Source organism: Enterococcus sp. DIV2384 (genome assembly GCF_050534975.1).
Taxonomy (GTDB): domain Bacteria; phylum Bacillota; class Bacilli; order Lactobacillales; family Enterococcaceae; genus Enterococcus; species Enterococcus faecalis.
This window is the reverse complement of sequence record NZ_CP172905.1, coordinates 2,148,775-2,206,445: the sequence shown is the minus strand read 5'-3', so window position 1 is coordinate 2,206,445 and position 57,671 is coordinate 2,148,775. Positions and strand designations below refer to the sequence as shown.

The following is a 57,671-nucleotide window of genomic DNA, read 5'->3' as shown; positions in this document are numbered from 1 at the left end:
AATGAGGTTGCCAAGAACCATTAAAAATCGCTTCATAAGCAGGATCAATCTCCGAACATAAAACACCAACGCCTGCCAAGGTATCCTCAACCATTAAAATATAGCAAGTTTGCTGGTCGATATCTTTTGCTAAAATTTCTTGATTCGGGCCATCGCCGTTTTGCCATTGGGGAATGCCACTTTTTTGTAAGGTGCGGCGTCCATCTTCAATGATAGCAAGGATGTCAGGCAAATCAGAAGGTTCTGCTTTTCTTAAGTAAACAGTCAAAAAATATTCCCTCCTCTTAGAAACCTGTTGTTGTTTTCAATTGGTAAATTTTTGAAGGGCGGCCAATGCCAACGGGACGTTCACCTAACTCTTCAAAATATTGTGTCATGGCTTTTTTAAAATTTGAATGGTCAATGCTGCGATAATCAACGCCGAGGAACTTCGCAAAAACTTTACGGGCTTCCGTAATGGTGAAATCTTTTCCTAAGACTTGAAGCACTTGCGGTTCATGTTCCATTTTATCAACAACACGATTAAACGCCTTAATTATAATTTCACTATGGTCGAAGGCTAATGTATCTTTACCAAGAGAGGCCGCTGTTTTCAAGTCTAAAGTAATTTCCACATCTTCATGAGATAACGTGATGTGTTGACCATGCCGTTCAAGATTGAACCAATGGACTTCTTTGGCATCGTCGCCAGCAATTAAAGGTTCTTCACCAATAAAAGCTAAATAGCTGACTGTCACGACCCAGCCACGAGGATCTCGATCTGGGCGACTAAAGCTGTGTAATTGTTCAATATTTTCTTGAGAAATCACCACACCAGTTTCCTCTTTTGTTTCTCTTAAAACACTATCTTCAGTAGATTCGTTACGATTAACAAAACCGCCAGGAAGCGCCCATGAGTTTCTAAAGGGGTGACCTTTACGTTGAATCAGTAAGACTTTTAATTGATCAGCTTCCTTGTTGTAACAAAGAAGAACCATATCAACGGTTAAAGAGGGTTTTTCATATTCAGGTAATTCTTGTTGATGATACCAAGTTAAAAACTCTGCTAAGCTAGCTTGGCGTTCATAATAATTTTTTTCTTCGGCTTTAGAAGCAAATTGTGGCACAATTGCTCCTCCTTTCAAAAAGAAACATGGTTTTCTTTTATTGTATCATTAAGTGGCTGAAATACAATATTCAAGCGTAAAAAGAAAAGCAAGCCTGGGACAAAAATCACTTTGGATTTTTGTCCCAGGCTTGTACTATAAGAAGTTTGTTCTAGACGTTATTTATTGTGTTAATTCTAATAATTTATTTTTCAAATCTTCTTCCATATGGCCAAGTTCGATTTCGGCAGCTTGGCGTTTTTCTTTTCCTTCTTGTTGAATACGTAATGTTTCTTGGATAGTTTCAATTAAATCATTTTGTGTTTTTTGTAATGTTTCAATATCGACTAGGCCACGTTCGTTTTCTTTTGCTGTTTCAATTGCAGAAATTTTTAGCATTTCTGAATTTTTCTTCAGTAAGTCATTGGTGGTTTCAGAGACTTGACGTTGAGCAGTCACAGCATCTTTTTGACGGAGTAAGGTCAAGGCGATGACTACTTGGTTTTTCCATAACGGAATCGCTGTATTCACCGATGATTGAATTTTCTCAGCCAAAGCTTGGTTAGTATTTTGAATTAAACGAATTTGTGGGGCTTGTTGAATCGTAATTTGACGAGCCAAGCGTAAATCATGGGTTCTTTTTTCTAAACGGTCTAGGAATTGGTTATAATCATTAACAATTTGGACATCCATTTGATCTCCAGATTCTTCCGCTTTTTTCATGGCTTCAGGAATAATTTGCGTCCGTAGTTCTTCTGCTTTTAATTCCCCAGCGGCAATATAGATGTTTAAGGCATCAAAATAATCTTTATTTTTTTGATACAATTGATCTAACATGGCATTATCTTTTAAAAGACCATCTTTTTCATGGGTTAATTTGACAGCAATTTTGTCAATTTGCGCACCAATTTTTTGATATTTGGCGGTAATTTCGTAAACGGATTGTTTGACTTTACCTAACATTTTTTGAATAAAGTTGCCTTCGCCAGCACGTAATTCATTGGGATTGGCTTCATTTAAACGAAACATTAAATCGGTCAGTGAATCACCAACAGGACCAATGTCTTGTGCTTGAACGTGGTTTAACATCGCTTGCGAAAATTCGCCAAGTTTGATTTGGGCATTTGAACCATAGGTAATTACTGCTTGTGAATCTTGGACGTCAATTTTTGAAGCTAACTCTTTTGCTTGGGCTTGACGTTCTTGTGGTAATTTATCAATTAAACGAGGAGCTGCTTGCTGTTCTTTTAACTCAGATAGTTCATTTTGTTGCGTTGGTGTTAGTTCATCCATTGATGAAAATGGATTACTTAATAAATCGTCCAATGTATTGGTTACAGATGTTGTTTCTTTGGGTTGTTGCTCAGTCATTTTTTTTTCCTCCCTAATGATTATTGCTGGTCTTCGTTTACTTGAGGTGATTCCTCAGTTGCAGCTTTTTGCGACAAGCTGCTTTTAGCGATCGACATTTCGACATCTAAATCGTCTAAGTCATCGGAAACGATTTCCTCATAATCATTTTTAACTAATTTTGACAATTGGTCAATGATTTGTGCGCTTTCTTCTAATTTTTCATACGTTTGTTTGTTTTTTACTTCATGTTGTTCGATTTCTAAATGTTTACTTGTTAAGTCAACGATATTTGGTAAATGTGTATAGAGAAAGTGATTGGCTAAGTGTAACTTTTTAGGTTCTTTCACTAACTCTTTAAACAGAGCTTTAGAAACCTTCGTTGTATCATTACGTAAGTCAATCGCCCGTAATTTAGTTGAACGATTCATGTTTTCTTGTAATTGTATGATTTGTTTTTTGGCTGTGCTCATTGTACTTCTGAAAAAATCAATTTCTTGTGGAGATAACCCCAACTCACGATAATGGGCTTCTTTATCTTTCGTTAAGTAAGGCATTTGATCGCTCTTGTCGGCGGCATTTTTCTTTTTTCGATAGAGAACGAATACTAAAAAGCCTACCAGAATCACAAAAGCGAAGAAGCCATATTCTCTAGCGACAGCAATGATTAAGGCTCCTAAAAGAATATAGCCAATCAGTAATTTTGTATTTAATTTGTTCATTTATATAGTTCCTCCTATCTATCTAATCCTCGAAAGAGTCAGCTCTCGTTACAATAGTTATTTTAGCATACTCTGTGAGAGAAAAGACATACAGCGGAAGATGTATTTTATGATTTAGTGAAATCCTAAGAAAAAAAGTATAAAACGCAAAAAAAAGACCCGTCCTAATTGGGGGTAGGACGGGAAAGGAGTTAAAAATGAAAAAGTGTTTTGTTAGGGTTGTTTGTTGGTATGCTTAAATAATACAAGGAAGTTGTGAATTTTTTATGTCTATTTTTTTTCGAAAATGTAATTTTTTTCTAAAGCAATAAATTTTTTTCTTTGAAAAGGGTTTAACTAGAGAAGAAGGGGTGCGATTTTTATCATTTTAGGGTATGATAAACAAGAAAGGTTGGTGAAAGATATGTTAAATTATGAGGACTTCGAAGAAAAAACACTTCAACGTCGAGAAATTTTTAAAGGAAAGATTATTGATGTTTTTTTGGATGACGTGGCTTTACCGACAGGCGGCACTGCTAAACGCGAATTGGTTTTTCATTCAGGCGCAGTAGCTATGATTCCGTTAACCGCAGAAGGAAAAATCGTCTTAGTTAAACAATTTAGAAAACCCTTGGAACAAGTGATTTTAGAGATTCCGGCGGGAAAAATTGATCCTGGAGAAGAAAATCAACTGGAAACGACGGCTATGCGGGAATTAGAAGAAGAAACTGGGTATCGTGCAGGTCAGCTCACCTACATAAATTCAATGTATCTGTCACCAGGATTTGCTAATGAAAAATTGGCTCTCTATTTGGCAACGGATTTGCAGAAAGTCGAAAATCCGCGTCCTCAAGATGAAGATGAAATCTTGGAACTTTACGAGCTAACAATAGCTGAAGCCAAAGCAGAGGTGGCAAAAGGCACGATTTGTGATGCCAAAACACTTTTTGCTATACAATACTGGGAATTGTATTTACTGCAGAGACAGTTTAAGGAGGACACGCAATGAGCAAAGGTCCGTTAGTCACTCGGACAGAACTTCGCAAACGCAGAGAAGCAGAAGAAAAAGAAGCAGAACGTCGTCAGCAGGAAGAGCAGAAGCTGGCGGAAAAAGCGTATAAGCGAAAAGAAAAAGAAATTTCGACGTTTTATCGTAAAGAAAAGAAAAAACAAAAACCGATCAACAAGTCACGAGTAGGAGAATACTCGAAACGTCGAGAACGGAGTACTTGGTTAAACAAGGCAATTATTATTGTAGCGATTTTATTAGCCGTTGTGGCATATATCGTTTTGAATTTATAGAAAAGAGGAATCACTATGAAAATTGGAATTATTGGAGCAATGGATCAAGAGGTCAAAATTCTAAAAGAAAAATTGACAGACACGATGTCATGGGAACGAGCAGGCGCTTTATTTGTTTCTGGTTCGTTAGGAAGACATGAGGTGATTGTGGTTCGTTCAGGAATTGGTAAAGTGGCCTCAGCTGTGACCACGACTTTATTGATTCATCAATATGGCGTAAATATGGTGATTAATACAGGTTCTGCTGGTGGTATCGGTGAAGGACTAAAAGTCGGCGATTTAGTCATTGCAGACAAATTAGCTTACTTTGATGTTGATGTCACTGGTTTTGGTTATGCCTATGGACAATTGCCTGGTGGTGTGCCTTTGTATTTTGAAACAAGTGAATACTTGCGGATGGAAATTGCGAAAGCTGCTGAAAAAACTGGTTTAGCTATTCGTAAAGGATTGATTGTTACTGGAGATACTTTTGTGGATAGCGCTGAGAAAATCGCCAAAATTAAGAAAGAGTTTCCTGAAGCCTTAGCTTGCGAAATGGAAGGCGCAGCAATTGGCCAAGCCGCTTCACAGTTCAATATTCCATTCTTAGTTGTACGGGCAATGAGTGATACAGCAGATGGCGAAGCAACTCAAAGCTTTGACGAATTCATCGATGAAGCTGGGAAAAAATCAGCCGAAATGGTTATTCATTTTGTCGAGAACTTAGTTTAAAAAGAGAAAGAAACAGCCATCATTTCATCAATGAAATGATGGCTGTTTCTTTTTGCTTGTTGTCATTTAATGAAAGGTTTTTAAATACTGTTCTTTTTGTTTACGCGTTAATTTTTTAAAGGCGGATTCGGCTTTGGTGGCCGCGCTACGTGTTTCAAATTTCTCTGTATGAATCATTTTGACTGGCCGTCGTTTGGCTAATCGAGTATATTTTGCACCAGTTCCGCTATTATGTTCGGTTAATCGACGTTCTGGCTCAGTTGTATAGCCACCGTAAAAGGAACCATCTTGGCAAAGTAAAACATAAAAATAATGGGATTTCTTATTCTCCATACAGCATAGCCTTCATTTCTGCTTCGTATTCGTTCTTTTCATTGTATGTAAAAAGAGGTGGTAACACACGAAAACCGTCTTTTTTGCCTTGCTTAATGCCTTCAATTAGTAAAACATTGGCTTCTTTGCCTGGCTTCGGATAAACAAACCGAGCTTTTTTCGGCGCAATATTGGCGTTTTCCATGGCATGTAAAATATCAAGGAAACGATCAGGACGATGAACCATTGCGAGGCGACCATTTGTTTTTAATAAATCCGCCGACACAGTGACCACTTCTTGAAGAGACGTGTGAATTTCATGACGGGCAATCGCTAAATGCGGGTTTGGATTTTTTTGGCTAGTTGGTCGTTCTTTAAAGTATGGGGGATTACATAGTACTAAATCCACAGAATCTTTTTTGATGACTTCTGTCGCTTGTTTTAAATCACGTTCATACATCGTTACTTGTTTTTCCAATTTATTTAATAGAATACTTCGTTGACCCATATCTGCCAAACGAGGTTGTAATTCGATTTGGGCAATCGTTGCAGCTGTTTTCCGACTAACGAAGAGGCCGACCGCGCCATTGCCAGCACACAAATCGACAATCTTGCCTTTTTTTGGTAGTTGCGGAAAATTAGCCAATAAGACTGCATCAATGGAAAAAGAAAAGACTTCTTTACTTTGAATAATTTGAATATCATCCGCATATAATTGATCAATCCGTTCGCCGGATAATAACATAGATTAAGAACCTCCAACTTTTCATCTGATTGTTCATGTATTATACTACTTTTAAACCCGTATGACAAAATCTGTTCCCTAGATTAGTAGGGACATGTTATTTCTCTAATTGATAGACGTAAAAAAAGCTTGTCAAAAGGTAGAGCTTTCGGCATACTAGAAAGCGGAGAGAAGAAAGGAAGAAAATTATGTTTTTTACATTTATGCGTGGCGTGGTTCGCGTCATTTTATTTGTGATTAATGGAAATGCACATTATGAAAATAAAGAAAAATTACCAAAAGACCAAAACTATGTCTTAGTTGCGCCGCATCGAACATGGTGGGAACCGCTGTATTTAGCTGTTGCTGGCAGTCCTAAGAAGTTTAGCTTTATGGCAAAAAAAGAGTTGTTTAAAAATCCTGTTTTACGTTTCATTTTAAAACATGCGAATGCGTTTCCGGTGGATCGTGAGAAGCCCGGTCCCAGCGCGATTAAAACACCTGTCAAAATTTTAAAAAATTCTGATTTAAGTTTGATTATGTTCCCTAGTGGCACGCGTCATTCCTCAGAATTAAAAGGTGGGGTAGCCTTGATTGCTAAAATGGGGCGAGTACCTATCGTGCCATCTGTTTATCAAGGTCCGTTAACTTTAAAAGAGTTGTTTAAACGTAAAAAAGTAACGGTTCGTTTTGGGGAGCCAATCGATATTAGCGATATTAAAAAAATGGATAAAGACGGTTTAGCTGAAGTAGAACGTCGGATGCAAGAAGCATTTGATCAGTTAGATAAAGAAATTGATCCAACTTTTAAATATGAATCAACAGAAAAAGAATAAAACAAACCGCTATAGAATAGGAATGTTACTGGCAGGTAGTCTCATCAAAAGATGATGCTCCCTGTCTTTTTTCTTGCGTTAAGAAAAAAGTTTGTTAAAAATCTAATTCTTCTGTCCGATTTTCTTAAAAAATACCAGAAATTTGTTATAATAATAAGAAGGACTTTTTTAGGCGGTGAAAAAATGAAATTTTTACATACAGCAGATTGGCATATTGGCAAAAAATTACATGGTTTTGATTTATTGGCAGAACAAAGGGAAGCCTTTAAACAAATCTTAGCAATTGCGAAAGAAGAGCAAGTGGATGCTGTTGTGATCGCTGGAGATTTGTATGATCGCTCTGTTCCAGCAGTTGAAGCAGTCGAGATTTTTAATGAAATGATGATTCAAATGAATCTCAAAGAGCATTTCCCCGTGTTAGCTATTTCGGGAAACCATGATAGCAGCACTCGTTTAGAAACAGGAGGCCCTTGGTTTAACCAAACGCAATTTCATTTGAATACGCGTTTAGAACAAGCCTTTCAACCAATTGAAATCGACAATACCCAATTTTATTTGTTGCCTTATTTTGAACCGATTGCGGCTCGCTTATATTTTGAAGATGAAACGATTCGAACGATTCAGGCGGCGATGGAAAAAGTTGTCGCGAAAATGCAAGAATCTTTTCTCCCCAATAAAAAACAGGTGTTAGTTAGTCATTTTTTTGTCGCTGGCAGTGAAAAAACTGATTCTGAAACAAAATTAACAGTGGGTGGTTTGGATGTTGTTCCGACGGTTTTGTTAGAGCCTTTTGATTATGTCGCGTTGGGCCACTTACATGGAAAAAATGCGTTGCAGGCACCTAATGCTCGATACAGTGGCTCGCCTGTAAAATTTTCTTTATCAGAAATGACACAAGAAAAGGGTGTTTGGCTTGTTGAAACAGAAACTGAAGTTCATTTTCAATTCCGTACTTTGAAACCATTGCGAGACATTCAACAATTGACGGGCTCGTTTCAGCAGTTAACGGATCCCGCTTTTTATCAAGAAGTGAATCGGGAAAATTATTTACATGTCCAATTAACCGACCGAGCGATCATTCCCAACATGATGAATCAATTGCGAAAAATTTACCCCAAAATTATTGGGCTGGAACGTTTGAATGGTCGAGAAACAAGCAACGGAAATCAGAAAAAAGTGGTACAAATAGAACAACGTTCACCAGAAGAACATCTGCATGACTTTTTTAACGATGTGACAGGAGAGGCCTTGACAGAACAACAAGCACAATGGGTCCAAGAAGAACTGAGTACACTTAATCAATTAGAAAGAGGGAAGTAACAGGATGAAACCATTATCTTTAACATTGAAAAACTTCGGACCGTATATTAATGAAACCATTGATTTTACGAAGTTTGAAGATTCTTCACTTTTTCTAATTAGTGGAAAAACAGGGTCTGGGAAAACAACGATTTTTGATGGAATGAGCTATGCTTTGTTTGGTGAAAGTTCTGGAAAATTACGTTTAGGCAAAGAAATGCGTTCCACATTTGCTGACCCCTCAGAAGCCACTGAAGTTACTTTGCTTTTTAAACATAACGAGTATCTCTATGAACTGAACCGCCTTCCCGAACAAGAACTTTTTAAAAAACGTGGCACAGGAGTCCGTAAACAAAGTGCCAAAATTTCTTTAATTGTCAAAGATGCTCAAGGGAAAGAACTACGAGCCTATTCTAAAAGACGCGAAGTGGACGAACTCATTCAAGAATTATTGCATTTGAATGCCAATCAATTTGCTCAAATTGTATTGTTACCACAAGGAGAGTTTCGGACTTTTTTAATTGCTAAAAGTGATGAAAAAGAAAAGGTTTTGCGCAATTTATTCGGAACAGAATTGTATCAGTTGTTCAGCGAAAATTTAAAAGAACGCTTAAAAATTGCCAATCAAGAGATTCAAGAAACCCAGCAAAAAATTGAACTGAAAACAGAACAGTTGCATTGGTCAGAAGAACCTGAACCGACAATGACACTTTTTGAAAAACTTCAATTATTAGAAAGCCAACAACAAGAGGCTCAGCAACAACTATTAGTTGAAAGAGAACAAATTGCAACCTTAAAACAAGCCAAACAAGCAAAAGAGCAAGTTCGTTATGCTATTGAAGAACGACAAAACTTGCAACAGCAAAAAGAAGAATTACTGGAAAAGAAAGCAAAACAAGCTGAACAGGAAACCGTCATTGAGCGGTTAAAGGAACAGATTCAGCAATTAAAATGGAGCCAAAAACAGCAACCTTTAGCTGAAAAAGTCTTTGAAAAACGAAGCGAAAAACAACAAAAAGAGCAAGAAACAAAGTCCAAACAACAAGCTCTTATGGAAACGCAACAAGCATTGACAGATTGGCAAGCAATCATGAGTGAGTTGGAAGAACAACAACCATTGATTGCTGAAAAACAAGAACGTCTTCAAACGATTCAACGTCAATTACCACAATACCAAGAATATGAACAGTTAGCTCAACGAAAAATAGCAGAACAAGCCAATTATCAAGCCATTCAAAAAGAGTATGAATCTTGCCAACAGGAAAAAACAACATTAGCGGATAAAGTGGCGACAGCCAAACAATTTATTGAACAAGAAGGAACACTTGAAAAAGCAAATTTTGAATGTTCTAGTGTAGCAGATCATTGGCAAAATTTTGTAGAACGTTGGCAAAAAAATCAAAAAGCTTGGCAAAAAATTAGTCAAAACCAAGTGGAATTGCACGAGTTGACACAACGGTTTGCTGTTGAACAGCAACAAAAAAGCGCCGAAGAAGCGAAGTTGCAGACAAAGAAAAGTCAATGGGCCTCTTTACAAATCCAACGATTAAGCTTGTTACTTGAAGAGGGGGAACCTTGCCCAGTTTGTGGCTCTTTAGAACATCCAAAGCAACAAACTCATCAAGAAGTTTCCTTAGAAGAGATTGATCAAGCGGAACGGGAATTAACGGAAGTTGAAAAAACGGTTCAACGATTTACTGAAACGCTCTCTGCATTAGGGGCGGAAAAACAACAGAAAGAAAGCCAATTACAAGAACAGGAAGCTGCGTATACTGAGGAACAAGAACAATTAGCAGCGCAGTTTGCTGACTTGCAGTTGCCGTTAACAGGACTGACTTTTTCACAAGTAACACCTGCAGAAATTGCGGAAGTTGAGTCGCAATTAGCTAAAGAAAAACAACAAATAGCACAAAAACTAACGGAAATTTCAGTCGAAAAGGACCGTCTGGCGGAACTAGAAGAACAAGTAGCTGAAAATTCTCAACGCTTTGAAGTGCTCCGACAACAAGTAGAAACAATGCAACAAAGTCTGGAAAGAATCACTATCCAGCAGCAAATGATTGCTAGCCAATTATTGGATGCAACCGTCACATACGAAGAAATGACTAAACGACAAGCTTTGCTTCAAGAAGAACTCTCTGCATTTGAACGTCAAAAAGAAAACGTGACGACACAAGGAGAAACCTTGAAGAAAGAAGAAATGATCCTTGAAAGTACGTTGACGCATTTGGAGAAAGAACAACAAACACTTCAACAAACAGTCGCACAACTTGAGAGTCAGTTAAAGGCAGTTTTAACGGAACAAGGCGTGACAGAGGACCAATTGACGGAGTGGTTGAAAGAGGTACCGACACTAGAAAGTCAGCAAGAACAAATTGCTTTATTTGAACAAGAGCAAACCCAACTGACTATCCAACTCGCTGAAATTGAAAAAAAATTATCTAGTGATACGTTCCCAGAATTATCTTTAATCACCACAGAAATTGAACAAATAACACAACAAATTGAAGAACAAGAAAAAAAATACTATCAACTGCATGAAAAAATGCTGAACAACCAACAGTTGGTTCAAGAAATTAATGTGCAAAGAACAACAATTGAAGACAAGTTTGAGGAAGTTACTGCACTACAACAGTTGGCAGATACGGTGAATGGCAATAATCCTAAAAAAATTAGTTTTGAACGGTATATGTTACAAACGTATTTAGAAAGAGTGCTGACAGTCGCTAATCAGCGTTTAGACCGCCTGACCAATAGTCGTTATCAATTTGAATTGAATCACGAAGCAGGCAGTTATCGGAATCAAACGGGGCTAGAAATCAATATTTATGATGACAATTCAGGGACGGTACGCAGCGCTCACACGTTATCAGGCGGGGAAAGTTTTATAGCAGCGTTAGCTTTGGCACTTTCTTTAGCAGAAGTGATTCAAGAACAAGCAGGCGGAGTCTTAATTGATGCGTTGTTTATTGATGAAGGCTTTGGTTCCTTAGATGAAGAAGCATTGGAAATGGCAATGGAGGCGTTAGAAACGATTGAAAATGAAGGCCGCATGATTGGGATTATTAGTCATATTGGCGAATTAAAAGCACGAATTCCACAACAATTACAAATAAAAAGCAATGGGAATGGTCAAAGTACCGTTCACTATCAGCTAGCTTAGTAGAAGAGGAGGTGAGTCGATGAAATGGAGTATTCCAGAGCGAATCGTTGAACAAGGACGCGAATATATGCAAGAAGGCCGGGTCTTATCTATCGTTCAAAATCCAGAAAAAAGGATCTGGTTGTCTGAGGTTTTAGGGGAAGAACTTTATCTTGTTGAATTGGATGGTACCGCCAAAGAACAAGATGTTTGTGAATGTCAATATTGGATGGAACATGGCTATTGCAAGCATACAGTGGCTGTTGAACTGGCACTGAAACAACGAGGCGTGTCAAGAATTATTCAAGCGAATCAAACAGTCAGTTTTGAGAAAACAAATCGATCAACAGCTGAAATGTTTACCAAAGGCTTTGCCAAATTAAGCAAAGCTTCTGCCGAAGTTCCCTTGCAGCCTTTACGTTTAGAATTTCATTTAGATGTGATCGAAACGAATAATTACTATCCAGAATTATCAACGATTGGTCTTTCTTTAAAAATTGGTTTGGAAGGCACCAAACCTAAAACATATATTGTGAAAAATATTGGTGATTTTTTACAAGCATATGAAAAAGAAATGACCTTTATGGTGAATAAACAACACCAATTTACTTTGCTACATGATTCTTTTTCAATGGAGATTCAAGAAATTTTAACAGAACTTGCGGCAATTTATCATACCAGCCAATTATTAGGTGCAAACGGTATTCAAGTTAAAGGGAAAATCGATAAACGTTATCTATTATTACCAATTGATCGCAGTCAATCGTTAGTTGAAAAAATGAATCGAACGGGTCAGTTTATATTGACCAATCAAACTCATAAGTATCGCTATCTAACGTTCAAAGAAACCAGTTTGCCACTTACGTTTACAGTACAAAAAACCGAGGAACAAAGCTTCAAATTAACTATTCAGAATCCTATTACAACGTTTCTAGCCCACTATCACTGGGCGATTGCGGATCAAACGGTTTATTTACTAACAGAAGAGCAGGAAGCCATCTACACCACGTTACTTCAATTAATGAAACGCTTGGAAGAGCCGTCAATTATTTATGAAAAAGAAACAGTTTCTGATTTATTTAGTGAAGTGTTACCATTATTGGAAAAAATTGGTCGAGTGTCTGTTGAAGAATCAGTTGAAGAATTAGTCGTCCATCATCCTTTAAAAGCAGTCTTTATTTTTAAGAAAATTAAAGGTCGGATTAACGCTCGGATTGATTATCACTATGGAGAAGTCATTTTCTCGACAAACCCGAAATATGCTCAATTACCTGAAGTTAATCAAGAAATTGTTCGAGATAAAGCAAAAGAAACAGCAATTAAGCAGCAATTTCAACAGTTTGCCTATCAGCAAACAACCACAGGCTTTGAAAAGGTCTTACCTGCTGGAGAGTCCTTGTATTATTTCTTTAAAGCCGAAGTTCCAGCTTTCCGTCAATTAGGAGAAGTTCGGATGGGACGGAAATTACGGGAATTGTATTTAGATGCCCAGCATCATCAGCCAACGATTGAAGTTGCGGAAGGGGATTCTTGGTTAGATATTCGGTTTGATGTCACTGGCATTGATGAAACCGAAATCGATGCAGTATTGACTAGTCTGCTACGTAATGATGCTTTTTATACGTTAAAAAGTGGTGAAATTCTTGCTTTTGACTCAGAGGAATTTTTCCATACAAGTGCAATTTTAACGAAGCTGCGAAAAAATATGCATCAAGAAGACAATGTCATTCATGTGCCCAAAAACCAAGGCCTCATGATCGAAAGTTTATTAGAAGACAACGAGCGGGCACATTTTTCAGATTCCTTTAAAAAAATGGTCACGGATTTAACGCATCCAGAAAACTTTGAAGCGCAAGTCCCCAAAACCTTACAAGCAACGTTACGCCATTACCAAGAAACAGGGTATAAATGGCTGAAAATGCTTAGCCATTATCAATTTGGCGGTATTTTAGCTGATGAAATGGGTTTAGGGAAGACACTGCAAACCATTACCTATTTACTTTCGGAAAAAGAAGAAGAGCGCTTGAAAGGGACAGCTTTGATTGTCGCTCCTGCAAGTTTAACCTATAACTGGTTAGCCGAAGTCAAACGTTTTGCGCCAACCTTAAATGTTCAAGTGGTTTCTGGCAACCGCCAAGAACGAGCAGCGCTTTTACAAAATAGCACCGAAGATATTCTGATTACATCTTATGCAAGTATGCGACAAGATGTTCAGCTTTATCAGGAAATGCGTGTCGGCTATTTGATTCTAGATGAGGCCCAAATGGTTAAAAATAGTGGGACTAAAACGGCGCAAGCCTTAAAAAGTTTAAAAGTACCCCAACGTTTTGCATTAAGTGGCACACCAATTGAAAATAATTTAGATGAACTGTGGTCAATTTTTCAAATGATCTTACCGGGATTGTTCCCAGGCAAAAAAGCCTTTCGAGAAATTAAGCCGGAAGAAATTGCCAAAATGATTCAACCATTCATTTTACGACGAGACAAGAAAACGGTGCTCGCAGACTTACCAGAAAAAATTGAAAATAATATGTACAGTGTCTTAACAGAAGAACAAAAAACGGTTTATTTGGCCTATCTAAAACAAATGCAAGCAGATGTTAGTCAAATGGATCAGGCGACCTTCAAGAAAAATCGCATGAGTATTTTAGCAGGCTTGACCCGTTTACGACAAATCTGTTGCGATCCGCGTTTGTTTATTGAGGATTACACGGGAGGTTCTGGCAAAGTGGAACAAGTCAAAGACTTTTTAGTGGCTGCCAAAGAAAACAATCGTCGTGTCCTATTATTTTCTCAGTTCACAAGCATGCTTTCTATCTTAGAAAAAGAATTGAATGAATTAGGCTTAGAGACGTTTTATTTACGAGGAAGTACGAAGCCTCAAGATCGGTTAACGATGGCGAATGCCTTCAATGAAGGAGAAAAAGATGTCTTCTTAATTTCATTGAAAGCAGGGGGCACCGGACTAAATTTAACTGGTGCAGATACAGTTATTTTATACGATTTATGGTGGAATCCCGCAGTCGAAGAACAAGCGGCTGGTCGGGCGCACCGCATGGGACAAAAAAAAGTTGTTGAAGTGTGGCGGATGATTGCAGAAGGAACGGTTGAAGAAAAAATGAATTCCTTACAGCAAGAAAAACGCGAGCTGTTCCAAAAAGTGATTCAAGGAAATGAAGAGCAATTAGCGAAAATGACGGAAGAAGATATTCGCACAATTTTAAGCATTGGAGAATAGCCGTTCAACTTAGTTGCTACCTTATTTAAAGAGAAATGGAGTAATTCGTTTGAAACAAAAAGAATATATGGAATATCGGCCGCTAGGTGAAGAAATTGAACGGATTCGTAAAGGGAAAAATATTCCTCTGCGTGTCTTTGATGAAAATGGTGTTTCTAGTCGAAGTTATCAACGCTTTGTCCAAGGAAATAGTGAATTGCGTATTTCGGATTTAGCCATTATTGTCGAAATCTTGTCTATTTCGCCGATGGAAATGACAGAAAAATTAACGCCAATGTCCAAAACAGTTTTAGCTAAGGAGCAGTTTAATCAAGCAATCTTTAGTAAAAATTTTCAAGAAAGTAGTCGAATCGTTGCAGATTATCGAGCGTATTATGATAAATCGTCTTTTGCTTTAGGAAAGCAAGAAGTAATGTATTCGATGTTGGCGTTGGAATATCTTTTTAACCCTCAAACGGTTGTGACAAAAGAGGAAATTATTGCATTAGAAAATCAGATTCTGGAACGATTAATTAATGCCGATGTGTATACTATTTTTAATTTGAAATTTTTAGCATTACAAAAAAACGTTGGCTTGCAGCCGTTTCCAACTTCGTTACTTTTTCGTGTGCTACAATCTGTCAATGAGCGGGAAATTATTGATATTCGCTCGCTAGAAATTATCGAGCAAGTAATTATTGATTTTTTATTTGCGGCGATTGTCAGCCAAAATGTTCCCCATATTCTTCATGTATTAGGCATGTTTAAAGAATATGAAGTGGGTGAAAATAACTGGCGAATGATCCTCTGGAAAAAAATAGCAGAAAAAATAGAAATGATTTTAACCAATGAAGAAATATTCGCAGATTGGTCAATCTTTAAAGAACAAATCCTCTTATCTATCACATTGTTTTTACCAAAAGCCAAACAAGAATTTTTTGCTGGGCAATTGGAAAAAATAGAGGATAGTTTAAAAGAAATAAAAGAAAACTAGGCATAATTGAGAATTTGTCATAATACATTCTGGTTGTGTTTAGCGACAAAGAGCGCCAAATAGGGGTAGAAAACCCTATTTGGCGCTCTTTGTCTTGTCTATACAAATTAATTTGGACAGTTTGTCGTAATTGAACCCATTTTCAGTTGATATTCACTATAATTAAGAAAATATCAGGAGGTGAAGTTTATGAAAAAAATGTGCATCTCCGCAGTTAGTGCCTTACTTTTGGCTAATAGTTTGCTACTTCCTGTAACAACTTTCGCCGAAACGACCGAAACAATCGCATCCTCCAGTGAAGAAAATGTTTCATCTGTTTCAGAAGAAAAGATTCCAGAAACTTCATCAGCAGAAGAGCAAAATTCAGCAACCAGTAGTTCGGAGATTCCCCAATCAGAAGAGTTAACGACTGTTGAAACAAGTGAAGAGCCGCCAAATGAAGCACTAGCGATAACGGAAGCACAACTGATGATGCCCCAATTATACGCAGGTGCTGTCTTAGATAAAGCGACGCCTATCAGTACACTATTTCCTGATCCAGCCTTTGCGGAAAATATCAGAAAACAGTTAAGCAAATCTCGGACCTCTAATACTGTCACCCAAGCAGAATTGGATAAACTGAATAAAGTTATTTTAGAAAATGTCGTTGTTTCTAATGTGGAAGGAGTTCAATACCTAAGAAACTTAGAAGAATTATCTTTTCAAGATTCGCTCAATGTAACAGATTTGAGTCCTTTTGCTAAAGGTGAATTTAAGCTATTACGTTTTTTATATATGAGAAATAATAAAATAGCTGATCTTAGTCCGTTAGGTCAAGCAGGATTAATTAGTTTAGAAGGCTTGTATGTTGAGAACAATCAATTAACGACATTAAATGGACTTGAAGGAATGGCTGCTTTAAAAAATTTAAGTATCCAAAATACGACAGATCATCCGTCAAAAATCACGCCGAATAATCGAGTGACTTCCTTCGACCCGCTTCGTTCTCTTCGTAATTTAGAAACCATTTGGGCTGCCAATAATCAGATTGCTACTTTAGATGGGCTTACGGAAGCAAATAACCTACTCCGTCTTTATGTGGAAAATAATCAATTAAAAACAATTGCGCCCTTGGCGAATAAGCCACGTCTAGAAGAGTTGAGTATTATGAATCAAACGATTGCTAGTCTGGAAGCTTTAAGCACTGTTCCTAATCTGCGTGTACTGTATGCAAGAAACAATCAAATTTCTTCCTTGGCACCGTTAGAGAAAACACTCAATCTAACAGTTTTAGATGTGGGAGAAAATCAAATTTCAGATATCAGTCCGTTAAAAGGCTTAACGGCCATTACAGGGCTAGATGTATCTAATCAAATGATTATCTTATCTTCTGTCGATTATATTGCTGGGAAACCACTGCAATTAAAAAATAAGGTGGTATCTCGTGATGGTCAACTATTTCCACCGCTGACGATTAGCCCTTATGGAAGTTACGATGCCACAAAAGGACTGTTTGAATGGAATTTACCCAAAGCTCATGAAGGCGTTTCTTATATCTGGGAATCAACAGATAAAGCATACTTAGGGAACTTTTCTGGAACAGTCGTCCAACCTGTCAAAGAAGTTTTCTTAAGTGAAACGAAACTATCTTGGTCAAAAGAGCGTATAGAAAAGTCGATGGAAAAAACAATCGATATTGATGACTTTCAAAAAACAGCCCTGCCTTTTTATTGGCAAGATGTCGATGCTGGGAATAGATTACAATTTATTGTCAAAAAAGAGGGTCAAGAAATCCAGAAATTAGCAGATGAAACAACCACTAATTCTAAAACATTTAAGGAAAAAGCCTTGTTATTACCAGAACTAACTTATGGAAAACAGCAGTTGGTCGTGGAAGTCTATGATAAAGGCTACAAGATTGATGAATTAGCGCTAACAGTCACTGTGGTTGGCTCTGTCAGGTTCAAAACGGTACCCACAGCGATTTCCTTTGGGAATGAGCTGCAAATCGCTAGTAGCACGACCCAATATCCAATTGTTTCCATGGATCAACCATTAGTGATACGGGATACTCGTCAAACAGGGAATAATTGGTCGCTTGCACTAACCGTTACTTCTGATTTCAAATCTGAATCAGGTGCTACGTTGCCGAATATTTTAAAATTTAGAACCAACCATCGCTTACAGGACATTCCAGAAGGCCAATCGATTCTTGTTCACAACCAAGTCAATGGACATCAAGAAACAAATATTTCTGATCAATGGAAAGAAAATGACCAAGAGTTGTTATTATCTGTTCCTGGAGGGACGGCCAAAGCAGAAGAATACGAAGCAAAACTAACTTGGCACTTGATGGACGTACCTGATGGCAGTGCAAAATAGGGGGTGAGTCTTATCAAAAAAATAGTTAGCGGTGTATTGCTATTAGGATTGATTTCATCAGTTGATGTATTTGCTGAAACAAATGCCTATCCGACAAATGCAGAAGTTTCTTTTTATGGCGAGTATGAACCACCAGCCAACAAAGAAAAACCAGATGGTAAGATACCACAGCGTTTCCCCAAGCAGTCGGAAGCAATACCAGCAGTGAGTGGAGAATCATTGAAGCATTCAACAAGTAAAACGGTTGATCAAAAAGGCTCAGGCTTCTTACCTCGAACTGGTACTAAACAGCAACAAATGTTTAATTATCTCGGAATAATAGTCATCTTTATGGCTAGTTTTATTTTAAAAAAAAGAAAGAAGGAACAATAAAATGAAAAAAATTATCTTATCAACAATCCCCGCTATCACTTTAGGCGTGGCTATTGCACCAGAAGTGAATGCAGAAGAAAAAAACTATGAATCAAATGCCATCGTAGAATTTACACCGGATGCCTCTATCAACAAACCTGTCGATCCAGTGAATCCAGATACCGAAAAACCTGTTGAACCCTTTGATCCAACGACACCAGACACAGGCAATAAGCCAAATGAAGGAACAACTGGTCCACTAAGTATCGATTATGCTTCTAGTTTAGACTTTGGCAAAAATAAAATTTCAAATAAAGATGAAAAATATTATGCAAATCCACAATACTTTTTCTTGGCAGACGGTTCTGGTCCTGATTTGACTAATCCTAAACCAAATTATGTACAAATTTCCGACAAACGCGGAACGAATGCCGGTTGGGCCTTAACAGTTAAACAAGAAACACAATTAACAGCGACAAAAGAAACATTAAATAAAGTTTTAGACGGTTCAGAAATTAAATTAAGTCAAAACAAAGCAGTGTCTAATTCCAAAGCAGTCACACCAACTGCGCATGAAGTAACTTTAGTAGCTGGCGATTCATCAAATGTGATGTCTGCCGCTGAAGGTCAAGGTTCTGGAACTTGGCTTAGTGCGTTCGGTGGGATTGAAAAAGTGGAAGTTGACGGTGAAAGCGTAGATAAAAATACAGCGATCACATTAACTGTACCAGGAGCAACACCAAAAGATGCTGTTCAATACAAAACTGTTTTAACATGGACAATCGCTGATTTACCAAGCGTATAATTATTGAAACTATAACAATAGAAGAGAAGGAGCACTAACATGAAAAAAATGACCATCGCAAGCAGCTTAATTTTAGCAACCATCGCGGTAGGCACACTACCAGTTCAAGCAGAGGAAGTGGCTAATCGCGACACAGATGCTATTGTAAAATTTAAAGCACCAGATGAAAAAGATCCTAACAGCAAAAATCCTGTAGTGGATCCAGAAGACAAAGACGGCAAAGATCCTGTGACACCTATCGACCCAGTAAATCCTGACAAACCAGTTGATGAAGGTTCTACAGGCCCCTTAACCTTGGACTATGCTTCAAGTTTAAACTTTGGTGAAAATATCATCAGCACAAAAGATGAAATCTATTTTGCATCAGCACAAGTTTTAAAAGATAAAAATAATGTTGAAAAAACGGGTCCATTATTTGCTCAAATTACAGATAATCGTGGAACTTTAGAAGGCTGGACTTTATCTGCAAAACAAAATTCTGCATTTACTTCTGCTACAAAAGATCAGACACTTGAAGGAACTGAAATTGTCTTTCAAAATGCTTCAGCTGTGACAGCAGGACAAAGCGCTGCACCAACAAGTTTAGCGAGCGTAACTTTTGGTACAGTGGGTGAAAGTCATAACGTGATGGTAGCCGCAACAGATCAAGGTGCTGGGAAATGGTCATACTTATACGGCAATGCTAGTTCAATTGCTGAAGTTGACGGCCGTCAAGTAATGAAAGATGTTCAATTAAAAGTGCCAGGTAAATCAGTTAAATTAAACGATGCCTACAAAACAACAATTACTTGGACATTAGCTAATACGCCAGCATAAAAAGAACCTTTTTGGAGAAAGGAAGAGGGGAACTCAGCCTTTCTCCTTTACATAGAAATGGAGTGTAGAGCGAAATGAAAAATAGATATTTTATTCTGATGATCCTAAGTTTTTATTTCTTTGCTTTTGGGATTGAAACCTCAGCAGCAGAATTACGATTTAGTGTTGAAACAGAAATTCCAGAAAACCAAATAGATAAAACAAAAACATATTTTGATTTAATGATGAAACCAGACCAAGAACAAATTTTGAAAGTTCGAGCGGCCAATAGTACAGATGAAAATTTAGTGATTGATGTTAGTGTGAAGTCGGCCACAACAAACAGCAACGGAGTGATTGAATATGGCGAGTCGTTGACAGCATTAGATAAATCTGCACCAGCAGATTTATCAGAAATCATTCAACTGAAAGACGGCGGTGAGAGTGTTGAATTGCCTGCTAAAAGTGAAAAAGTAGTTGAATTGCGAGTGAAGATGCCTAAAGAAGAGTTTTCAGGGCAACTAGCGGGCGGGATCACGTTTAGTGAAAAAGTCGATGAAACGAAAGACAAGCAAAAAGAAAATACAAACGGCTTAGCAATTGAAAATCGCTATGCCTATACAGTAGCTGTTTTACTTCGAGAAAATGAAACAGTTGTACAACCAGAATTGTCTTTAGAGAAAGTTGAACCGACGCAAAGAAATGCGCGCAGTGTTATTTCTTCAACACTGCTAAACCATGAAGCAGCCTATCTTCAATCAATGAAAGTAACGGCAAATGTTAAAAATAAGAAAACAAATAACGTTATTTTAGAGAAAGAACAAGAAGATATGCAAATGGCGCCCAATTCAATTTTTAATTTCCCTATTCCTTATGAAGAAAATGAAATGGAAGCTGGGACGTATGTATTGGCAATGACTGTGGAAGGCTCAGGAAAAAAATGGCAATTTACGAAAGAATTTACGATCTCAAAAGAGGAAGCAAAAACATTTAATGAGAAAGATGTAACCGTCAAAAAAACGGAATCTAAACTTATTTATCTCTTAATCGGTTTATTGATCCTTTTACTGATAATCTGCCTGTTCATCATTTTACGTCTGAAAAAACAAAAAAATAAATAAAAAAAAGCCGTTCTTCAATTTGAAGATGTAGTGACCCCAAAAAGTTAGACTTTTTATAGAGTGGATTTTTCCACTCTATTTTTATGCAGTTTTTTGATTGAATTGTCGAAATTCTACTGGGCTTTTCCAGTTAAGTTTTTCCTTGATTCGGTGATGATTGTAATAATAAATGTAGTTCTCAATTGCTTCTCTCAATTCATTTTGACTTTGATAGATTTTTCCATAGTACACTTCTTGTTTTAGGATACTGAAGAAATTCTCCATAGGAGAATTATCTAAACAGGTTCCTTTTCGAGACATACTTTGAAAGATATTGTTGTCCTTTAATGTTTGTATATAGACATTCATTTGATAAGCCCAGCCTTGATCAGAGTGAAAGGTGCGCCGATAGGGACAATCATTTGTTTGAGAAATTGCTTCTTTCAGACCTTCCATAACTGTTTTACCATTTGGTTGAGTAGAAAGGCTATAGCTTAGAATTTCACTATTATACATATCCATAAATGGATCTAAGTATAGTTTTTTCTGACGAAAGATGCCTGCGTTATCTGCTTCAAAGTACTTAAATTCAGTTGTATCAGTTGTAATTTTTTGATGAGGAACAGAGGTTTTAAATCGGCGACGAATCAAATTTTTAGCGATTTTACCAACGGTTCCTTTATAGGAATTATATTTTCTTGATTTCTTAGTAAAAGCTTTGACTTGTAACTTTAACTTTTGTATTAATCGCTGGACTTTCTTTTTATTCACTTGAAATCCACGTCGTTTCAATTCTTGGGTCATCCTTCTATAGCCATAATGTTGATGTTTTTTACGAATCGCTTGAATTTCTTCTTCGATGATTTGTGTTGAAGCTGTTCTGTCGAGGCGTTTTTGCCAGTACATGTAAGTAGATTTTGGAAACCTTAGGGTTTCCAAAATATCTTTTAATCGAAAGTGTCTTCGGAGACTGTGAATGATTCGTGCGATTCGTTCATTTTTTGTTCGTCCTCTAAACGCAGTCTCCTCAATTCTTTTAAATAGGCATTCTCAATTTTTAACATTCTATTTTCTTTTTCTAGTTTCTCTACTTGAGATCGTTCACTTGGTAGTGGTTGGGGTTCATTTCGTTTCTTTTTAGACATGGTAGGTGGACGTCCTTTCTGTTTAGAGAGTCCCTCTATACCAAACTTCTGATACGTTCTAAGCCAATTCGCAATCAATGATGGATTGTTCATTTTTAGAAGATTAGCTACTTCTTGATAGGACAACTCTGTTGTTAAATATAACTCTATCGCATCTAGCTTAAATTGAACAGAGTAATTCTTATTTTTTCGACTGCGAAGTAGGCCTTCTTCACCAAGTTCTTTATAGGCATTTATCCATTTGCTTATTTGAGAACTATCTTTAAACCCATACTTCTTTGCGAGAAACCTTAGACCTCCTTGACCAGATAAGTAGTCATGAACAAGTTTAAGTTTAAATTCAAAACTGTATTTTGCCATACAAAAAAACCTCCAAAAGTTAGATTTCTAGGTCTAACTTTTGGGGGTCGGCTCAAGAGCGGATTTTTTTTAAAGATTAAATAATTTCTCCACAGTCGGACAAAGTTCGGTGAAACAAGTGACTTCTGCAAGGTGTGATGCAGGTTGGCAACTTGGTAGTTCACGAGAGCGGTGGTTAAACCAAAGAGAATGCCAGCCACCATTACGTGCGCCTACAATATCATTGTCATAACTATCACCAACATATAAAGTATGTTCAGGTTCCATACAAAATTGATTACAGGCTAAATCAAAAATTTCCTTTTCAGGTTTTTGAAAACCCGTACTTTGAGAAATAATGATATTTTGGCTTGGAACCCATTTTTCAAGATTCAATTGTTTAACTTTTTTAAATTGATGGTCTGTTGGACCATTTGTAATAATCCCCATCGGAATTTCTTTCTCTTGTAAAGTATCAAGAAGCTTAGTAACTTCTGGATGCATCGTAATATTATCCAATTCTTCTTCATAAACTTGTTGGAAAATTTTTCCTTCTTCTTGTGAAATTCCTGGATAGTTTAGATCCTTTAATGTTTCATTCATCCGGAAAAACCGCATGAAATCTAGGGACCATTCATTGGCTAAAACTTTCGGAAACGTTTCATCGCTGTGGTGTCTAAAACGAAGATACAATTCATGCATATCCTCTGTCGCAACGTTTGGGAAAATTTTAGTCATCGCATTTCGAAAGGGTTGTTGCTGATCGTACAGCGTGTCATCAACATCAAAAACAATGGTTCTCATTTAACAAGTGCACCTCTTAACTTTTTTACAAAACTTTTCATATGTTATATTGTAGCCGATATTTTCACAAATAAATAGAGTATTTTTCACTGTATTTCAAGGTTTTGTACAGAAATCAAAGCCTTGTGGGAAAAGACAATTATAGTTATTTTTACCGAAAAAATGGAAACGATAAATGAAAAAATATTCTGATAATGAAAAGTTTGTGAAAATGATTTTGAGTCAAAGTTACTTAAATAACACGTGTTCTGATAGAAGTTAGAATTTTGCAAGAGACAGTCTTTTTCCGTATAATGAATGAGAATGAAGGGGGAGAGTTAGGGAGTTATGTTAAAGCGTTTTTTTGGGTATTATCGGCCTTATCGTCGATTATTTATTTTGGATTTTGGGTGTGCCGTTTTTGCGGGGCTGTTAGAGTTGGCTTTTCCAGTAGCAGTCAACCAAGTAATTGATAAGATTATGCCAAAAGGAGATTTTCGCCTCATTGCATTAGCTAGTGCGGGCTTATTTGCATTTTATATAATCAATACGTTTTTACAATTTATTGTGGTTTATTTTGGTCATATGTTAGGCGTGAATATTGAAACAGATATGCGTGAAGAATTATATCAACATCTTCAAACACAACCGTTTGAGTATTATGATAATCAAAAAACAGGGAAATTAATGAGCCGTTTGACCACTGATCTTTTTGAAATTTCGGAAGTGGCGCATCATGGTCCAGAAGACGTCTTTATTACGATTATGACGTTAGCAGGTTCTTTTTTATTAATGTTAACCATTCACGTGAAATTAGCCATCGCTACGTTTATTTTATTGCCATTTATCACGATTGCGCTAGGCTATTTTAATAAAAAAATGACAAAAGCGAATACGGATATTTACGATAATTTAGGTGAATTTAATGCTGGGATTGAAGCGTCAGTAAGTGGGATACGTGTCACGCAATCTTTTGCAAATGAACCATTTGAACGAAAACAGTTTAATTATTTAAATCAAATGTATCGAAAATCGAAATTATATTTTTATAAGGTGATGGGTGTCAGTTCCGCCTATAATTACTTATTAATTCGTCTGATAAATTTATTTTCATTAATTTTTGGTGCGTATTATACAATTAAAGGAGAAATTACAGAAGGACAGTTTGTAGGATTTATTTTATTAGCCAATATTTTTATTCGGCCGATTGAAAAAGTCAACAATATGATTGAAAGCTATCCCAAAGGATTTGCTGGCTTTAAACGTTTTACGGAAGAAATGGACAAACAACCGTCCATCAAAGATTTGCCAGGAGCTGTTGCTGTTCCGCATTTAGAAGGAACGATTGCCTATAAAGATGTTTCATTTGCTTATGAAGATGGCACAAAAGTTTTAGACCATATCAATTTAAAAATTCAACCTGGTGAAACCGTTGCTTTCGTTGGCCAAAGTGGTTCAGGAAAAACGACCTTGTGCAATCTGTTGCCTCGTTTTTATGAAGTCAGTAGTGGTGAAATTACGATTGACGGTAGAAATATCCAGAAAATGACCTTGGCTTCATTACGTAAGCAGATTGGAATTGTTCAACAAGATGTGTTTTTATTCCCTGGAACATTACGAGAAAATATTGCTTATGGGAATTTAAATGCTACAGAAATAGACATTCAACAAGCGGTGAAATTAGCACATTTAGAACATGTAATTCAGCTAATGCCAGATGGCTTGGACACAATTATTGGCGAACGTGGCGTGAAATTATCGGGCGGTCAAAAGCAGCGAGTGGCAATTGCGCGAATGTTCTTGAAGAACCCGCCGATTTTAATTCTAGATGAAGCGACTTCTGCATTAGATACAGAAACAGAGCAAGTGATTCAAGAGTCATTAAACTCGTTAGCTGACGGGCGAACAACATTAATTATTGCCCACAGACTGGCAACGATTAAACATGCTGATCGAATAATCGTAGTGAGTGACCAAGGAATTTTAGAAGATGGGACACATGAAACTTTGTACGCGCAAAGAGGCCACTATCGTCGACTGTACGATGCTCAATTTAGAACATAAAAAAACCCGCGAATAAAACTTCGCGGTTTTTTATTATGTTTAGTTAGCGTCGAACTTTTCTTCCCAAACCAACAGCATTTTTCATTCGTTGAAGTGTTTTGTTGGCTACCTGGCGAGCGTTTTCTGCACCCTCATCTAAAATCATATCTAATTCTTCTGAAGCTAGAAGCTCTTGGTAGCGCACTTGAATAGGTTCTAATAAGGCAACTACTGCTTCTGCTAAATCTGCTTTGAAGTCTCCATAGCCTTTGCCTTCGTAAGCTTGAACAAGTTCCTCAACAGTTTGACCTGTCGCAGCAGAATAAATATTTAGTAAGTTAGTAATGCCAGGCTTTTCTTCTTTATTATATTCAATTACACCAGTTGAATCAGTTACAGCAGAGCGGATTTTTTTGCGAATCACTGCTGGCTCATCAAGCATTGAAATAAAGCCCTTCACATTTGTATCGGACTTACTCATCTTTTTCGTTGGTTCCTGTAAGCTCATAATTCGACTACCTTGCTCAGCGATTTTTACTTCAGGCATCGTTAAAATTTCTTGATTTTTTTGGGCATAACGTTTATTGAAGCGTTCCACAAAATCACGTGTTAATTCTAAGTGTTGTTTTTGATCATCTCCGACTGGCACTAAGTCAGCGTTGTACAACACGATATCACCAACCATTAATGGAGGGTATGTTAAAAGACCAGCGCTTACGCCAGCACGACCATTTTTTTGAGATTTATCTTTAAATTGTGTCATTCGCTCTAACTCACCAATAGAAGTATTGCACTGAATGATCCAACCAGCTTCTGCATGGGCACTCACTTCAGACTGTATGAAAATTGTTGCTTTTTGTGGGTCTAAACCAACCGCTAGGTAAAGAGCTGCTAAGCTACGAATTTGCTGGCGTAGCTTTTGCGGTTCTTGGGGAACGGTAATGGCATGTTCATCCACAATACAAAAATAACAATTATATTCATTTTGTAATTCGATAAATTGTTTCATTGCACCAATGTAATTTCCGATTGTCGGAGTACCACTGGGCTGAATACCAGAAAAAATTGTTTTCATTAAATAACCACCTGACTTTAGACTTAAGATAGTGAATAGTTCTATTATACATTTTATTAGAAAAAAATACATGGGAACTTCTTGAAAAATCACCAAGAAAAGTAAATTATAACAGCAACCATAAAAATAGAAAACTGTATTACTTTTTTACATAATCATAACGAATATCCATAAAATTTCATAAAAATTAACCCTAATTTTACACGGATGTAATGAAGGAAAAATAAACAAAGTTAATAAAAAATGTTTAAAAACCCCTAGTATTTTTATTAGAAATTAGGTATACTGGTTTTAAATAGAGGAACAGTACAGTTCCCTGTTTCAGAAACGCGATGATTCGCGAAAAGGAGTGATGCACAATGTTGACACTTTATACTTCCCCAAGTTGCACGTCATGTCGTAAGGCTAGAGCCTGGTTGCAAGAGCACGAAATTCCTTTTAAAGAAAGAAATATTTTTTCTGAACCTTTAAATATTGAGGAATTAAAAGCAATTTTAATCATGACAGAAGATGGAACAGAAGAGATTATCTCTACTCGCTCTAAAGTTTTCCAAAAATTAAATATGGATTTGGACGAGCTTCCACTTCAAGATCTATTAGAGTTGGTTCAAGAAAACCCTGGATTGTTGCGTCGGCCAATTATGATTGATGAGAAAAGATTACAAGTCGGTTTTAACGAAGATGAAATTCGCCGATTCTTACCAAGAGATGTTCGACAACTGGAATTGCGCCAAGCACAATTAATGGCAGGTTTATAAAAAATATAAAATTTTGTTCTTTATTTGTTAATTGTAATAAAGAACGATTCATATGAATTTAGGGCCAGGGATTTTTATCTCTGGCTTTTTAATACATATTTAGAACTTGTATTCATTTGATTTGGCAGAACGTGGTCAAGGAAAAATAGTATCTTTTTTGGAGAGACTGCGTTAAGATGAAGAGGTAGAAGGAGCGAAAAACCAATCGTTAAAAAAGTTCAAAGTTTATAAAACGTTCGCTAGTTTTCGAGGATTTACAGACTTTCCACTTTACTTTTGTGTAGTTTTCGCTACAATGAACGTAAGAAGTTTCCTGATTGAAGCAAAGAGAGGTGTAGCGCTATGGAAATGGAACATATTAATGAAAATACGATTCGTGTGTTAATTGGCAACGAAGACCTGGCGGATAGAGGGATTACTTTTCTTGACTTACTAGGAAACCACAAAGATGTTGAAAATTTCTTTTATAGTATTTTAGAAGAAGTTGATGTCGAAGATGAATTCCAAGGTAGTGAAGCAGTCACTTTCCAAGTCTTGCCTAAAAATGATGGCTTAGAACTGTTTATTAGTAAAAATGTCGCTATGGACGACTTGTCTTCCTTAGAAGGTCTGAGCGAAGTCAATGCAGATGTTAGCGAATTAATTCGCAAACAAATTGAAGCAGACAAAGCAGCCGCCGATGAACTTGATGAGATGGAAGCCACAGATGAAACAAACAGAAATGTAATCTTTGAATTAGATAATTTTGAAGCGATGATCCAATTATCCAAAGAAGTCTTCATGCAATCTGTTTTGACTAACTTATACACGTACAACGATCGTTATTACTTACAAGTTTTGTTCTTAACCGATGAATTAGAAAAAACAAATGTTGACAATGAAATTGCACAGATTTTAGAATTTGCTCATAAAACAACTGTCACTCAGGATACTTTAGTCGAATATGGCACTTGTATTATGGAACGCAGTGCGCTGGAATTAACACGTTATTACTTTAATGATTAAGCAAAAAAGCAAAAACTTTCGAGTTTTTGCTTTTTTTTTGATGAAAATTAAGAAACTTTGCGTAGTTTATTTATGAGAGGTGAAAATCATGTTAACAGCTTTAACGGCAGACAACCAAGAGTTATTTTCTTTAATCGATTGCTCGATTGATGAATTAACACAGATACGAAGCGAACAAGCTTTTGTGTGTCCAATGTGTCATCAATCGGTCATTTTGAAGGCAGGCCCCATTAAAATACCCCATTTTGCTCATCGTAAAAAGAATAGTTGTTGGTACGAAGCAGAGGCTGAAACAGAAGAACACCTCCGCTTGAAGCAGCTTTTTGCGGAAAAGTGTTTACGCGAAAAGCTGTCCTTTCAAGTTGAGGCATACTTACCCACCTTGAAGCAACGCCCAGATTTACTCATTGGGAAGATAGCCATTGAAATTCAATGTAGTCCATTGCCAATTAAACGTTTGGTGGAACGGACGGAGACTTATCAAGCTCATGGCTATCAAGTTGTTTGGATTTTAGGTGAACGATTAGTGCCTAAAGACAAGCTCACGCAATTAACGAAACAATTTCTTTATTTTTCGGAGTCCTTGGGATTTTATTTATGGTCGGCCAATAAGAAACAAGAACGAATAGAATTACTTTGTCATATTGAAGAGAGTCAATGTCAACAATTTTATAGAAGAAAACAATCATGGGATTTTTACGAAAAAAAATTACTAGAAATTATCCAACTACCGACCGCTAATTTAAATTTACTGCCAGATAGACGGCACACTGGCCAATTGATGCATGATTATTATCAAAAATTGACGCAACAACTTGGTTACAGAAATGCTCAGTTGCTTAGAACACAAAGCTTTTTATATACGAAAGGTTGTCACATTCTCCAGTTACCTCCTTGGTTTTACTATCCTGGATTGAAGCTATTACCTTCTTCTGAAGAAGATATTCATTTAAAAATGCTTGTTTGGGAAGCACTAAAAACCGAAGAAGAGCGTTTAGTGACCAAACAGGAACTATGGCGTATCTTGGAAGCTATTTTTTTGGAAGAAGGGAACTTTGTTTGGCAGCCACTGCCGAATATTGGCTTAAAAAAGCTTTTTAAAATTGTGGGAAATAACTTACTGAGATGGTTACAAGAATGTTATGTGTTAATTAAAGTAAACAATAAGTACCTAATAACTAGTATTTTCCTAAGAGAAGATCCTGAAAAGCTCATTCATTGGCTAAAAAAAGTGAAAAAACAACATTTTTTTAGTCACACGTGTTAAATTATGATAGTATAATGAGTAAAACGTTTCTTAAAGGAGAGTAAACTATGAGCGAAATTAAACAATTACCAACACGTGATGAAGTTCCAACTCCATTGACTTGGGATTTAACCAAAATTTTTAAAGATGATGCTGCTTTTGATGTTGCGTATAATCAGTTGACAGAAGAGCTAAATCAAGCAGAATCATTTAAAGGTACCTTAGGGAATGGTGCAGAAGCTTTTCTAGCTGCGTTAGAATACGTTTTAGATGTCTATCGAAAAGTGGAAACATTATATGTCTATTCTCATTTAAAAAATGATCAAGACACTACAAATACAGCTTACCAAGCTTTATATGCCAGAGCTAGTTCTTTACATGCACAAGTTAGTGAAGCTGTTTCTTGGTTTGACCCAGAGGTTTTAACATTAAGTGATGAACAAATCTGGGGATATATTGAAGAGCAGCCCAAATTAGCTGTTTATCGTCACTATATTCAAAATATTTTAGATGAACGTCCCCATGTTTTATCGATGGAACAAGAAGCTTTACTGGCGGGGGCTAGTGAAATTTTTGGTGCCTCAAGTAATACATTTTCAATTTTAAATAATGCAGACTTAGAATTTCCAACTGTGCAAAATGCTGAAGGCGAAACGATTCAACTTTCTCATGGCGTTTATGGTCAATTAATGGAAAGTGTCGATCCATCTGTTCGTGAAGCAGCATTTAAAGGTTTGTACAAAGTATACAAACAATTTAGAAATACATTAGCCTCAACTTTAGGTGCACATGTTAAAACGCATAATTATAAAGCAAAAATTAGAAATTATGATTCTGCTCGAGCAGCCTCTTTAGCAAGTAATCATATCCCTGAAAGTGTTCACGAAACATTAGTAGCTGTAGTAAATAAACATTTACCTTTGCTACATCGTTATGTAAAATTAAGAAAAAAATTATTAAACGTAGAAGAATTACACATGTACGACTTGTATGCGCCTTTGCTAGGTGAAGCACCAATTCGTTACAGCTATGAAGAAGCAAAAGAAAAAGCAATTGAGGCTTTAAAACCACTAGGTGAAGACTATTTATCTATTGTTAAAGAAGCTTTTTCAAGTCGTTGGATTGATGTGATTGAAAATCAAGGAAAACGAAGTGGCGCATATTCTTCAGGAGCTTATGACACAGCCCCATACATTTTAATGAATTGGCATGATAGTTTGGATCAACTATTTACATTAGTTCATGAGATGGGCCATAGTGTTCATAGTTACTATACAAGAAATAATCAGCCGTATGTTTATGGCGACTATTCAATTTTCTTAGCTGAGATTGCTTCAACCACAAATGAAAATATTTTAACAGAATATTTATTACAAACAGAAACAGATCCTAAAGTACGTGCGTATGTCTTAAATCACTATTTAGACGGCTTTAAGGGAACCATTTTCCGTCAAACGCAATTTGCGGAATTTGAACATTTTATTCACACGGAAGATGCTAAAGGCACGCCATTAACGAGTGAATATTTGAGTGAGTATTATGGCGAGCTCAATGCTAAATATTATGGACCAGAAGTAGTTAGAGACGAAGAAATCAGTTACGAATGGGCGAGAATTCCACATTTTTATTACAATTACTATGTTTATCAATATGCAACTGGCTTCTCAGCCGCTTCGGCATTGTCTAAACATATTTTAGCTGGAGAAGAAGGAGCTTTAGAGAAGTACCTTAACTACTTGAAAGCAGGAAGTAGTGACTTCCCAATTGAAGTGATGAAAAAAGCGGGCGTGGATATGACACAAGCCGCGTATATCGAAGATGCAATGAAAGTTTTTGAAGAACGTTTAACGGAATTAGAAGCTTTGGTTGAAAAATTATAGACAAAAAAAAGTGGGCTATAAGTCGAAATGACTTATAGCCCACTTTTTAACTCTTAAGATAATCAGTTAACCGCTTTTCTCGCAGCATCTTTTTTATAATAAATGTAAATGTCCATTTGGAAAATGATAATTGGAGCGACGTTTAAATTCAAAGGTTGCGTCACCTTGGTCCAGCAACGGTTCGTTATGTGGATGGACACGACAAAGTTGTTTAATTTCATCCATGTTTTCAAAATTTTCGACTAAAATGCCGAAATCGTTCTCGCAAGTATAGTTGTAAACGACTGCGGTAGGATGTTGTTTAATCCCCATTTCTCGAGCAACTTTTTGGTCGGTTTGGAAAGATTCTTTGACAAAATCGGATTGTCGGTCTTTACGATACATATCAATATCCCCGCCGGCCGCTAGAAGTAGTTCTTCTGATAACTCAGGAGAGTAAGCTAGACCGTCTTCAGCTACTGCTTTTTGTAAGCCAATCAACAATTGTCGGCCTTTTTTTCGGCCTTGTAACTGTGCTGCTTTATAGTCAAGAGCGGCTGAGTATAAATCTTCAAAAATTCGATTCCGTCGTTTAATGTCATTAATCGGAATATGTTGACGACTCAAAAATTCATTGATCGTTTTCATGTTTAATAAAGGAATAAAGCGCAATTGTATTTTCTTCTTGTCGTTAACAGACAATTGTATAATTTCTTTTTCAATTTCTAAACAGACGCCGCCTAAAGGATTGACGAACAAATAAATTTCAACCATTCATACTTCCTCCAATGCCATGCTTTTTCAAATACAGGTGCCAGAACGTCAGTGCTTCGAATACTAAGGGGCAGTGGTCCGCATCATGCGCTGAATCTTGTTAGGTGCAAGCGTAATGGGAATGTTCAAATCAGCCATTAATGTTTGAAACGCTTGCTTGCCGCTTTCAGCTTCAGTAACTTCTAACTCTAATTCAAAATCGTGCTGTTGGTTATACCAACTTTCGTCTAACGCAAGTAGTCCTTGAGGAATTTGTTTTTCTGCACGTGCTGTTTTTAATGAACCAATCAAATGGATCGAGGCGATTTCAATACCTAATTCTTGTAATTTCTTCGCCACAGCCCCCTCAGTAGGGAGTTGATTCCTTTTGATAAAGTGGTTCGCCGTCTCAAGCGATAAAGGGTCATTGATTTCTAATAATCCTTCTGGCGCAGGAACTTTTAAGGTTAACTCACCACGATCTGCTAATACGCGAATTCTTAAGCCCATTCGTTGTGCTTTTAATTGAAAATCGTCCGTATCAAAATAATGATTTGTTTGCGTAAAAAAGTCCGTTTTTTGAATAGCAAAATGGTCGCTTAATCGTTTGAAATCTTGCGGACTAACTAATGTTTTAAATTCAATTTCTAAGTGCTCACTCATGGGGTTCTCTCTCTTTCTTAAATCACTCCAATTTTCACATATTATATAGGTTTCCGTCAAGAAAAGTGGTCTTCTCTGTGAAAAATTTTTCTAATGAAAGGCGTTTGGAAATCAAATAGCGAATAACACCCTATTTTAGGGAGGACTGTGGTAAAATAATCAGTGAATGAAATTCAAGGAAATTGAGGGATCTACCATGGAACGAGAGTGGGAGCTGTTTTTAGCGCCATATGAACAGGCGGTCAGCGAATTAAAAGTAAAACTACGAGGTATTCGTAAACAATTTCGGGAGCAAGATAAACACATACCAATTGAATTCGTTACAGGACGTGTGAAACCAGTAGATAGTATTTTGACAAAGACGGCAATTCGGCATATTCCTTTAAATCGGATTGAAGAAGAAATGCAAGACATTGCTGGTTTGCGGATCATGTGCCAATTTGTGGAAGACATATACCAGGTAGTCGCACTTTTAAGAAATCGTAAAGACTTAAAAATTGTGGAAGAACGGGACTACATTGAAAATAAAAAAGAAAGTGGCTATCGTTCGTACCATGTGGTGGTGGAATATCCTGTACAATTAGTCACCGGGGAAAAGATTATTTTGGCCGAAATCCAAATTCGGACACTCTCCATGAATTTTTGGGCAACGATTGAACATTCTTTGAATTATAAATATCAAGGGGTCTTTCCTGAAGAAATGAAAGAACGCCTTCAGCGAGCGGCAGAGGCAGCCTATTTATTAGATGAAGAGATGTCATCTATTCGTGAAGAAATTCAAGAAGCACAACATTATTTCTCTCATGGCCGTGGATTGCTAGAAAACGAATACTATAAGCAAATTAAAAACGAAACACCAGAAAATCAGTAAAGGAGTCTGCTTATGAAAGTGGCGATTGTTCATAACTCGGAAGAAAAATCGAAACAAGTCACAAAACAACTGACAACACTATTAGAGCAAAACCAAATTCAAATAGACAATCGTCAACCTGAACTTGTGATTTCAGTCGGCGGAGATGGTACGCTTCTTTCCGCTTTTCATCGATTTAATCATCTGTTAAACGAAGTAAGTTTCTTAGGTGTACATACCGGACACTTGGGTTTCTATACAGATTGGCGTGATTATGAATTAAAAGAACTAGTTGAGAGTTTGTGTATTCATCGTGAAAAAAGTACGAGTTATCCATTATTAGATGTGCGGATTCGGTTTAGAGATGGGAAACCAGATAAACATTTTTTAGCATTAAATGAATCGACAATTAAACGAGGAAACCGGACGATGGTGGGCGATGTGTTTATTAAAGACGAACTGTTTGAACGATTTCGTGGTGATGGGTTGTCGATTTCGACCCCAACCGGCTCTACTGCGTATAATAAAAGTATTGGTGGAGCTGTTTTGCATCCTAGCATTAATGCGTTTCAGTTAACCGAAATCGCCTCCTTAAACAATCGTGTCTTTCGAACATTGGGGTCACCGATTGTAATCGCACATACGGAGTGGCTGGAGATTAAATTACAGGAAAGTGATGATTATTTTGTCACGGTGGACCAATTAGATATTTATCAAGAAAATATCGCTTCTGTCTGCTATCGAATTGCAGACGAACGGATTCATTTTGCCTCTTATCGGCACATGCATTTTTGGCATCGAGTGAAAGATGCCTTTATTGGTGAGGATTAATTAAACGATGGAATTTCAATGGACATATGACAAAGAAACAACACAACAAGTGAAATATTTTTTAAAGGAACAAGGCGTTTCAAAAGGGTTATTAGCTAAGGTGAAATTTCAGGGTGGTAAAATTCAAGTGAATGGGACCGTTCAAAATGCCATCTATCCTTTACAAACTGGCGATGTCGTTAAAATGACGATTCCAGATGAAGCGGAACATGAGACATTATTAACAGATGATGAACCGATTGAAATTGTGTTTGAAGATGATCATTTTTTAGTAGTTAATAAGCCCGCTGGCATTGCCTCGATACCTGCTCAGTATCATCCTTCAGGAACGATGGCGAATCGTGTTAAGGGCTATTACAAGCGTCAAAATTACGTGAATCAAGTTATTCATGTCGTGACTCGTTTAGATCGAGATACTTCTGGGCTGATGTTATTTGCGAAACACGGCTTTGCTCATGCTTTAATTGACCAAGAATTACGAGAAAAAAAGGTGACAAAAATTTATTATGCCCTTGTTGGTGGTGCGATTGAGCAGTTAAACGAGCATCAATTGATTGAAAAGCCAATTGGGCGCGACTTGTCCTCTTTATTAAAACGCCAAGTTATCGAAACAGGTCAATTTGCTAGCACAGAATATTGGCTCGCAAAAAGAGGAGCCAAAGCAGCAGCTGTGCGCATTCAGCTCCATACAGGACGAACACACCAAATTCGGGTACATTTTGAAGCAATTGGCTGTTCATTGTTAGGGGATGAGATGTATCATGGAGAGATGGATCAAGGAATTGAGCGGCAAGCGTTGCATTGCATGGAACTAATTTTTACTCATCCTTTTACCAAAGAAACGGTTCATCTGATTTCCCCACTAGCGGAGGATATGAAAAGTGTAGATGATACGTTATAATAATAAAGAGGCAGGAGGGGAAAGTGTAAGATGAATGAAGGCCAAGAAATGGAAGAGCAATTTGCCCTTCTTTTAGAAACGCTAAAAAATCAACAAATGAACGAATTTCGTGAGCTATTTTTAGCGTTACACATTTATGAACAAGGACAATTTTACCAATCGTTAGATGAAAAAGACCGACAACATTTATACAATTACCTATCTCCGAAAGAACTAGCGGATATGTTTGATGTTATCGAAGAAGATAATGAGAATATGAAAGATTATTTAGCTGAAATGCGCCCAAGTTATGCAGCAGATATGTTAGCTGAGATGTATACCGATAATGCGGTGGATTTACTAAATATGTTAGATAAAAGTCAAAAGGCGAAATATCTTAGTTTGTTAAGTAGTGAAGAAGCAGGCGAAATTAAAGAGTTACTTCATTACGAAGATGAAACTGCTGGGGCGATTATGACCACCGAATTTGTTTCGATTGTGGCGAATCAAACAGTGCGTTCTGCGATGTACGTCTTAAAGAATCAAGCGGACATGGCGGAAACAATCTATTACGTTTACGTAGTCGACCAAGAAAATCATTTAGTCGGCGTTATTTCGTTGCGGGATTTAATTGTTAATGATGATGATACCTTGATTGCTGATATTTTGAATGAACGGGTTATTTCAGTTCATGTTGGCGATGACCAAGAAGATGTCGCGCAAACAATTCGTGACTATGACTTCTTAGCTGTGCCAGTTACAGATTATGATGATCATTTGTTGGGGATTGTAACAGTTGATGATATTATTGATGTTATCGATGATGAGGCCGCTAGCGACTACTCTGGTTTAGCCGGGGTCGACGTTGAAGAAGTTAGTGAGAACCCTTTAAAAGCCGCTTCTAAACGATTACCTTGGTTAATTACGCTGCTGTTTTTAGGGATGTCTACGGCCTCGTTAATCAGTAATTATGAGTCGTTAGTTAGCGAAGCGAGTATTTTAGCCGTTTTTATTTCTTTAATTACCGGAACAGCCGGCAATGCCGGGACACAATCATTGGCGGTCGCGGTACGCCGTTTGGCTATGAAAGATGAAAAGGATAGTAATTTTGGTCGCTTAATCTTAAGTGAAGTGCTCACGGGACTAGTGACGGGGGCTGTGACAGGTTTAACCATTATGATTGTGGTTGGCGTGTGGCAACATAATCTTCCGCTTGGATTTGTGATTGGGATGGCAATGCTCTGTGCAATTACTGTGGCGAATTTAGCAGGGAGTTTAATCCCAATGTTAATGGATAAATTAGGGTTTGATCCCGCAGTTGCCAGTGGCCCGTTTATTACTACCTTAAGTGATTTAACCAGTGTATTAATTTATTTCAATATTGCCAGCATGTTTATGCGTTATTTTGTTTAAAAAATTGCACTTATTTATCATGAGACTGAGGTAAAAGGTTTCGTTGGTTTGCTTAAAATCAAAAAAGTGAGATAGCCGTTAATACGACGGCTACCTCACTTTTTTAGATACAAGAAATTAAACAATTTTTGTGCCATGGACTTCTGTGACTTTTAAAGTGTCCATCACAGTTTGAACGTTTTCTGTGGAAATACCGCCACCTGGTAAAATAAGAATCCGTTGATCTGCGTAGGCAATTAATTCTTTTAAATGATCAAAGTTGTCTTCGATAGGGGTACCAGCTGGCCCGCCATGAGTTAAAATACGCGTCACACCACGCTCAGCTAACCAGTCGATCGCCTTAAATTGGTTTTCTTTCGACAAGGCATCAAAAGCCATATGGAAAGTGATTTGCAAGCCTTCAGCTGTTTCAATGAATAAGTCCAAAGCTTCTTCATCTAACCAACCGTCCTCAGTTAAACAGCCAATAACAATGCCGTCGGTTCCTAATTTCTTTGCTTCGATTAAATCGGTATGCATAATTTTTAATTCAATATCATTATAGACAAAATTGCCGCCACGAGGACGAATGATTGTCATCACTGGTACAGAATGTTCGCCAGCGTATGCTAAGACTTCTTCTATAACACCAGTACTTGGCGTCGTTCCACCTACGGCTAAGTTATCGCATAATTCGATGCGATTCGCACCTTTTTGAATGGCTTGGGGAATCTTAGTGAAATTTTCGGCACAGAATTCTTTAATCATTTCTTATCGCTCCTTGCTTTTTCTTCACAGGCATTGTACCATAATTCTGCTTACTACCATAGCCCTGAAAAAAGAGTGCAACTTTTTATAAGAGAAAATGTTCATTTGATGAACGTAAGGAGTTTTAAATGTTAAAGAAAATTGAACGAGCACAACAATTATTGAAAAAAGAAGCAGCCGTATTTCGCTGTCCAACTTGTCATGAACCAATGCATGTAGAAGGGGTTGGTCTGATTTGTCAACAGAGACATCAATTTGATTTATCCAAGAAAGGCACGCTATACTTTCTAAATCATGGCGTACAGACAGAATATAATAAAAAAATGTTTACTTCTCGAGGAAAAATGATTCAAAGTGGCATGTACGCGCCTGTTTTAAACAAAATTATGCACTATCTTCCTCAAAATAAAACAGTAGTCGATGTTGGTTGTGGTGAAGGGAGTTTTCTTGCTGAGTTAAGTCAAGCAGGCTTATCTGGACTGAAAATCGGGTTTGATTTATCAAAGGAAGGAATCTATTTAGCAAGTAATCAGCCAATTGATGCGTTTTGGTGTGTGGCGGATTTAACGAATTTGCCATTTGCGAATGAAGGGCTTGATACGATTTTGAATATTTTTTCTCCTTCACATTATCAAGAATTTCGGCGAGTATTAAAAGCTGACGGGACTGTGATTAAAATTATTCCTGAAGAGAATTATTTAAAGGAATTACGAGCGGCTTTTTATCCCAATGACGAAAAGAAACAAAGTTATTCCAATCAAAAAGTAGTCCAACGTTTTGCCGAGGAATTAGCAGTGGAAGTAGATGAACGAATAACTTATTGCTTTGACATTCCCGAGGAAAGACGGTTGGATTTATTAGAAATGTCGCCATTAGAGTGGCAAGTTTCTCAAGAAGTTAAAGCCGAGCTACAACAGCGACCATTGGAAAAAATCACGATTGACGTCCGCTTGTTAGTAGGTCGTAAAAGATAGACTTTTTTGTGAAGAAAATCCTAAAAAAGTCTTGCAATAAAGTGACATTGGTGTTATATTACTTACAAGTTGTTTTTTCATTGGTTTTTATCAGGGTCCTGTTCTGATAAAAGTTAGTGAAGAGACCTTCACTAACGTAACGACTCGCCGTGCTAGACACCGAGACGGTACGTTTTTTTTATTGGTTAAAATAGCTGCCGCTTGACATCATCGCGTCATGCGGTTTTTTTTGAAAATAAGTATTGTGGGCGCTATTTATTTTGAATTTATGCTAAAATGAACACGATTGATATTTGAGGAGCTGAAGATAGTTGACGAACCATATTGTTTTATTTGAACCACAAATTCCAGCAAATACTGGAAATATTGCACGGACATGTGCAGCGACGAATACACCGTTGCATTTAATTGAACCTTTAGGATTTTCAACAGATGATAAACACTTAAAACGTGCCGGATTAGATTATTGGAATGATGTAAATATTACGTATCATAAAGATTTGGCTGCCTTTTTAGCCCATGTGGCAGGCAAACACTTGCATTTAGTAACCAAATTTGCTCACCAAACATACAGTGAGGTCAATTATAATGATGGCGAAGACCATTATTTCCTTTTTGGAAAAGAAACAACGGGCTTACCAGAAACGTTTATGCGAGAAAACGAAGAAAAGTGTATCCGAATTCCTATGAACGATGAACATGTGCGCTCATTGAATCTTTCTAACACTGCCGCACTAATTGTTTATGAAGCCTTACGTCAGCAAAATTTTCCGAACTTAGAACTGACGCATCATTATGAAAATGATAAATTGGATTAAAAAAAGTTAAAACAGCAGCGCTTTTTTCAAAAATGTCAGAAGAAAGTGGTTTTATTTTTACTGTTGCCCAATTTCCAAGCCTAGAACAAAAAACAATTTAGATTTTTGTTCTAGGCTTATTTTGCTTGGATTACTAGAAACTTCCATGGATATTTTCGCAGGGAAGTGATAAACTAGAAAGACATATGAAGAGATAAAGAAGTTTGGAGAAGTTACATGAAATTATATTTTACACGACATGGAAAAACTGAATGGAATCAACAGAAACGATTTCAAGGAATGACAGGAGATTCGCCGTTATTACCAACTAGTTATGACGAAATTAAACAATTAGGCCAATATTTACAAGATATTCCGTTTGAAAAAATTTATTCTAGTCCGCTATTACGTGCCAAAAATACTGCGCGGGGAATTCAACAAGAATTGACTCATCCAGTTGAAATTGTTTATACAGATACCTTAAAAGAATTAGGTTTAGGTCGTCTAGAAGGACAATATATTGAAGAAATGCGTAATTTTTATGGAGAAGAATTAGATCATTTACGGCATCGTTTAGATTTGTATGATCCAACAATTTTTGATGGTGAACCAATCGAGCAAGCGATTCAACGGATTTCAGAAACAGTTGCTGAAGCGGCGAAACAGCACGAAGGTCCAGTTCTATTTGTCGGACACGGAGCAGCGCTGACGGCGGCAATCCAAGCGATGGCTGGTAAACCATTATCAGAATTACGGACAATGGGCGGGCTGTTAAACAATAGCCTCTCAATCCTTGAAACCAAAGAGGCATCAAGGAACATGCCGTACGACTTAACGTTATGGAATGATACGTCTTTTTTAGCTAAAGAAAAAGCACAATAAGCACACAACAGAAAGGAGGGCTTGTAGTGGTAACACTTTTTGGTGAGGACGAAGAAAAAGCCTTTATTGTTGGAACTGTACAAGCAATCTTTTTTGAAAATCCCAGTAATTTTTATAAAGTCGTTCTTGTAAATGTGACCGATACAAATACAGATTATTTAGAAAAAGAAATTGTAGTAACTGGAAGTTTTGGCCAAGTTCAAGAAGAGGAACCCTATCGTTTCTTTGGTCATTTTGTGGACCATCCTCGTTATGGCAGACAGTTTCAGGTGGATAGTTATCAGCAAGAAAGACCGACTTCGGCTAGTGGGGTGGTTAACTATTTATCAAGTGACAAATTTCCTGGCATTGGTAAACGAACCGCTGAAAAAATTGTTGAAGTATTAGGGGAAAGTGCGATTGACCGAATTATTGATGATCCTAGTGTTTTGGAAGAAGTTACTGTTTTAAATGAAAAAAAACGTCAAGTAATCGTCGAAACAATTCGCTTGAATCACGGGATGGAGCAAGTGATTGTGGGACTAAATCGATACGGCTTTGGTAGTCAGTTAGCTTTTTCAATTTATCAAACCTATCAAGAAGAAACCCTTTCTGTGATTCAAGAAAATCCCTATCAGTTAGTTGAAGATATTGAGGGAGTCGGATTTAAACGAGCGGACAATATTGCTGAACAAATCGGCATTCAGGCGGATTCTGCTGTTCGAATTCGAGCGGCGATTTTACATGAAGTGTTTGAACACTCTATTCGTTCAGGCAATACGTATGTTCAAGCAGATGTTTTGTTAGAAGAAGCGATTCGGACCTTGGAAGCAAGTCGCCCAGTGGAAATCTCACCTGATCAAGTGGCCAATGAAATCATTACGTTAGTCGAACATGGAAAAATCCAACAAGAAGAGACTAAACTTTTTGAGAACAGTCTCTATTTTTCTGAATGGGGCATTGGTACTTCGATTCAACGTTTACTTTCTCGTAAAAAAGAAATTCATTATGAGGAAGAAGAAGTCCAAAAAAATATCCGAATGATTGAGAAACGTTTAAATATTCAGTATGGCGACTCGCAACAAGCAGCGATTGAAGAAGCGATTAAATCACCGTTATTTATTTTAACTGGAGGGCCCGGCACAGGGAAAACAACTGTTATTAATGGGATTGTCTCGTTGTTTGCGGAACTAAATGGTCTTTCATTAGATCTCAAAGACTATACGCAGGAGATGTTTCCAATCTTGCTAGCGGCGCCAACTGGGCGAGCAGCGAAACGTATGAACGAAACGACAGGTTTACCTGCAAGTACCATCCATCGTTTGTTAGGCTTGACAGGTCGTGAAAAAAATCCGAGTTTAACCGCCAAAGAATTAGAAGGTGGTTTGCTAATTGTAGATGAAATGTCCATGGTGGATACTTGGTTAGCCAATACGTTATTAAAAGCTATTCCGACAAACATGCAAGTGATTTTTGTTGGTGATAAGGATCAGCTACCGTCTGTCGGTCCAGGTCAAGTCTTACATGACTTATTGCAAATTAACGAAATTCCCAAATGTGAGCTAAACGAAATTTATCGTCAAGGAGACGGTTCAAGTATTATTCCTCTTGCCCATGAAATTAAAGAAGGAAAGTTGCCTGCTGATTTTCAAAAAAATCAAAAGGATCGCTCGTTCTTTGCAAGTGATATTGGTCATATCGAAGAATACATTCGACAAATCGTCACAAAGGCAAAAGCAAAAGGGTTTACGCCACAAGATATCCAAGTTTTAGCGCCAATGTATCGTGGCGCAGCTGGCATTGATGCCTTGAATAAGATGATGCAAGAAATCTTCAATCCAAATGAGGGGAAGAAAAAAGAAGTCAAGTGGAATGACACCGTCTATCGGATTGGGGACAAAGTTTTGCAACTAGTCAATACGCCAGAATTAAATGTGTTCAATGGAGATATGGGAGAAATCGTCGGAATTACTTTAGCCAAAGACTCAGAGGACAAAGTGGACGAGTTGGTTTTACAGTTTGATAATAATGAAGTAACGTATAAAAGAAATGAATGGAATAAAATTACGCTATCGTATTGTTGTTCGATTCATAAAGCGCAAGGTAGTGAATTCCGCATGGTGTTACTGCCAATGGTTCATCAGTATAGCCGAATGCTGCAACGAAATTTGCTGTATACAGCAGTGACACGTAGTAAAGAATTATTAATTCTATTAGGTGAGGTTTCTGCTTTTGAAACATGTGTCAAAAACGAATCGGCTAGTCGCATGACGATGCTAAAAGAACGAATCGTGAACGCAGAACAAATGACCTTAACGACTAGAACTCAGTTAGAAGCCTATGAAGAAGGTTTAACGGCAGACCATCCATTTACTGAAAAGGAAACAAAAGCTGTCTCTTATGAAACTGAACAGCAATCAACGAAAGCCGATCAGATAAAAGAAACAGACGAGCAATTAGTTGAAACAACGGTACAAGAAGTTTCACTATTTGCTGATGAAGGGGAAGAGTCAACCCCAGAAACAGCAAAGAAAGCGACAAAAGTTGTCGAAGAATCATTACCAAAAGAACCACGACTAACAGTCGAAATTATTCAAACAAATGCTGTTGATCCAATGATTGGAATGAAGGATACGACGCCTTATCAATTTCTGTGAGAAAAGGAAAGAGTGCCATAAGTCGTTTTGACTTATGGCACTCTTTTTCAACCTTAAGGGACTCAGTTAAAACCAAAACAAACGTTTTTGTGTGGTATAAACCATATCAATACTTCGTTTGCCTAAAATCTCGCCATCTGCGTGAATGGTTTGTGGAATCGTCGAAACAATTCGAATTTTGCTTGATTGAAAATGATGAAAATGCTTAGATTTCCCTTGTTTTTGGCGAAGCAATAGGAAAATAAGCCACAAAATTTTAAAAATATTGATTCGTTCCACGACAACTAAGTCCACGACTGCTTTGCGAGGATTGGCCGTCGGCATAATTGATACGCCCCCACCAAAATAAGGATGATTTGTGACCGTACATAGGAAAGCACGATTAAATGTGTATTGTTTACCATTCATTTCAACTAAAATTGGAAAGCCTTTTTGTTTAAAAAAGACATGAATGATTGAAGAAATATAGGAAAGCGAGCCAAGCTTAAATTTATTTAAGGCTTTTTTTGATGACGATTCGTTGGTTTTTTCCACGATTGCCGCATCTAACCCTAAGCCAACATTATTGGTGGCTAAGCCGATTTCTTCTTGGTTGGCTTCTACATAATGAATTGTTTGAATTTCCTTTGGTCGTCTGGTGCGCAGGATTTGATGCAATGCTTTATCAATATTTCTTGATAATCCCACCCCTCGTGCAAAATCATTTCCAGAGCCGCATGGAATATAGCTTAAAGGAATAGCTGAATCATATGGAAGTAATGAATTAATGACATTATGTAGTGTGCCATCGCCGCCTAGCACGACTAGGATTGGAAAAGTTGAAACGTCTAAGTCTTCAGACCAAGGAAGTAAAGTTGTTTCTGCAAGTTCCTTCGTCAATTCTTTTTCATGTCCAGCGTAATCAGTGTAAAGAGCCGTATATTTAAGTTCTTGTTGCTTGAGTTGTAGAATCACTTTTCTAGCGACTTTTCGGCCATTGCCGCTACTTGCCTGCTCGTTGATAATAAGATAGTAGTGAATGTTCATTGAGCTCCTCCTTTGAATCGCTATTGTCCATTATACCAGAGGGAGGAACTTCTGCGAATAAAGATTGCTTAAAAAAGTAAAAAATGACTAGAAAAAGGCACGAAACAATGCACGAGAGGTGAAACCTGCAAATAAGTGCAAAGTAAAACAGGGCTTTCATTGACTATTTTGACTTTCCATATTAGAATGTGAACTGTTGCAATTGTAACCAAGGTTCATCAACCATCCCTTGTAAAAAAACTCGGAGAAAGAAGGAAAAAGTATGCAAAATTCGTTTCAAGCCAATCGAAAGCTAAGAACAGTCTTAGCCAATGGTATCATTATGGGCTTATATATTGTCCTCTCTTTATTGGTTCGGCCAGTTTCTTCTGGTATGATTCAATTTAGAATTTCAGAAAGTTTGAATCACCTAGTCGTTTTCAATCGCAAATTGATGTGGGGTGTTTTAGGCGGCGTTATCTTTTTTAACTTATTTTTTGGTTTCGGTGTAATGGATGCTCTGTTTGGTGGAGCGCAAACATTATTTGCGTTGAGCTTAACAGCTTTTTTACAAAAAAAGGTACCAAGTATTCCTGTTAGAATGTGTCTAAATAGTCTATTTTTCACTGTAAGTATGTTTTTTATTGCCTTTATGCTAGTACCAAGTGGCGGTCAAGCATTTTGGACAACTTATGGTTGGTTAGCATTAAGTGAAGCGATTATTATGACGATTTCAGCACCAATCATGTACTTTATCAACAAGTCATTAAAATTTGAAACACGTATTTAATTGAAAAGATGTGGATAGAAATGATTCATCCTTTGAATGGCAGTGAAGAAAAGTGTCGTTGCGATTAGTGAACTAAGTGATAGAATGAACTGTTTCTACCTCGTCTTTTTTACATAAAGAATAAGATCTACATTTTTTCTAAAAATTTTCATGTAAAACTTTACTAGTCTGTTGGAATACACTATGATAGTGTAAGATAAACGGACTATTGGAAAGTCACAGCAGAGGAGTTTGAACATGTACACATTTAAAATCGGTATTCCGGCAGAAGTACACGATACATTTGTTAAAAATCACCCATTATGTAATTTACTACAGTCATCTTCATGGGCAAAAGTCAAGGATAACTGGGGTTCTGAAATTGTTGGGGTTTATGAAAAGGATACATTAGTCGCATCAAGTTTAGTTTTAATCAAACCATTACCAGCCGGTTTTACGATGTTATATACACCAAGAGGTCCAGTAATGGACTATACAAATGAACGTTTGGTCAGCTACTTTATGGCTGAATTGAAAAAATTTGGCAAGAAAAAACGAGCTTTATTTATAAAAATGGATCCAGCGGTTCACTATCAAGATTTCCATTTGGGAGAGGAACATCAACCGCATGCTGAAGCGACAGCTATTGTTGAGACCTTGAAAAAAGCAGGGGCCAAATATCAAGGACTGACAATGGATATGGGGGCCACCATCCAGCCTCGCTTCCAAGCGAATATTTATCGTGAAGATTTTAGTGAGGAACAATTGTCAAAAAGTACCAAGAAAATGATTAAAACAGCTGAAAAAAAAGGGGTCGTTGTGCAGCAAGGGCATGTTGACTTTGTTGATGAATTTGAAAAAGTCATTCAATCAACCATGGAACGCCAACATATTTCTTTGCGGAATAGTGATTACTTTAAGAAGCTGTTGAACATTTACCCAGAAGACTCCTTTATTATGTTGGCGCAAGTCAATTTAAAGGAACGCTTAGATAGCACGCAACAACGCTATGACAAAAATCAAAAAGACTTGAGTAATTTGAAAGAAAATCAAGTGAAAAAGCGCCATAATTTAGAAGAATTAGATACTTCCTTGACTCGGGAACTAAAAGAATTAGAAGAAAATATCGCAGAAGCTGGTGAAATCGTCACGGTTGCTGGCGCTTTGGCTGTGACATTTGGTCCAACAAGTGAAATCCTTTATGCTGGCTTAGATGATCGTTATAAACGCTACATGCCAACTTATGTGACTTGGCGAGATGCCATTCAAGAATGTTTTAACCGTGGCTGCGAAAGCTGTAATATGGGCGGCTTAGAAGGTAGTTTAAATGACGGCTTAATTAAGTTTAAAGCGAACTTCAACCCAACGATTAATGAATTTATTGGGGAATTCGATTTACCGGTTAATAAATTATTATTTAAAGCCAGTGAATATGCCTATAAATTACGAAAACAAAAAAAATAAATAAAAAACACAGGGACTAAAAATCAAACTTGATTTTTAGTCCCTGTGTTTTTTTCTATAGTTTTTGCGTTGCATTCCGTTTCATTAAGCGAAGCAAAACGCTAGCAATTGCTGAAGCAGCTACACCAGCAACAAGAGCTTCTGGCACACCAGAACTGAAAATCGTCGCAATAATAGCTAGGTAAACAGCGGTTCCAGCTTTACCAATAATTTCAGCATAAGCTGAATTAAAAAGAAAATAAATCATGTTCATGACTAAAATGGTATTCGTTGCTGAGCCTAAAACACCAGCCACAAATAAGGAGACAGGTTGCGCTTTTTCCTTCGTTAATTTATTTAGCCATTTGTAAGCGAAATAAGGAACGACCCCAATTAAAATCCGCGGAATGAGCACAATTAAAAGAGCCTTCCAACTACCGTGATCGGTACCGATCACGGGAATAAATGGAGAAAAAACAAACGACAAAGGTGTTGGTGCTGTCGTATTTTTAATTAAGCTAATGATCCCAAACGTGCCGCCCAACATACTACCGATTTTTGGTCCTAAAACAATGGAACCAATAATTACAGGAATATGCATCGTGGTCGAATTTAAAGGACCTAATGTGATAAATCCTAGTGGGGTTAAAGCCAGTAAAAGTAAGATAGCTAAGAACATTGCTGTTAACGTAAATTTTTTCGTGTTATTCATAAATTACTCCTTGTTATCAGATGCTAAAATTTTCATCACTGTTTGAAGGATATCTTCAACAGTGGCAAGTGCGCCACGACCATAATCGCCACAAGCTAATAGAGCTTCACGTGGGATTATTTCTTGATAGCCGACTTCTTTTAAAATGCCAATATTTCGTTGGACAATGGGGTTTTGGTACATATACGTATTCATCGCGGGCGCAATAATTTTTGGTGTTTCAGGATAAAGTGCCAAAGCAACTGTTGATAATAAGTCGTCGGCAATCCCATGGGCTAATTTCCCAATTGTATTGGCCGAAGCAGGTGCTACTAAAAATAAATCCGCTTTTTTAGCTAACTCAATGTGATTAATTTTACTGGGATCAATTTCCATCATGACATCCGTATGCACTGGATTCTTAGAAAGTGATTGTAACGTCAGCGGAGTGATGAACGCCGTGCTACTTTTAGTCATTAAAATTTCCACATTGTAGCCAAGCTTAGCTAGTTGACTTGTAATATCTGCTGCTTTATATGCAGAAATGCTGCCAGAGACGCCTAATAAAATAGTTTTCATTGTTGTTCTCTCCATTTCTTTTCAACATTTTTAACGATCATTGAACCAATCCCTTGTTTTGAACAAGCTTCTTGGACAATGCCCGTTTCGTTAATTAATAATCCTTCGTGTTCTGTTTCATGAACGTTCATCAAGTCATTGGCTAAGACAAAGTCACACCGATTTTTAACCAAAGCGGCTTGTGCAACCTGGACAAGTTCTGCTTGTGCAACGTCGACAAGTAATTTAAAGCCCACTAAAACAGTTTGGGGTTGCTTGTCACGAATCATTTGGATGACTTTAGGATTTTTCTTTAGAAAAATTAATAATCGGTCCGTATCAGATGAAATTTTTGTTGCTGTTTGAGGAATATCAGCAATCTGATTCAATGTGTTTTGAACGATAGTTACCAAGGCTTCTTTGGTCTTTGGCAATGTTTGTTCGCTTAATTGTTGAGCAAAAGAATCAATAAATTGTTCTTCCGTTTGCGCGGTTTCCGTCGTAAAATCACTGACTGCCATTGCGTGAACAATCGCATCAAATTGCTTTTCAGCAAAGAGTTGTTCTAACGTAGTGGCTAATTCAACCGTTGTTTCTATTTCTTTAATTGATAAGTCCAATTGTTGGGTTGGACGTAATGCATGTTTGGTTGTTACGTAGGTTACGGTGTGTCCAGCAGCTAAAAAACTTTCAGCAATTGCTTTTCCTAGTCCGCCAGAAGAATGATTGGTAATCGAACGAACATTATCAATCGGTTCTGACGTTCCACCAGCAGTAACTAAAACATCCATAATCAAAACGCCTCCTTAAGAAATTCGGACAATGGTCCGTCCAATATGTTGGCCTGCTTGTAATGCTTCAAAAACAGGGGGAAGTTCTTCTAAAGTAATCTCTTGATACACAGCTTTTTCAGTGATGTCTAAATCAGTGGCAAGACGTTGCCAGACTATTTTTCGTTTGTCCATACCAACATTAACCGAATCAATGCCCAATAAATGAACGCCCCGTAAAATAAAGGGTAAAACGGTTGTCTCTAATGTAATTCCAGCAGCGCGGCCACAAATGGCTGAACGGCCATCATAACGAAGTTGTGGTAAAACAGCAGAAGTAATTTCCCCACCAGTGGTATCAATTGCAAAAGCAAAACGCTGTTTCATCAATGCTTTAACAGGAGTTGCTAAGAAATCTTCTACTAATAAGCATTCACTAACACCTAACTCTTTTAAAAGCCCAAAAGAATCTGGCTTTCTAGTTAATGCAGTGATTGAAGTGTAGCCTAATTGATGCAACATCGCAATAGACAATGTCGCAACACCGCCTGTCGCACCAGTTACAATAATGGGGGCTTCTTTGTCGTCTCGTAAGCCATCGTCTTCTAAAGCTGTGACAGATAATCCGGCCGTAAAGCCAGCAGTTCCGAAAATCATTGCTTCTTTGAGACTCATTTTTTCAGGAAGTGGAACTACCCAATCGCCAGGAACACGCACATATTCAGAATAACCACCAGTATGACTAACCCCTAATTGATAGCCTGTTACGATCACTTTATCGCCTTCTTTGAAACGAGGATCTTCCGATGTGACAACAGTGCCACTGACATCAATTCCTGGAATCATTGGATAATTGCGAATCACACCGCCGTCTTTTTTTGAAGCTAAAGAGTCTTTAAAGTTAACTGAGGAGTAGGCTGCTTTGATTACTACAGTGCCTTCTGATAAATCGTCTAAAGTAATGGTTTCTAGTTGACCAATAACAGATGTATCTTGTTCTCTTAACGTAAATGCTTGAAATGAATTCATATAAAAACTCTCCTTCCAATTATGTAAAAAAGCAACTCGTCTTATTTTATCATATTCTGATTTTTTCGTATCATTTTTCTTCTTATAAACAGTAAGTTATACAGAAAAGAAAGATTGTGTGACAATTAGACTAGAAAAATAAAGAAAAATGGTTGAAATTTTTCAAAAAGTTCGTATACTAAAAAAGGTAAAACTAAACTGTAAGTTTAGTATTACAAAACTTTTGTTGAAAAGATTAGCTGAAAATAGAAACGAGGTGTGCCATGGAAATTGGTGAGAAGTTGAGAAATTTACGCATTCAGAAAAATTTAACACAAGAAGAATTAGGTGAAAGAACGGATTTATCCAAAGGCTATATTTCCCAATTGGAGCGGGATTTAAGCTCACCATCAATGGAAACATTTTTCTCAATTTTAGAAGTACTAGGCGTGACGCCAGAGCAGTTTTTTAGTCAGCAACCGCTTGAACAGAAAATTGTCTACAATGAAGAAGAAAGTACCCTCTATTATGATGAAGAACATGGCTATGAACTAAAATGGTTAATTCCAGCCTCAAATGAAAAAGAAATGGAACCTGTCATTATTACTTTTGATAAAAATGGCGAATATAAAACGTTTGAACCTTCTCTATCAGAAACATTTATTTATGTGATTGATGGCTCCATTCGTTTGACATTAGGGGAAGCCACGTATATTGCTAAAAAAGGTCAAACCATGTATTACCAAGCAACAGAACCTCACCAAATTAGCAACAATGGTCGAGGAAAAAGTCGTGCGTTAATTGTGGCGACAGAATCGTATTTATAAAGGACGAAATGGAGGAGTTTATCCAGTGAGAAACCATGTGATTTCATTTGAAAATGTTGTCAAACAATTTGACGATGAACCAGTATTAAAAAATGTCAGCTTTGAAATTGAAGAAGGAAAATTTTATACGTTATTAGGACCTTCAGGATGTGGCAAAACAACGATTTTGCGTATTATTGCGGGATTCAATGACGTGACTTCTGGCGATGTTTATTTTGATGGTAAAAGAATAAATGATGTACCTGCCAATAAACGCCAAGTCAATACCGTGTTTCAGGATTATGCTTTGTTTCCTCACATGAATGTTTTTGATAATGTTGCGTTTGGTTTAAAAATCAAAAAACTATCCAAAGCAGAAATTGAAAAAAAAGTGAAAGAGGCATTACGTTTGGTTCAATTACCCGGCTACGAAACACGTGAAATTAGTGAAATGTCTGGGGGCCAGCGTCAGCGGGTCGCAATTGCACGAGCGATTGTCAATGAGCCAAAAGTATTGCTTTTAGATGAGCCGTTATCCGCTTTAGATTTGAAATTACGCACAGCGATGCAATATGAACTACGTGATTTACAACAACGTTTAGGAATTACTTTTATTTTTGTGACCCATGATCAAGAAGAAGCATTAGCGATGAGTGATGAAATTTTTGTCATGAATAAAGGTCATATCGTGCAAAGTGGCACACCAGTCGATATTTATGATGAACCGATTAATCACTTTGTTGCTGACTTTGTGGGGGAAAGTAATATTGTGGATGGCGTGATGCTGGAAGATAATTTAGTTTCATTTGTGGGCAAAAAGTTTGAATGTGTCGATGGCGGCATGCGGAAAAATGAACCTGTAGAAGTCGTTTTACGTCCAGAAGACTTAACGATTACCACGCTTGAAAAAGGCAAGCTAACCGTAACTGTGGATACACAGTTATTCCGCGGCGTTCATTATGAAATTATTTGTTTTGATGAACAAGGAAACGAATGGATGGTGCATTCCACTCGAAAAGCCAAAGAAGGCGCTCAAGTAGGGCTCTCTTTTGAGCCAGAAGATATTCACGTGATGCGCTTCAATGAATCAGAAGAAGACTTTGATGCCCGTTTAGAAAGTTACGACGAGTAAACGAAAGGGGAAAATAAAATGAAAACAATGCGTCGAATTTATTCGATTCCCTATGTAATGTGGTTACTTTTATTCGTCATTGCGCCAGTGCTAATGATTATTTATCAATCATTTTTCGATATGAATGGACAGTTTACTTTGGCGAATTACCAAACGTATTTTACATCAGGAACGTATTTAAGTATGACCATTAATTCGGTTTGGTATGCTTTTCTGATTACCATTTTTACGTTATTGGTAAGTTATCCTACGGCTTATTTTTTGACAAAGCTCAAGCATAAACAGTTATGGTTAATGCTCGTTATTTTACCAACGTGGGTGAATTTATTATTAAAAGCTTATGCCTTTATTGGGATTTTCAGTATTCATGGGAGTATCAATCAGTTTATGAGTTTTATGGGTTTGGGTACGCACCAAATTCTGTTTACAGATTTCAGTTTTTTATTTGTCGCAACGTATATTGAAATTCCATTTATGATTATGCCGATTTTTAATGCCTTAGAAGAGATGAATCCTTCATTGATTAGTGCTAGTCGGGACTTAGGAGCTAGCAGTGCGGAAACGTTCCGCCGTGTCATTTTTCCTCTCTCCCTAAACGGTGTGAAAAGTGGCGTTCAAGCTGTCTTTATTCCTTCGCTCTCGCTCTTTATGTTAACGCGTTTAATTGGCGGCAATCGGGTGATTACGTTGGGAACGGCTATTGAGGAACACTTCTTAGTAACGCAAAACTGGGGCATGGGTTCAACAATAGGTGTGATTTTAATTGTTGCCATGTTTATTGTGATGTTGCTGACGGGTGAGAAGAAGAAAGGGCGTGGCAAATAATGCAAAAGAAAAAGTTTAAATGGTCTTATGTGTATTTATTCGTTGTCTTTGCGCTACTGTACGCACCAATCTTTTATTTGATTTTTTATTCGTTTAACGACACGCAAACGATGAATCAGTTTACTGGTTTTACGTTAGATAATTATCGGAACGTTTTCGAAGACACACGCTTGTTAACCATTGTTCTGAATACGTTTTTGCTAGCTTTCTTATCGGCTTTAATAGCAACCATCATTGGAACATTTGGTGCGATGGGGATTTATTATACAAAACGTCGTAAAAACCGGAACACGTTGCTTAGCTTTAATAACATTTTACTCGTTTCACCAGATGTTATTATTGGAGCCAGTTTCTTAATTTTCTTCACGGCAGTAGGGTTTATCAGTTTAGGTTTTACAAGTGTATTATTGTCGCATATTGCCTTTAGTATTCCAATTGTTGTTTTAATGGTTTTACCAAAACTACAAGAGATGAACGATTCTATGGTAGATGCGGCACGGGATTTAGGGGCCAATAATGTTCAAGTGATTAAAAATATTATTTTGCCTTTTTTAGCGCCAGGAATTATTGCTGGCTACTTTATGGCCTTTACTTATTCGTTGGACGATTTTGCCGTAACATTCTTTGTGACAGGCAATGGTTTTTCAACATTATCTGTTGAAATTTATTCACGAGCACGTCAGGGAATTAGTTTAGAAATCAATGCCTTAAGTGCGTTAGTATTCCTATTCTCAATGATTCTAGTTGTCGGTTATTACTTTATCAGTAAAGACAATACGCCAAAACGTTTAAAGAAAATGCGTCGGGAACAAAGTGAGGTGGCCAAGTTAAAATGAAAAAATTACAGTCACTTTTTATTGGCATTATCGCTATTATTGTCATCTTGTTTTTTGGCGTGCGCCAATTGGAGAAAGCAAGTGGCATGGCAGGAGCAGATACCTTAACCATTTACAATTGGGGGGACTATATAGATCCGGCCTTGATTAAGAAATTTGAAAAAGAAACAGGCTATAAAGTCAATTACGAAACCTTTGATTCTAATGAAGCCATGTATACAAAAATTCAGCAAGGTGGTACAGCCTATGATATTGCCATTCCTTCTGAATATATGATTCAAAAAATGATGAAAGCGAAGATGCTTTTACCACTTGATCACAGCAAATTAAAAGGCTTAGAAAACATTGATGCACGCTTTTTAGATCAATCCTTCGATCCCAAAAATAAGTTTTCCGTTCCATACTTCTGGGGCACGTTGGGGATTATTTATAATGATAAATTTATTGACGGTCGTCAGATCCAACATTGGGATGATTTATGGCGCCCGGAATTAAAAAATAATGTCATGCTGATTGATGGCGCTCGCGAAGTGTTAGGATTATCTTTGAACAGTTTAGGCTATTCGTTAAACAGTAAAAACGACCAACAATTACGTCAGGCTACCGATAAGTTAAACCGATTAACGAACAATGTCAAAGCAATTGTTGCCGATGAAATCAAAATGTACATGGCTAATGAAGAAAGTGCAGTTGCTGTAACTTTCTCTGGTGAAGCTGCTGAAATGCTAGAAAACAATGAACATCTACATTATGTGATTCCCAGTGAAGGCTCTAATCTCTGGTTTGATAACATTGTGATGCCTAAGACAGCCAAAAATAAAGATGGTGCCTATGCATTTATGAACTTTATGTTACGACCAGAAAATGCAGCACAAAACGCAGAATATATTGGTTATTCCACACCAAATAAAGAAGCTAAAAAGCTATTACCAAAAGAAGTTGCCGAAGATAAACAATTTTATCCAGATGATGAAACCATCAAACATTTAGAAGTTTACCAAGACTTAGGTCAAGAATACTTAGGAATTTATAACGATCTGTTCTTGGAGTTTAAGATGTATCGGAAATAAAAAAGTACCTTCGTAACTTTCGAATCGCCCCTAAAAGTTAGATTTTTAGTCTAACTTTTAGGGGCGGCTTTTATTCATACAAGCTTCTAATTGAGGCACGAAGAAACCTGTGCTACACTTTGTATAAAGCATAAAAGGAGCAAAGAAAATGAAGAGGAAAACAATCCGAATACTACTAATCAGTAGCGGGCTTATTTTAATCCTACTGGTAGGTTACCGTTTGTATCTAGAATATCAAACAGATATTCAATTATTTTTGAATCCTAAAGCCAGTAAGACACAATTATTAGAGCGAATTCGTTCACATGGTTTTTCAGCAGCGCTGTTGTTAGTTTTTTTGACCGCAATCATGTGTGCAGTACCAGGGATTCCAACCTCAGTAATTGGTGTGATTGCAGGATTGAGTTTTGGTCCCTTCAGCGGCACACTCATTAACGTTTTAGGGAATAGTATGGGAAATTTAGTTGCAATCTTTTTGATGCATCATATAAAATTTTTAGATAAAAAAACGGAGACCAATCATTGGGTCCAGTCCATTCGACGGATGAAGCATCCAAAAATTGGGATTATGGTGGGCTACATGATTCCAATTATTCCTTCTTCTGTGATTAATTTTGCTGCAGATACTATGCAGTTGCCATTAAAAAATTTAATAGCCGCTATATTCATTGGTGTAATTCCTTCCTCAATACTTTACGCATGTGGAGGCGAAGCACTATTTCATGGATATAATAAAACGGCAGTATTGTTAATTGTGAGTGTTCTTTTGTTCGTTGGATTGGTGGTCATTATTGAGAAAGATAGAAAAAGATTTCAAAAAACTGTTCTTTAAGAACGGTTTTTTGTGCATTTGAACAATAAATCCTGTTAAATTTACAATTTTAAAAAGAAAGGACTTTGATAGAATGAAAGCGTAAACAATTTAAGGAGCTGATTTTGAATGCCAGATATTACAATATCTTGGGTTGCTGCAATTTTAGGATTAGTTGTAGCGATAGTATTAATTTTGAAAAAATTTAATCCTGTGTATTCCTTGTTTTTTGGTGCAATTGTTGGTTGTCTTATTGGAGGCGCTTCCCTGTCAGATACAGTCGCTGTTCTATTAAACGGAACACAAAGTATTATGGGAACCGCAATCCGTGTCTTAGCAGCCGGCATGTTGGCGGGTGTGATGATGGAATCCGGTGCGGCAGAATCAATTGCCAACGCCATTGTACAAAAGCTTGGCGAGAAAAAAGCTATTTTATCTTTGGCATTATCCACAATGGTAATTACAGCAGTGGGCGTATTCATTCCTGTTGCAGTGTTGATTGTTGCCCCGATTGCTCTATCCGTTGGGAAAAGTACGGGTATCAGTAAGTTATCATTATTGATTGCTTTATCTGGTGGTGGCAAAGCGGGCAATATTATTTCGCCTAATCCAAATACTATTGCAGCGGCGAACGGCTTTGATTTACCTCTAAGTGACGTTATGATTGCTGGTTTTATTCCAGCCGTATTTGGCTTAATTACGGCTGTTGTTCTTGCAAATATCATGAGAAGTAAAGGATCAATGGTCAAAGAAACGGATCTTGTAGAGGAACAAACAAAAGAATTATTACCTTTGAAAAAGGCGTTAATCGCGCCAGTGTTAGCGATTGTCTTATTATTACTTAATCCGATTGGCGCCGTTTTAAATATTTCTTTCATCAAAAGTTTGAATATTGATGCTCTGTATATTTTGCCGTTCGCTTCAGTTGTTGGGACAATTGCGATTGGGCAAACAAAACAACTGGCCTTTTATGCATCTTCTGGCTTGAAGAGAGTAACCGATACCGTTTTAATTTTAATTGGTGCAGGTGCAATTGCTGGATTAATTTCTGTTTCTGATTTATCAACACAAATTGTCCACTTAATTTCTGTTATGGGAATTTCTGGAACCTTCTTGGCACCGATTTCTGGTATTTTAATGGGCTTAGCAGTTGGTTCAACATCCACAGCGGTTATTTTAGCGACAGGTTCTTTTGGACCAGCGATTTTAGATATGGGCACATCTTCACTTTCAGCAGCAGTCATGGTGCATACTGGGGCAACTGTGATTGATAGTGTTCCTCAAGGCAATTATTTCCATATTACGGCACAAAGTATGAATATGACGATTAAAGAAAGAATTCGAGTGATTCCTTATGAAATGTGTGTCGGTGGGGTAATGACGATTGTTGCAACCATTTTATATGGCTTTATTTTAAACTAGTTGGAAAGTAGGCGCGAAAAGATGACGAAAAAATTTGTTTTGGCTCCAGACTCATTTAAAGAAAGTATGAGTGCAAAAGAAGCCTGTCTGGCAATGGAAAAAGGGATTTTAGCTGTATTTAAAGATGCAGACATTCAACACGTCCCGATGGCAGACGGCGGGGAAGGAACGGTGGATTCCTTAGTGGATGCAACAGGAGGTACAAGAGTACCAGTGCGCGTGGCAGGACCGCTTCCTGATCAAATCGTTGAAACCTATTACGGCTTATTAGGTGACCAAGAAACGGTGGTCATTGAAATGGCGAAAGCCAACGGAATTGAATTGGTTAAAGCAGCAGAACGCAATCCCTTGATCACTTCTACTTATGGTACAGGAGAGATGATTCAACATGCGCTCAATCATGGGGCAAAAAAAATCATTATCGGCATTGGTGGTAGCGTGACAAATGATGGGGGTGCAGGTATGATTCAGGCACTTGGTGCGCGTTTGTTAGACAAGGAAGGGCAAGAATTGACACGTGGCGGTGGTGCATTAGATAAACTGGCGCAGATCGATTTAACACAGTTTGATCAACGCATTTTTGCTACCGAAGTTCTAGTAGCAAGTGATGTGAATAACCCACTAACAGGGCCAACAGGGGCGTCTCATGTCTTTGGTCCGCAAAAAGGTGCGACAGAAGAAATGGTGGCTCAATTAGATAAAAACTTAGCCCATTATGCAGCGATCATCAAAAAAGAGATCGGCATTGATGTTGAGATGATGCCAGGCGCAGGAGCTGCTGGTGGTTTGGGTGCAGGGTTACTAGCATTCACAAAAGCTCAGTTACGCCCAGGAATTGATATTGTCGTAGAAGTGAATCAATTAGAAGAAAAAATAAAAGCCGCTGATTATGTCTTTACTGGTGAAGGCGGTATGGATTTTCAAACAAAATTCGGCAAAGCCCCTTATGGCGTCTCGCGTTTGGCCAAGAAGTATCAAAAACCGGTTTTCGCTTGTGCTGGCTATATCGGCAAAGATGTGGATGTCCTCTATGAAGAAGGGATGACGGCTATTTTTGGAATTTTGGCCAAAGCCGAACCATTGGAAGCAGCATTGAAAAATGGACCAGTTAATTTAGAAAGAACCGTTGAAAATATTGCTCGTACATTACAGCTGGTGCCTTGTGACTAAGAACTAACCATGGTATCATCAGTAATGAAAGCTGAAATAAAAATGTTCAGTCGTTGATCTGAAGAATTAAGCGTTTGGGACATAAGTCATTGCGGCTTATGTCCCAAACGCTACTCGCTTTTTAGAAAGTTGGCGATAGCAATGTTAAAATTAGACAAAATCCAAGCAAATAAAATTGTTGAAAAGTTGATGGCAGATATTCCTTATAACATCAATATTATGGATGAACGAGGAAAAATTATTGCGAGTGGAGATTCTGCTCGAATTGGGGAGCGCCATCGTGGTGCAGAAAGAGCCATCAATGAACGAAAAAATATTGAAATTTATAAAGATACTTCTTTAGAGAAAAAAGGCACCAATGAACCGATTATTTTGAATAATCACATTTTAGGTGTCGTAGGCATTTCAGGAGAACCAGACGAGGTGCGCAAATTTACCAAGCTTGTGCGCTCGATTGTTCTTTTACTGACAGAAGAATTAAATACACAACAAGAACGCGAAAAAAAGAAGAAACAAAAAAATCAGTTTATCCAGCACTTAATGCATGTTGATTCTGCTTACTCAGAAGCCTTAAAACTTGAAGCGTTGGAA

At 37.4% G+C, this 57,671-nt stretch carries 53 protein-coding genes and 1 pseudogene (2 of these 54 only partly in view); 37 read left to right on the top strand and 17 right to left on the bottom strand.

Annotation, left to right across the window (positions count from 1 at the left end; genetic code table 11):
• From IGK54_RS10530 to IGK54_RS10515, 4 genes are all read right to left on the bottom strand, one after another.
• Positions 1-268: the 5' portion of a GNAT family N-acetyltransferase gene (locus IGK54_RS10530; RefSeq protein ID WP_002394127.1), read on the bottom strand. 257 nt of this gene lie to the left of the window's left edge; 268 of the gene's 525 nt are visible here — the first part of the coding sequence; the start codon lies at positions 266-268; its stop codon lies off the left edge, out of view.
• Positions 269-284: 16 nt separating this feature from the next.
• Positions 285-1,124, bottom strand: coding sequence for an NUDIX domain-containing protein (locus tag IGK54_RS10525; RefSeq protein WP_002384084.1), 840 nt, complete (start codon positions 1,122-1,124; stop codon positions 285-287).
• A gap of 144 nt (positions 1,125-1,268) precedes the next feature.
• A complete protein-coding gene (locus tag IGK54_RS10520; RefSeq protein ID WP_002356447.1) occupies positions 1,269-2,456 on the bottom strand; it encodes a toxic anion resistance protein in 1,188 nt (395 codons plus the stop codon).
• A gap of 20 nt (positions 2,457-2,476) precedes the next feature.
• Positions 2,477-3,157 (bottom strand): 5-bromo-4-chloroindolyl phosphate hydrolysis family protein, encoded by a 681-nt coding sequence (locus tag IGK54_RS10515; RefSeq protein ID WP_002356448.1) that lies wholly within the window; start codon positions 3,155-3,157, stop codon positions 2,477-2,479.
• 403 nt (positions 3,158-3,560) lie between these two features.
• On the opposite strand from IGK54_RS10515, the gene IGK54_RS10510 reads away from it, so the two are divergent.
• From IGK54_RS10510 to IGK54_RS10500, 3 genes are read left to right on the top strand one after another with little or no spacing between them, the layout of a single operon-like run.
• Positions 3,561-4,145, top strand: a complete 585-nt coding sequence (locus IGK54_RS10510) for an NUDIX hydrolase (protein ID WP_002356449.1) — start codon at positions 3,561-3,563, stop codon at positions 4,143-4,145.
• Positions 4,142-4,438 (top strand): cell wall synthase accessory phosphoprotein MacP, encoded by a 297-nt coding sequence (gene macP, locus IGK54_RS10505; protein WP_002356451.1) that lies wholly within the window; start codon positions 4,142-4,144, stop codon positions 4,436-4,438. The genes IGK54_RS10510 and macP overlap by 4 nt, the downstream gene beginning before the upstream one ends.
• 15 nt (positions 4,439-4,453) lie before the next feature.
• Positions 4,454-5,149, top strand: coding sequence for a 5'-methylthioadenosine/adenosylhomocysteine nucleosidase (locus tag IGK54_RS10500; RefSeq protein WP_002356454.1), 696 nt, complete (start codon positions 4,454-4,456; stop codon positions 5,147-5,149).
• A gap of 66 nt (positions 5,150-5,215) precedes the next feature.
• On the opposite strand, the gene IGK54_RS10495 is transcribed toward IGK54_RS10500, so the two are convergent.
• Together IGK54_RS10495 and IGK54_RS10490 are read right to left on the bottom strand one after the other, a co-directional pair.
• Complete coding sequence (locus IGK54_RS10495) at positions 5,216-5,482, bottom strand: GIY-YIG nuclease family protein (protein WP_142956531.1); 267 nt, start codon at positions 5,480-5,482, stop codon at positions 5,216-5,218.
• Positions 5,472-6,206 carry a tRNA1(Val) (adenine(37)-N6)-methyltransferase gene (locus tag IGK54_RS10490; RefSeq protein WP_430602968.1) on the bottom strand — a complete coding sequence of 245 codons (735 nt, stop codon included), beginning with the start codon at positions 6,204-6,206 and terminating at the stop codon, positions 5,472-5,474. Before IGK54_RS10490 ends, IGK54_RS10495 begins: the two co-directional genes overlap by 11 nt.
• A 188-nt stretch (positions 6,207-6,394) precedes the next feature.
• On the opposite strand from IGK54_RS10490, the gene IGK54_RS10485 reads away from it, so the two are divergent.
• From IGK54_RS10485 to elrE, 10 genes are all read left to right on the top strand, one after another.
• Complete coding sequence (locus IGK54_RS10485) at positions 6,395-7,021, top strand: lysophospholipid acyltransferase family protein (RefSeq protein ID WP_002356461.1); 627 nt, start codon at positions 6,395-6,397, stop codon at positions 7,019-7,021.
• A 51-nt stretch (positions 7,022-7,072) separates the two neighbouring features.
• Entirely contained in the window at positions 7,073-8,341 is a 1,269-nt protein-coding gene (locus tag IGK54_RS10480; protein ID WP_185931566.1) for an exonuclease SbcCD subunit D, read from the top strand.
• A 4-nt stretch (positions 8,342-8,345) separates the two neighbouring features.
• Positions 8,346-11,483: an SbcC/MukB-like Walker B domain-containing protein gene (locus IGK54_RS10475; protein ID WP_142956533.1), complete on the top strand. Its 3,138-nt coding sequence runs from the start codon at positions 8,346-8,348 to the stop codon at positions 11,481-11,483.
• A 19-nt stretch (positions 11,484-11,502) separates the two neighbouring features.
• Entirely contained in the window at positions 11,503-14,700 is a 3,198-nt protein-coding gene (locus tag IGK54_RS10470; RefSeq protein ID WP_002362298.1) for a DEAD/DEAH box helicase, read from the top strand.
• A 67-nt stretch (positions 14,701-14,767) separates the two neighbouring features.
• On the top strand, positions 14,768-15,673 hold the full coding sequence (elrR, locus tag IGK54_RS10465; RefSeq protein WP_016618104.1) for an Rgg family transcriptional regulator ElrR: 906 nt from the start codon (positions 14,768-14,770) through the stop codon (positions 15,671-15,673).
• Positions 15,674-15,862: 189 nt separating this feature from the next.
• Positions 15,863-18,034, top strand: a complete 2,172-nt coding sequence (gene elrA, locus IGK54_RS10460; protein WP_010713154.1) for an enterococcal leucine-rich protein ElrA — start codon at positions 15,863-15,865, stop codon at positions 18,032-18,034.
• A 3-nt stretch (positions 18,035-18,037) separates the two neighbouring features.
• On the top strand, positions 18,038-18,406 hold the full coding sequence (gene elrB / locus IGK54_RS10455) for an LPXTG anchor domain-containing protein ElrB (protein ID WP_002356469.1): 369 nt from the start codon (positions 18,038-18,040) through the stop codon (positions 18,404-18,406).
• A gap of 1 nt (position 18,407) precedes the next feature.
• On the top strand, positions 18,408-19,190 hold the full coding sequence (gene elrC / locus IGK54_RS10450; RefSeq protein WP_002384097.1) for a WxL domain-containing protein ElrC: 783 nt from the start codon (positions 18,408-18,410) through the stop codon (positions 19,188-19,190).
• Positions 19,191-19,229: 39 nt separating this feature from the next.
• On the top strand, positions 19,230-20,006 hold the full coding sequence (gene elrD / locus IGK54_RS10445) for a WxL domain-containing protein ElrD (protein ID WP_002379742.1): 777 nt from the start codon (positions 19,230-19,232) through the stop codon (positions 20,004-20,006).
• A gap of 74 nt (positions 20,007-20,080) precedes the next feature.
• The gene (gene elrE / locus IGK54_RS10440) at positions 20,081-21,106 is read left to right on the top strand and encodes a transmembrane protein ElrE (RefSeq protein WP_016633776.1); all 1,026 of its coding nucleotides are present in this window, start codon (positions 20,081-20,083) and stop codon (positions 21,104-21,106) included.
• 81 nt (positions 21,107-21,187) lie between these two features.
• On the opposite strand, the pseudogene IGK54_RS10435 reads toward elrE, so the two are convergent.
• A pseudogene (locus tag IGK54_RS10435) lies at positions 21,188-22,590 on the bottom strand (IS3 family transposase).
• Positions 22,591-22,659: 69 nt separating this feature from the next.
• Positions 22,660-23,373 (bottom strand): HAD family hydrolase, encoded by a 714-nt coding sequence (locus IGK54_RS10430; protein ID WP_002356474.1) that lies wholly within the window; start codon positions 23,371-23,373, stop codon positions 22,660-22,662.
• Positions 23,374-23,700: 327 nt separating this feature from the next.
• On the opposite strand from IGK54_RS10430, the gene IGK54_RS10425 reads away from it, so the two are divergent.
• Positions 23,701-25,416, top strand: coding sequence for an ABC transporter ATP-binding protein (locus tag IGK54_RS10425; protein ID WP_016633777.1), 1,716 nt, complete (start codon positions 23,701-23,703; stop codon positions 25,414-25,416).
• Between the two features lie 43 nt (positions 25,417-25,459).
• On the opposite strand, the gene trpS is transcribed toward IGK54_RS10425, so the two are convergent.
• Positions 25,460-26,470 (bottom strand): tryptophan--tRNA ligase, encoded by a 1,011-nt coding sequence (trpS, locus tag IGK54_RS10420; protein WP_002359559.1) that lies wholly within the window; start codon positions 26,468-26,470, stop codon positions 25,460-25,462.
• Positions 26,471-26,829: 359 nt separating this feature from the next.
• Here trpS and spxA point away from each other — a divergent pair, with 359 nt between their 5' ends.
• The 4 genes from spxA (at position 26,830) to pepF (ending at position 31,359) form a co-directional block, all read left to right on the top strand.
• Positions 26,830-27,228 carry a transcriptional regulator SpxA gene (spxA, locus tag IGK54_RS10415; RefSeq protein WP_002356477.1) on the top strand — a complete coding sequence of 133 codons (399 nt, stop codon included), beginning with the start codon at positions 26,830-26,832 and terminating at the stop codon, positions 27,226-27,228.
• Positions 27,229-27,570: 342 nt separating this feature from the next.
• Positions 27,571-28,233 carry an adaptor protein MecA gene (locus IGK54_RS10410; protein WP_002356478.1) on the top strand — a complete coding sequence of 221 codons (663 nt, stop codon included), beginning with the start codon at positions 27,571-27,573 and terminating at the stop codon, positions 28,231-28,233.
• An 88-nt stretch (positions 28,234-28,321) separates the two neighbouring features.
• Positions 28,322-29,500, top strand: a complete 1,179-nt coding sequence (locus IGK54_RS10405) for a competence protein CoiA (protein WP_002408706.1) — start codon at positions 28,322-28,324, stop codon at positions 29,498-29,500.
• Positions 29,501-29,547: 47 nt separating this feature from the next.
• On the top strand, positions 29,548-31,359 hold the full coding sequence (gene pepF, locus IGK54_RS10400; RefSeq protein ID WP_430602964.1) for an oligoendopeptidase F: 1,812 nt from the start codon (positions 29,548-29,550) through the stop codon (positions 31,357-31,359).
• Between the two features lie 93 nt (positions 31,360-31,452).
• On the opposite strand, the gene IGK54_RS10395 is transcribed toward pepF, so the two are convergent.
• Together IGK54_RS10395 and IGK54_RS10390 are read right to left on the bottom strand one after the other, a co-directional pair.
• Positions 31,453-32,112 carry a ClpXP adapter SpxH family protein gene (locus IGK54_RS10395; RefSeq protein ID WP_002356482.1) on the bottom strand — a complete coding sequence of 220 codons (660 nt, stop codon included), beginning with the start codon at positions 32,110-32,112 and terminating at the stop codon, positions 31,453-31,455.
• A gap of 63 nt (positions 32,113-32,175) precedes the next feature.
• Positions 32,176-32,754 (bottom strand): CYTH domain-containing protein, encoded by a 579-nt coding sequence (locus tag IGK54_RS10390; RefSeq protein WP_010707215.1) that lies wholly within the window; start codon positions 32,752-32,754, stop codon positions 32,176-32,178.
• A 196-nt stretch (positions 32,755-32,950) separates the two neighbouring features.
• On the opposite strand from IGK54_RS10390, the gene IGK54_RS10385 reads away from it, so the two are divergent.
• The 4 genes from IGK54_RS10385 to mgtE are packed head-to-tail and all read left to right on the top strand — an operon-like array spanning position 32,951 to position 36,728.
• Positions 32,951-33,625, top strand: coding sequence for a GTP pyrophosphokinase (locus IGK54_RS10385; RefSeq protein WP_002356484.1), 675 nt, complete (start codon positions 32,951-32,953; stop codon positions 33,623-33,625).
• 12 nt (positions 33,626-33,637) lie between these two features.
• Complete coding sequence (locus IGK54_RS10380; RefSeq protein WP_002356486.1) at positions 33,638-34,435, top strand: NAD kinase; 798 nt, start codon at positions 33,638-33,640, stop codon at positions 34,433-34,435.
• A 7-nt stretch (positions 34,436-34,442) separates the two neighbouring features.
• Positions 34,443-35,336: an RluA family pseudouridine synthase gene (locus IGK54_RS10375; protein WP_002408710.1), complete on the top strand. Its 894-nt coding sequence runs from the start codon at positions 34,443-34,445 to the stop codon at positions 35,334-35,336.
• Positions 35,337-35,366: 30 nt separating this feature from the next.
• A complete protein-coding gene (gene mgtE / locus IGK54_RS10370; protein WP_002362548.1) occupies positions 35,367-36,728 on the top strand; it encodes a magnesium transporter in 1,362 nt (453 codons plus the stop codon).
• A gap of 117 nt (positions 36,729-36,845) precedes the next feature.
• Here the strand turns inward: mgtE and cutC are convergent, their stop codons facing one another.
• Complete coding sequence (cutC, locus tag IGK54_RS10365) at positions 36,846-37,475, bottom strand: copper homeostasis protein CutC (protein WP_002359565.1); 630 nt, start codon at positions 37,473-37,475, stop codon at positions 36,846-36,848.
• A 128-nt stretch (positions 37,476-37,603) separates the two neighbouring features.
• On the opposite strand from cutC, the gene IGK54_RS10360 reads away from it, so the two are divergent.
• The 4 genes from IGK54_RS10360 to recD2 all read left to right on the top strand — a co-directional run bounded on the left by IGK54_RS10360 (position 37,604) and on the right by recD2 (position 42,764).
• Positions 37,604-38,449, top strand: coding sequence for a methyltransferase domain-containing protein (locus tag IGK54_RS10360; RefSeq protein WP_002362280.1), 846 nt, complete (start codon positions 37,604-37,606; stop codon positions 38,447-38,449).
• A gap of 311 nt (positions 38,450-38,760) precedes the next feature.
• Complete coding sequence (gene trmL, locus IGK54_RS10355; RefSeq protein WP_002356493.1) at positions 38,761-39,267, top strand: tRNA (uridine(34)/cytosine(34)/5-carboxymethylaminomethyluridine(34)-2'-O)-methyltransferase TrmL; 507 nt, start codon at positions 38,761-38,763, stop codon at positions 39,265-39,267.
• A gap of 216 nt (positions 39,268-39,483) precedes the next feature.
• On the top strand, positions 39,484-40,128 hold the full coding sequence (locus IGK54_RS10350; protein ID WP_002362550.1) for a histidine phosphatase family protein: 645 nt from the start codon (positions 39,484-39,486) through the stop codon (positions 40,126-40,128).
• Positions 40,129-40,154: 26 nt separating this feature from the next.
• Positions 40,155-42,764 carry an SF1B family DNA helicase RecD2 gene (recD2, locus tag IGK54_RS10345; protein ID WP_430602961.1) on the top strand — a complete coding sequence of 870 codons (2,610 nt, stop codon included), beginning with the start codon at positions 40,155-40,157 and terminating at the stop codon, positions 42,762-42,764.
• A 66-nt stretch (positions 42,765-42,830) separates the two neighbouring features.
• Here the strand turns inward: recD2 and IGK54_RS10340 are convergent, their stop codons facing one another.
• Entirely contained in the window at positions 42,831-43,790 is a 960-nt protein-coding gene (locus IGK54_RS10340; protein ID WP_142957641.1) for a diacylglycerol/lipid kinase family protein, read from the bottom strand.
• A 262-nt stretch (positions 43,791-44,052) separates the two neighbouring features.
• Between IGK54_RS10340 and IGK54_RS10335 the strand changes: the two genes are divergently transcribed.
• Positions 44,053-44,559, top strand: a complete 507-nt coding sequence (locus tag IGK54_RS10335; RefSeq protein WP_002356499.1) for a QueT transporter family protein — start codon at positions 44,053-44,055, stop codon at positions 44,557-44,559.
• Positions 44,560-44,796: 237 nt separating this feature from the next.
• On the top strand, positions 44,797-46,002 hold the full coding sequence (locus IGK54_RS10330; RefSeq protein ID WP_142957640.1) for an aminoacyltransferase: 1,206 nt from the start codon (positions 44,797-44,799) through the stop codon (positions 46,000-46,002).
• Between the two features lie 55 nt (positions 46,003-46,057).
• On the opposite strand, the gene IGK54_RS10325 is transcribed toward IGK54_RS10330, so the two are convergent.
• From IGK54_RS10325 to IGK54_RS10310, 4 genes are read right to left on the bottom strand one after another with little or no spacing between them, the layout of a single operon-like run.
• Positions 46,058-46,693, bottom strand: a complete 636-nt coding sequence (locus IGK54_RS10325; protein WP_002356501.1) for an ECF transporter S component — start codon at positions 46,691-46,693, stop codon at positions 46,058-46,060.
• Between the two features lie 3 nt (positions 46,694-46,696).
• A complete protein-coding gene (coaC, locus tag IGK54_RS10320) occupies positions 46,697-47,251 on the bottom strand; it encodes a phosphopantothenoylcysteine decarboxylase (protein ID WP_002359573.1) in 555 nt (184 codons plus the stop codon).
• Positions 47,248-48,021, bottom strand: a complete 774-nt coding sequence (coaB, locus tag IGK54_RS10315; protein WP_002395493.1) for a phosphopantothenate--cysteine ligase — start codon at positions 48,019-48,021, stop codon at positions 47,248-47,250. The genes coaC and coaB overlap by 4 nt, the downstream gene beginning before the upstream one ends.
• Positions 48,022-48,036: 15 nt before the next feature.
• Positions 48,037-49,029: a YhdH/YhfP family quinone oxidoreductase gene (locus IGK54_RS10310; protein ID WP_002370506.1), complete on the bottom strand. Its 993-nt coding sequence runs from the start codon at positions 49,027-49,029 to the stop codon at positions 48,037-48,039.
• Between the two features lie 263 nt (positions 49,030-49,292).
• On the opposite strand from IGK54_RS10310, the gene IGK54_RS10305 reads away from it, so the two are divergent.
• From IGK54_RS10305 to IGK54_RS10265, 9 genes are all read left to right on the top strand, one after another.
• Positions 49,293-49,835 carry a helix-turn-helix domain-containing protein gene (locus IGK54_RS10305; RefSeq protein WP_002356507.1) on the top strand — a complete coding sequence of 181 codons (543 nt, stop codon included), beginning with the start codon at positions 49,293-49,295 and terminating at the stop codon, positions 49,833-49,835.
• Between the two features lie 25 nt (positions 49,836-49,860).
• Positions 49,861-50,946, top strand: a complete 1,086-nt coding sequence (locus IGK54_RS10300; RefSeq protein WP_002356508.1) for an ABC transporter ATP-binding protein — start codon at positions 49,861-49,863, stop codon at positions 50,944-50,946.
• A gap of 18 nt (positions 50,947-50,964) precedes the next feature.
• Positions 50,965-51,771 carry an ABC transporter permease gene (locus IGK54_RS10295; protein ID WP_002356510.1) on the top strand — a complete coding sequence of 269 codons (807 nt, stop codon included), beginning with the start codon at positions 50,965-50,967 and terminating at the stop codon, positions 51,769-51,771.
• The gene (locus tag IGK54_RS10290) at positions 51,771-52,607 is read left to right on the top strand and encodes an ABC transporter permease (RefSeq protein WP_002356512.1); all 837 of its coding nucleotides are present in this window, start codon (positions 51,771-51,773) and stop codon (positions 52,605-52,607) included. Before IGK54_RS10295 ends, IGK54_RS10290 begins: the two co-directional genes overlap by 1 nt.
• Positions 52,604-53,677, top strand: coding sequence for an ABC transporter substrate-binding protein (locus tag IGK54_RS10285; protein WP_002359578.1), 1,074 nt, complete (start codon positions 52,604-52,606; stop codon positions 53,675-53,677). The genes IGK54_RS10290 and IGK54_RS10285 overlap by 4 nt, the downstream gene beginning before the upstream one ends.
• Positions 53,678-53,825: 148 nt before the next feature.
• On the top strand, positions 53,826-54,509 hold the full coding sequence (locus IGK54_RS10280) for a TVP38/TMEM64 family protein (RefSeq protein WP_002362276.1): 684 nt from the start codon (positions 53,826-53,828) through the stop codon (positions 54,507-54,509).
• 108 nt (positions 54,510-54,617) lie between these two features.
• The gene (locus IGK54_RS10275; RefSeq protein ID WP_002359581.1) at positions 54,618-55,910 is read left to right on the top strand and encodes a GntP family permease; all 1,293 of its coding nucleotides are present in this window, start codon (positions 54,618-54,620) and stop codon (positions 55,908-55,910) included.
• A gap of 21 nt (positions 55,911-55,931) precedes the next feature.
• A complete protein-coding gene (locus tag IGK54_RS10270; protein ID WP_002367172.1) occupies positions 55,932-57,080 on the top strand; it encodes a glycerate kinase in 1,149 nt (382 codons plus the stop codon).
• Positions 57,081-57,221: 141 nt separating this feature from the next.
• On the top strand, positions 57,222-57,671 hold the start of the coding sequence (locus IGK54_RS10265) for a CdaR family transcriptional regulator (RefSeq protein WP_002379728.1). 564 nt of this gene lie beyond the right edge of the window; 450 of the gene's 1,014 nt are visible here — the first part of the coding sequence; the start codon lies at positions 57,222-57,224; its stop codon lies beyond the right edge, outside the window.

Coding starts and splice junctions, on each gene's coding strand:
- IGK54_RS10480 (WP_185931566.1), top strand. CDS start 7,073: ATGATGCTCCCTGTCTTTTTTCTTGCGTTAAGAAAAAAGTTTGTTAAA.
- IGK54_RS10485 (WP_002356461.1), top strand. CDS start 6,395: ATGTTTTTTACATTTATGCGTGGCGTGGTTCGCGTCATTTTATTTGTG.
- IGK54_RS10425 (WP_016633777.1), top strand. CDS start 23,701: ATGTTAAAGCGTTTTTTTGGGTATTATCGGCCTTATCGTCGATTATTT.
- elrA (WP_010713154.1), top strand. CDS start 15,863: ATGAAAAAAATGTGCATCTCCGCAGTTAGTGCCTTACTTTTGGCTAAT.
- coaC (WP_002359573.1), bottom strand. CDS start 47,251: ATGAAAACTATTTTATTAGGCGTCTCTGGCAGCATTTCTGCATATAAA.
- elrR (WP_016618104.1), top strand. CDS start 14,768: ATGGAATATCGGCCGCTAGGTGAAGAAATTGAACGGATTCGTAAAGGG.
- IGK54_RS10475 (WP_142956533.1), top strand. CDS start 8,346: ATGAAACCATTATCTTTAACATTGAAAAACTTCGGACCGTATATTAAT.
- IGK54_RS10335 (WP_002356499.1), top strand. CDS start 44,053: ATGCAAAATTCGTTTCAAGCCAATCGAAAGCTAAGAACAGTCTTAGCC.
- IGK54_RS10375 (WP_002408710.1), top strand. CDS start 34,443: ATGGAATTTCAATGGACATATGACAAAGAAACAACACAACAAGTGAAA.
- IGK54_RS10490 (WP_430602968.1), bottom strand. CDS start 6,206: ATGTTATTATCCGGCGAACGGATTGATCAATTATATGCGGATGATATT.
- IGK54_RS10295 (WP_002356510.1), top strand. CDS start 50,965: ATGAAAACAATGCGTCGAATTTATTCGATTCCCTATGTAATGTGGTTA.
- IGK54_RS10405 (WP_002408706.1), top strand. CDS start 28,322: ATGTTAACAGCTTTAACGGCAGACAACCAAGAGTTATTTTCTTTAATC.
- IGK54_RS10330 (WP_142957640.1), top strand. CDS start 44,797: ATGTACACATTTAAAATCGGTATTCCGGCAGAAGTACACGATACATTT.
- cutC (WP_002359565.1), bottom strand. CDS start 37,475: ATGATTAAAGAATTCTGTGCCGAAAATTTCACTAAGATTCCCCAAGCC.
- IGK54_RS10500 (WP_002356454.1), top strand. CDS start 4,454: ATGAAAATTGGAATTATTGGAGCAATGGATCAAGAGGTCAAAATTCTA.
- macP (WP_002356451.1), top strand. CDS start 4,142: ATGAGCAAAGGTCCGTTAGTCACTCGGACAGAACTTCGCAAACGCAGA.
- IGK54_RS10280 (WP_002362276.1), top strand. CDS start 53,826: ATGAAGAGGAAAACAATCCGAATACTACTAATCAGTAGCGGGCTTATT.
- IGK54_RS10325 (WP_002356501.1), bottom strand. CDS start 46,693: ATGAATAACACGAAAAAATTTACGTTAACAGCAATGTTCTTAGCTATC.
- coaB (WP_002395493.1), bottom strand. CDS start 48,021: ATGGATGTTTTAGTTACTGCTGGTGGAACGTCAGAACCGATTGATAAT.
- IGK54_RS10385 (WP_002356484.1), top strand. CDS start 32,951: ATGGAACGAGAGTGGGAGCTGTTTTTAGCGCCATATGAACAGGCGGTC.
- elrC (WP_002384097.1), top strand. CDS start 18,408: ATGAAAAAAATTATCTTATCAACAATCCCCGCTATCACTTTAGGCGTG.
- mgtE (WP_002362548.1), top strand. CDS start 35,367: ATGAATGAAGGCCAAGAAATGGAAGAGCAATTTGCCCTTCTTTTAGAA.
- elrE (WP_016633776.1), top strand. CDS start 20,081: ATGAAAAATAGATATTTTATTCTGATGATCCTAAGTTTTTATTTCTTT.
- IGK54_RS10510 (WP_002356449.1), top strand. CDS start 3,561: ATGTTAAATTATGAGGACTTCGAAGAAAAAACACTTCAACGTCGAGAA.
- IGK54_RS10275 (WP_002359581.1), top strand. CDS start 54,618: ATGCCAGATATTACAATATCTTGGGTTGCTGCAATTTTAGGATTAGTT.
- IGK54_RS10285 (WP_002359578.1), top strand. CDS start 52,604: ATGAAAAAATTACAGTCACTTTTTATTGGCATTATCGCTATTATTGTC.
- IGK54_RS10430 (WP_002356474.1), bottom strand. CDS start 23,373: ATGAGAACCATTGTTTTTGATGTTGATGACACGCTGTACGATCAGCAA.
- IGK54_RS10340 (WP_142957641.1), bottom strand. CDS start 43,790: ATGAACATTCACTACTATCTTATTATCAACGAGCAGGCAAGTAGCGGC.
- IGK54_RS10380 (WP_002356486.1), top strand. CDS start 33,638: ATGAAAGTGGCGATTGTTCATAACTCGGAAGAAAAATCGAAACAAGTC.
- IGK54_RS10470 (WP_002362298.1), top strand. CDS start 11,503: ATGAAATGGAGTATTCCAGAGCGAATCGTTGAACAAGGACGCGAATAT.
- IGK54_RS10410 (WP_002356478.1), top strand. CDS start 27,571: ATGGAAATGGAACATATTAATGAAAATACGATTCGTGTGTTAATTGGC.
- IGK54_RS10395 (WP_002356482.1), bottom strand. CDS start 32,112: ATGGTTGAAATTTATTTGTTCGTCAATCCTTTAGGCGGCGTCTGTTTA.
- IGK54_RS10360 (WP_002362280.1), top strand. CDS start 37,604: ATGTTAAAGAAAATTGAACGAGCACAACAATTATTGAAAAAAGAAGCA.
- spxA (WP_002356477.1), top strand. CDS start 26,830: ATGTTGACACTTTATACTTCCCCAAGTTGCACGTCATGTCGTAAGGCT.
- IGK54_RS10390 (WP_010707215.1), bottom strand. CDS start 32,754: ATGAGTGAGCACTTAGAAATTGAATTTAAAACATTAGTTAGTCCGCAA.
- IGK54_RS10520 (WP_002356447.1), bottom strand. CDS start 2,456: ATGACTGAGCAACAACCCAAAGAAACAACATCTGTAACCAATACATTG.
- pepF (WP_430602964.1), top strand. CDS start 29,548: ATGAGCGAAATTAAACAATTACCAACACGTGATGAAGTTCCAACTCCA.
- IGK54_RS10310 (WP_002370506.1), bottom strand. CDS start 49,029: ATGAATTCATTTCAAGCATTTACGTTAAGAGAACAAGATACATCTGTT.
- IGK54_RS10270 (WP_002367172.1), top strand. CDS start 55,932: ATGACGAAAAAATTTGTTTTGGCTCCAGACTCATTTAAAGAAAGTATG.
- IGK54_RS10305 (WP_002356507.1), top strand. CDS start 49,293: ATGGAAATTGGTGAGAAGTTGAGAAATTTACGCATTCAGAAAAATTTA.
- elrD (WP_002379742.1), top strand. CDS start 19,230: ATGAAAAAAATGACCATCGCAAGCAGCTTAATTTTAGCAACCATCGCG.
- IGK54_RS10495 (WP_142956531.1), bottom strand. CDS start 5,482: ATGGAGAATAAGAAATCCCATTATTTTTATGTTTTACTTTGCCAAGAT.
- trpS (WP_002359559.1), bottom strand. CDS start 26,470: ATGAAAACAATTTTTTCTGGTATTCAGCCCAGTGGTACTCCGACAATC.
- IGK54_RS10515 (WP_002356448.1), bottom strand. CDS start 3,157: ATGAACAAATTAAATACAAAATTACTGATTGGCTATATTCTTTTAGGA.
- IGK54_RS10290 (WP_002356512.1), top strand. CDS start 51,771: ATGCAAAAGAAAAAGTTTAAATGGTCTTATGTGTATTTATTCGTTGTC.
- IGK54_RS10350 (WP_002362550.1), top strand. CDS start 39,484: ATGAAATTATATTTTACACGACATGGAAAAACTGAATGGAATCAACAG.